Here is a 55634-nt window from a genome sequence, read left to right on the forward strand (position 1 = left end):
AGCCGGACGGCTTTTTGCGCGAGGTGGCGGCCGAGGCCGGCATCGCGCTGAAAAAACTCTATGCAGCCGGTCTGGTGTTTGTCAGCCGCGAGGAAGGAACCGGAGCCGCCTCTCTGTCGGCCCTGACGCTGTCGCTGGAAGCGCAGGGACTGGAAGTGGCCGGCTACCGCGAGGTGCCGACCGATGCGTCGGCCTGTGGCGAGTATGCGCTCAAGACGCTGCCGGCGATCCGGCAGGTATTCGTCAACTGTCCTTTCGGGATGGATGAAGCCGACTTCAAGCGCCGCCTCTACGTGGCCCGCCGGCTGGCCGAAAAGGCTGCCAAAGGCGTGGATGCCAGCTTCTACATCCCGACCCTGAACCCGGACACCCTGTCCTACAAGGGTCTGGTGACGCCGGAAAACCTGCCGGCCTTCTTCCTTGACCTCAAGGACCCGCGTTTCGAGTCGAGCCTGGCGGTCTTCCACCAGCGCTTCTCGACCAATACGTGGCCGCAGTGGAAGCTGGCGCAGCCGTTCCGCTTCCTCGCCCACAACGGCGAAATCAACACCGTGCAGGGCAACCGCAACTGGGCGCGGGCCCGCGAGCAGATCATGGCGTCGCCGATGCTCGACATGGATGCCGTGCGTCCCATCGTGCAGACCGACGGTTCGGATTCGATGAGCCTCGACAACATGCTCGAGGGCCTGCTGATGGGCGGCATTCCGCTGTTCCGCGCCCTGCGCCTCCTGGTGCCGCCGGCCTGGCAGAACGTCGATTCCACCGACAAGGACCTGCGCGCCTTCTACGAATTCAACTCCATGCACATGGAGCCGTGGGACGGCCCGGCCGGCATCGTGCTGACCGACGGCCGCTACGCTGCCTGCATGCTGGACCGCAACGGCCTGCGCCCGGCGCGTTACGTGCTGACCAAAGACCGCATCCTGACCATTTCGTCCGAAGTCGGCGTCTGGGATTACGCACCGGAAGACGTGGTGATGAAGGGCCGTGTCAAGCCGGGGCAGATTTTTGCTGCCGACCTGCAAACGGGCGAGCTCTTGATGCCGGAAGACATCGACGCCATGCTCAAGGCGGCCAAGCCTTACCGCCAGTGGATCAAGGACAACGCCAGAAAGCTCGAATTCTCGCTGGACGACGACACCACGCTGGCCCCGATGTCAGCCGAGCAGCTGACCGTCTGCCAGAAGATGTTCAACGTCAGCCAGGAAGAGCGCGACCAGGTCATCCGCGTGCTGGCCGAGGACGGCCAGGAAGCCACCGGCTCGATGGGCGACGACACGCCGATGGCCGTGCTGTCGCAAAAGGTGCGCTCGCCGTTCGATTACCTGCGCCAGCAGTTTGCCCAGGTGACCAACCCGCCGATCGACCCGATCCGCGAAGCCGTGGTGATGTCGCTCAACTCGGTGTTCGGTCCCGAGCGCAACATGTTCGACGAGACCGCCGAACACGCCAAGCGCCTGGAAATCCGCAGCCCGGTGCTGAGCCACGAAAAGTTCATCCACGTCACCACCCGCTCCGAGCCGTACCTGAAGGCTACCAGCTTTGACCTGTGCTACGACCCGTCGGACATCGACCTTGAAGGCGCCATCCGTCGTCTGTGCGAGCACGTCACCGAGGCCGTGCGCGAAGGCACGGTGATCGTGGTGCTGTCCGACCGCAACATCGCCGCCAACCGGCTGCCGATCCATGCCCTGTTCGCCACCGGCGCCGTGCACCATGCGCTGATCGACGCCGGCCTGCGCTGCCGCTCGAACATCCTGGTCGAAACCGGCACCGCGCGCGATCCGCACCAGATTGCCTGCCTGATCGGCTACGGCGCCACCGCCATCTACCCTTATCTCGCCTACCAGGTCATCGTCGACATGGTGCAGGCCGGCGTAATCAACCAGCGTGTCAACGAGGCGTTGCAGCACTACCGCAAGGGCATCAACAAGGGCCTGATGAAGGTGCTCTCGAAGATGGGCATCTCCACCATCGCCAGCTATCGCGGCGGCCAGCTGTTTGAAGCGGTTGGCGTGCACGACGACGTGGTCGAGCTGTGCCTGAAGGACACCGTCAGCCGCGTGTCGGGCGCCCGCTTCGAAGACTTTGAGGCCGACCAGAAATCGCTGGCGCGCTTTGCCTTCAATCCGATGCGCCCCGTGTCGCAGGGCGGCCTGCTGAAGTACGTCCATGGCGAGGAATACCACGCCTACAACCCGGACGTGGTAATGATGCTGCAAAAGGCGGTGCAGAACGGCGACTACGACGCCTGGCAGACCTACGCCCATCTGGTCAACAGCCGTCCGGTGGCGATGTTCCGCGACCTGATGCAGCTCAAGGCCGACGACAGGGCCGCCATCCCGCTGGAAGAAGTCGAACCGGTCGAGGCCATCCTCAAGCGCTTTGACTCCGCAGGCATGTCGCTCGGTGCCCTGAGTCCCGAGGCACACGAGGCACTGGCCATCGCCATGAACCGGCTGGGCGGACGCTCCAACTCCGGTGAAGGCGGCGAAGACCCGGTGCGCTACGGCACCGAAAAGATGTCGAAGATCAAGCAGGTCGCCTCCGGCCGCTTCGGTGTCACCCCGCACTACCTCGTCAACGCCGAAGTGTTGCAGATCAAGGTGGCGCAGGGCGCCAAACCGGGAGAAGGCGGCCAGCTGCCGGGCGACAAGGTCAGCCCGCTGATCGCCCAGCTGCGCTGCTCCAAGCCGGGCATCAGCCTGATTTCGCCGCCGCCGCACCACGACATCTACTCGATCGAAGACCTTGCCCAGCTGATTTTCGACCTCAAACAGGTCAATCCGCGTGCGCTGGTATCGGTCAAGCTGGTGGCCGAACCGGGGGTCGGCACCATCGCCGCCGGCGTGGCCAAGGCCTACGCCGACCTCATTACCATTTCCGGCTACGACGGCGGTACGGGCGCCAGCCCGCTGACGTCGGTCAAGTACGCCGGCACGCCGTGGGAACTGGGCCTGACCGAAGCCCAGCAGGTACTGCGCGCCAACGGCCTGCGCGGCCGGGTGCGCATGCAGACCGACGGCGGCCTCAAGACCGGCCTTGATGTCATCAAGGCGGCCATCCTTGGCGCCGAGAGCTTCGGCTTCGGCACCGGCCCGATGATTGCGCTGGGCTGCAAGTTCCTGCGCATTTGCCATCTCAACAACTGCGCCACCGGCGTTGCCACCCAGGAAGTGAAACTGCGCAGCAAGCACTTCATCGGCCTGCCGGAAATGGTGATGAACTACTTCACCTTCGTGGCACAGGAAACCCGCGAGTGGATGGCGAAACTCGGCGTGCGCAGCATGGACGAGCTGATCGGCCGCCTCGACCTGATCGAGCTCATGGCCGGCCATACCGACCGGCAGAAAAAACTCGACCTGAGCTCGCTGATTTCCATGGGCGACATTCCGGCCGACGAGCCGCGCTACTGCGTGGTCGACAGCAACCCGTCGTTTGACCTGGGCGAACTGGCCGAACAGATGGTGGTGGATGCCCGTGAAGCCATCGACCACAAGTCGATGCTGCGTCTGGAATACCCGATCCGCAACATCCACCGCTCGATCGGTGCGCGCATCTCGGGCGAGATTGCCCGCGTGCACGGAGCCGACGGCCTGCCGGACGGCTGCCTGACCTTCCGGTTCACCGGTTCGGCCGGCCAGAGCTTTGGCGTGTGGAATGCCAAGGGCCTGACGCTGGAACTGGAAGGCGACGCCAACGACTACGTCGGCAAGGGCATGGCCGGTGGCCGCGTGGTGGTGTATCCGCCGAAGAACGCTGGCTACAAGAGCAACGAGTCGATCATCGTCGGCAATACCTGTCTCTACGGTGCTACCGGTGGCCAGCTGTTTGCCGCCGGTGTGGCGGGCGAGCGCTTCGGCGTGCGCAACTCGGGGGCACTGGCCGTGATCGAAGGGGCGGGCGACCACTGCTGCGAATACATGACCGGCGGTTGCGTCATCGTGCTGGGCGACACCGGCCACAACTTCGGCGCCGGCATGACGGGCGGCTTTGCCTTCGTCTACGACGAGGACGAACGCTTCCCGCACCGCTACAACAACGAGCTGATCGATATCAACCGCATCCGTGGCGAAGCCATGGGCCAGTACCGTGCCTATCTGCTCGACAAGATTGCCCGGCATGTCGAATACACCGGTTCGGTTGCCGGACGCGCCATGCTGGAGAACTTTGACGATGCAGTGGACCACTTCTGGCTCGTCAAGCCGAAGGCGGCAAAGCTCGACAGCCTGCTGAAGGACTGAGTTCCGGCACACGGCAAGGGCGTGCCGCGTCGTGCGGCACGCCGATTTGAAAGACATTCAGCGGGAGGCGGGCGACGGCCCGTCTCCCGGGCAGGAATCAAAATGGCTGACGTATTCCAGTTCATGAACACGCAGCGCAATCCGGGCGAGAAATTCTCGGCCGAACTGCGCAAGCGCAAATTCGTTGAAATCTACGCGCCGCTCACCCAGCACGATGCCGAGGAACAAGCGGCGCGCTGCCTGGCCTGTGGCAACCCCTACTGCGAGTGGGAGTGCCCGGTGCACAACTTCATTCCCAACTGGCTCAAGCTGGTGAAGGAAGGGCGCCTTTTTGAAGCGGCCGAGCTGTCGCACAAGACCAACAGCCTGCCGGAAATCTGCGGCCGGGTCTGTCCGCAGGACCGCCTGTGCGAAGGCAGCTGTACGCTCAACCAGGGCGGTTTTGGTGCCGTGACCATCGGCTCGGTGGAAAAGTACATCACCGACGAAGCCTTCAAGGCCGGCTGGCGCCCGGACATGAGCCATGTGGTGTGGAGCGACAAGAAGGTGGCCATCATCGGTGCCGGTCCGGCCGGCCTGGCCTGTGCCGACGTGCTGGTGCGCAACGGCGTGCGGCCGGTGGTGTTTGACCGCTACGAGGAAATCGGTGGCCTGCTCACCTTCGGCATTCCGGAATTCAAGCTGGAAAAGAGCATCGTCAGGCGCCGGCGCGAAATCATGGAAGGCATGGGGGTGGAGTTCCGCCTCAATACCGAAATCGGCCGCGACGTGCAGATGGACGAGCTGCTGGCCGGTTACGACGCCGTCTTCATGGGCATGGGCGCCTATCAGTACATGAAGGGCGGCTTTGCCGGCGAAGAACTGCCGGGCGTGATCGAGGCGCTGCCGTTCCTCGTCAACAACGTGCGCCAGTGCATGGGCACGCTGGGCGACGAAACGCCGCTGAGCGTCGAAGGCCGGCGCGTGGTGGTGCTGGGCGGCGGCGATACGGCGATGGACTGCAACCGCACATCGATCCGCCAGGGAGCCAGGAAAGTCATCTGCGCCTACCGTCGTGACGAAGCCAACATGCCGGGATCAAGGCGCGAAGTCGCCAATGCTCGCGAAGAAGGCGTCGAATTCCTGTGGAACCGCCAGCCGATGGGCATCGAGCAGGCCGCCGACGGCAGCCTGCGGCTCCGGCTGGCCGAAACCCGGCTGGGCGTGCCGGATGCCAGGGGTCGCCAGAGTGCCGAAGTGGTGCCGGGCAGCGAACAGGTGATCGAGTGCGATCACGTCATCATTGCCTTCGGCTTTTCGGTCGAGCGCATGCCGTGGTTTGATGCTGCCGGTATCGAAACCGACAGCCGCAGCCGTACTGTGGCGCCGGCAGCCCAGACCTACGCCCACCAGACCAGCAACCCGAAAGTGTTTGCCGGCGGTGACCAGGTGCGTGGCGCCGATCTGGTGGTGCGTGCGGTGTTCGAAGGCCGCAAGGCAGCCGAAGGCATGCTGGCTTACCTGCAGGTCTGGTAGCCCGTTGCACGGCAACAAAAAACCCGCGAGCCGGTCTCGCGGGTTTTTTATGGCCGGAAAGCTGGCTCAGGCTTCGGTTTCGCCGCCCAGGGCCGCAATCAGGTCAGCGACTAGGTGCCGCAGTTCGCCCAGCATCAGGGTGGCGGTGGCATCGAACAGGGCCGGAGCATCGTCGCCGGCCTGGCTGGCCTGTTCTTCCAGTACGTCGAGGAATTGCAGGCGCTTGAGCTCCAGCTGCTCGGTCAGCACGAAGCGGATGCGCTCCTGCCACACGAGGCCCAGTCGGGTGACAACCTTGCCGGTATCCAGGTGCTGGCGCACTTCCGGAGCGGTCAGGTCCTGTTTGCTGCAACGCACGGTGGCGCCGTCGTCACCGGGGGATTTCAGTTCGCAGTCGCAATCCAGCTCAAAGCCGTCCGGCACTTCGCCAGCCAGCCAGCCGGTCATGGCGCTGCCAGGCGACAGCTGCGTATGCGGCAGGCGGGCCGGAAACGGCGGCAGGGCTTCGCGCAGGGCGCTGACCAGGGCCTCGGCCTTCTGCCCGGCGGCATCCACCAGAATCCAGCCGGCCTGCACGTCCAGCAGGGCGCGGGTGCGGCCGGTCTTGGTGAAGGCGCGCGGCAGCAGGTCGTCAGTCACCTGTTCTTTCAGTTCGCGCTTTTCCTTGCGGCCGACCGGACGGGCCTCGCGTGCCTCGATGTCGGCAACCTTGCTTTCCAGCACGTCGCGGATCACCGCTGCCGGCAACACCTTGTCCTCGCGCTTGAGCGTCGCCAGTGCGCCGCCGGCAAGCGGATGCAGCAGGCGGTCCGGGGCGTGGCCGGCCGGTGCGACAAACCCCTGACTTGACCACTCAAGCCCGCTGGGCGGGGCAAAACAGTGTTGTTCCATGCCGGCTTCCAGTTTGGCCAGATCCGGCCGGGCGTCTGGCGGCAGGCGAAAAAGTGCGAGTTGGCGAAACCACATGGGAGACACTCCGGACAAACGAAAGGGGGCGATTTTACGGTGTGGCTGCCGATCCGGCATCCGCTATCTGTCCGGGCGGAACGGCATGGGCAAACCGGCGCGGCTTGCTGCCGGCATCAGGCCGGAAGCGGAGGCAGGGATGCTTGAAAAAGCGCTTGCCAATCCAGAAGCGGATGCTTAATATGGCCACCTCTCGACGCAGTACAGCAATCCGCTTGCAGTATTGTGGTCAGTTCGGCGGGGTGTAGCTTAGCCTGGTAGAGCGCTACGTTCGGGACGTAGAGGCCGGAGGTTCGAATCCTCTCACCCCGACCAGTTGATCATCGAGAACCGCAAACAGCGGGGTGTAGCTTAGCCTGGTAGAGCGCTACGTTCGGGACGTAGAGGCCGGAGGTTCGAATCCTCTCACCCCGACCAGGAATTCTGAAAAAGCCGGAGAGCCATCTCCGGCTTTTTTGCGTTTGGCAGCAAAGGACCGGTATGGACAGGCGTGTGTGCGGTGTGGACGAGGCCGGGCGCGGCCCGCTGGCGGGCGGCGTATATGCCGCTGCCGTAATCCTGGACCCGGCGCGTCCGGTCGAAGGGCTGGCAGACTCCAAAAAACTCAGTGCCGCCCGGCGCGAGGCGCTGGCGCCCCTGATCCGCGAGCGGGCGCTGGCGTGGTGCGTGGCGTGGGCCACGGTGGAAGAAATCGACCGGCTCAACATCCTGCACGCCACCATGCTGGCTATGTGCCGGGCCGTGGATGGGCTGGCTGTGCCGCCTGATGCCATCGAGGTCGACGGTAACCGGGTGCCGCCGTTCGTGCTGGACGTACCGGCCCGGGCCATCGTCAAGGGTGATGCCACGGTGGCGGCGATTTCGGCCGCATCAATCCTCGCCAAGACCGCGCGCGATGCCGAGTGTCTGGAGCTGGACGCCCGCTATCCCGGTTACGGTTTTGCCGCGCACAAGGGCTATCCCACCGCCGCCCATGTGGCGGCCATCGAGCGGCTTGGCGTCTTGCCGGTGCACCGGCGCAGCTTTGGCCCGGTCAAGCGCTGCCTGGCACTCGGGCAGCAGGCACTGGAGTTCTGAAGCGTGAAACGCAGCTTTGCGCCCGTGGTCGATGCCGGCGTGCGGGTGCTGATCCTGGGCTCGCTGCCGGGCGAAGCCTCGCTGGCGGCAAGCCAGTATTACGCCCATCCGCAAAACCAGTTCTGGCGCTTGCTGGGGAGTGTGCTCGACTGGCCGGAACTGGCCGGTCTGGCCTACGAGGATCGCCTGGCCGGCCTGCTGGCGCGCGGCGTCGGCCTGTGGGACGTGGTGGCGCAGGCGCACCGGCGCGGCAGCCTTGATGCCGCAATCCGCGATGCCGTCGGCAACGATTTGCCGGGACTGGTGGCGGAGCTGCCGGCCTTGCGGGCGGTGGCTTTCAATGGCCAGACGGCCTGGAAGGCGCGGCGACCACTGGAGGGCATGCCGCTGCAACTGCTTGCCCTGCCGTCGTCCAGCCCGGCATATACCCGGCCGTTTGCCGACAAGCTGGCAGTGTGGCATCAGCTGGCTGACTGGCTGTAGGGCAGAAATGATGCCGGGTGGCTCTGGCCGCAGACCCGGGCCGGACGCTGCGTGCCGTCGCGTGCATTGTCATGCCGGGGCAGCGGGCAGACGGCCGGAAGCACCGGGCCTGGCTGGCGGACGAGTGGCCGCGACTGATTCGGGGGCTGAAAGCCAGTGCCAGGAGCTGGTGCCGGTAGTGATGTATCTGCTGCGCGCTTTGCCGCTGTGAGAGTTTGTTTTCCCCGTTCGTTTCCGTCCGGCCAAAGCCGTCAGCCGGAATGGCTGTGCCGGCCGGTTGTCACTGCCTGGCGTCTGTTGCGCCGCGAGGGCAAGCTGGCGCTGCCGGAGTCCTGCCCTGTTGCTGCTGTTGTGGAGGCCATGCTTGCCGTACCGCCGTGCTGTCCGGCAACGGCAGTCCGAGGTACACCGGCAGCCTGTCTCCTGCGACATGACCGTCCGGCATTCCGGACCGGGGCATCGTGACCATGCTGCGTGCACCCCCTGTTCCGGGGGAAGGGCTGGTCATGCCGGACACCGGTCGGCTGCCGGCTTTGGCGACCGGCCGCATGAAGTGGTCCGGGCCGCTCCGGTCAATGACCGGGCGACTTGGTGACCTGTGCGGAGCGGGGCTGGCGTGCCGGTGTGTCGTTGTCGAAGTGGCTGACGACTTCGTTCATCGCATGCGCCTGCCGGAACAGGTCGTTCACCAGCCGGCCGGCGGCTTCGATTTCCCGGGTGGCATCCTCGATCCGGGCGCTGATGGCCACCATGCGCTGGGCCAGGTCCTGTGCGGCACCGGACTGCTGCTGGTTGGTCTCGGCGATGTCACGCATGCGGTCGTTGATGGTCTGGCTGGCATCGACGATGTTGCTGAGGCTGGCTGCCGTTTCGGCGAGGTGGATTTCGCCCTGGGTCGAGCGTTCGCCCACGGCCTGCATGGCGCTGACGGCGTGGTCGGTGACATTGGTGATCTGGCCGACGATGTCGTTGATTTCCATCGTGCTCTTGCTGGTGCGTTCGGCCAGCTTGCGTACTTCGTCGGCCACCACGGCAAAGCCGCGCCCGGCCTCGCCGGCCCGTGCGGCTTCGATGGCGGCATTCAGGGCCAGCAGGTTGGTCTGGTCGGCAATTTCGCGGATGGTGTCGGTCACGGTGCCGATGTTGCGCACGGCGTCGTGCAGGGCGGCAATGGTTTCCTGGGCTTCGGAAACGGTCTTGACCACGGCGCGGGTTTCGTCGCGCGAGCGCGTCATCGATTCGGCGCTGCCGGCGGCCACTTCGTGGGCGGTGCGGGTCGCCTGCGCCACGTCGCCACTGCTGTCGGCCACCGTGCTGATGGACGTACTCATTTGCTCGACCGAACCGGAGATGGCGCGGATCTGCTCGAACTGCTGCTCGAACCGGCCCAGCGTGTCGCGCATGCGCGTCTGCAATCCTTCGCTGCGGTCCTGCACCAGCCGGGCGGCCTGGATGAGGTCGTCAATGATGACCTTGATGTGTACCTGCATGTATGCGAGTCCGCCTTCGATCTGCCCTAGGTCGTCTTCGCGGTTGTGGGGCAGCCGGGTGTCGAGGCGGCCTTCGGCCATGGCGCCAAAGGTGTTGACGATGCGGCGCAGGCGTCCGCGCTCGCGGGCGTGGACGCCGATGAAACCGATGGAAAGCAGCATGGACAGGGCAATGGCACCGTCGCGCAGCAGGGTGGTGTCGGTCAGGCCGGCGACCAGGATCAGCAAGTTGAGCGTGACCAGCAGGATGGTGCGCTTGGCGTGCATGGACAGGCTGAGGTGCCGGCGGGCAACCGGCAGTTTGCCGTCCACGCCGATGGCGCTGTAGAGCTTGTCGGCTGCGTCGATCTGTTCCCGGCTTGGCGGGGTACGCACTGACATGTAGCCCACCGTGTTGCCGTTCTTGTGGACCGGCACGATGAAGGCATCCACCCAGTAATGGTCACCGTTCTTGCAGCGGTTTTTCACCATGCCGCGCCAGGAGCGACCGGCCTTGATGGTTTGCCACAGGTCGGCAAAGGCGGCCTTGGGCATGTCCGGGTGACGGACGATGTTCTGGCTCTGGCCGATCAGTTCTTCCCGGCTGAAGCCGGAAATCTCGACGAAGGCATCGTTGGCGTAGGTGATGACGCCTTTGAGATCGGTTTTGGTAACGATGGTGCCGCGGGTGAAGGGCGTTTCGTTACGAGTGACAGGCAGATTGACTTTCATGGCGCAGGAATGGGCAGCAGCTAAAACCACGGACCACCATAACAGATTATGTTTTTGGGATGTACGTGACCCGGAGCATAGATGCTCCCCCGTTGATTCATGACAAATTACTTGCTGTATCTGCGGGCAAAAAAATGGCGCAGTCCGTGAGGGCCGCGCCGCAATCTACAAAGGAGAAATAGAGGAGAAACTATCAAGAAGCAGTTGCTGCATCTCAATGGCTGCGGATTATGGTGACGTTCGGATTCACTGTCAATCAGTATTGTTGTTTTCCGAACGGATAATTGGTGGAGTTGGGCGAAAACTGACGCACAATCTCCTGTTAAGGTGAAGCAAAGCTTCGTTTAAGCCGTTTGTCTGTAATAAATTGTTCATAAATGAACATTCTTTCCGGATGGGGTTTGCCAGAGCCCGCTCAACGATGTCAAGTGTTTGTCGCGGATGCTTTGATATTCCGTGTGGCTGCGGCTATGCGACAATAGGGCTCCCCAATCTTTGGTGCCGTAGCCGAATATGTCGATGCTGTTGCCTGATCCGCGCCTGCTGCCGCGTGTAGCGCCGAAAAACGAAATCATCCGTGCCGTGCTGGCACGTCTGGCGGAAACGGATGCCGCTGCCATTGATCGCAAGCAGGCTGCTCTGGAAGGGCTCCTGCGCGACGCGCTGGACATGGACGACGCGCAGGCGCTGACCGTGGCGCTGCAACTGGCCCCCGAGCAGACCGCCTGTCGCCATCTGTGGCATACCCTGCTCGACGTGCTGGGAGCCGGTGCAGCGGAGCGGCATGCGGCGGTGTTTGCCCTGCCTTTGGTGCTGGCGACCGGCAGCCGCAAGGAAACGCAGTTGCCGGCCCGGATTGATGCCGGGCCGGTGCTGGCCATCCTGCGCGAGCAGGGCGTCATCCGCGAATCGGCCCAGGTATGGCTGGGGGGCGAGCTGCTGCATCCGGATACGCTGGCCGGACTGTCATTCGGGCAGCTGTGGCAATGCAGCCAGTCCGCCGGACTGGAAGGCCTGCCGCAGACGCTGGCCGGTACGCCGGTGCCCGTGCATGAAGAAGGCGTGTTCGTACGCTACCTGCTCGGCGTGGCCCTGCAAGAGGCCGGCCAGCCGGCCCCGGTGCGGCTGGGGGGCATGGTGGGAGACTGGGGCATGCTGGTGATGCGCAACCTGACTGCCCAGCTGGAAACGCCCAAGGTCACGCTGTTCCCGATCCCGGCGGTGCCCAACCTGGTGCCCGAAGCGCTGCGCCAGGGGCTGGCCCTGCGTCTGGACGTCAATTTGCAGATGTGGGCATCGAACATCATCCGCAAGCTGCGCAAGGGCGGTGTCGAGATCGTCGGCGTCGCTGCCGCGCACGAAAACAACGAGATCCGCTTTACCGTTTCCAGTCCCGGCGACGACAAGAACTGGTCGGGATTCGTCTGGCCGCTGGCGCCGCTCGACAGCGTCGAACGCATCGAGGAAAACTTCCGCGCCCTGATGAGCGAATGCCAGGTCAGCGACGTACGGGTGCTGGCCGACATCCAGCCTGACCGGGTTGACGGCGTGCCGTTCCTGGTGACCTGCAACGACGCCGCGGCCCGTCTGGCCTGATGCCGCATTCAGGGCGCGGTGTCGCCGTGTCCTTGATTGCGTTAGAATTTGCGCCTTCTAGACGTTGGCCTCCCTTTCTGATCCGGAAAAACTACGATGTTTCCTGCAAACCACACTATCCACGCTTTTGACCCGGAACTCGCTGCGGCCATGGACGCCGAAATCGTCCGCCAGCACGAGCACATCGAGCTGATTGCTTCCGAAAACTACACCAGCCCGGCGGTGATGGAAGCGCAAGGCTCGCAACTGACCAACAAGTACGCTGAAGGTTATCCGGGCAAGCGTTACTACGGTGGCTGCGAGTACGTCGACAAGGTGGAGCAGCTGGCCATCGACCGCGTCAAGGAGCTGTTTGGTGCCGAGTACGCCAACGTGCAGCCGCACTCCGGCTCGCAGGCCAACCAGGCAGTGTATTTCTCCATCCTCAAGCCGGGTGACACCGTGATGGGGATGAACCTGGGCCACGGTGGCCACCTGACCCACGGTTCGCCGGCCAACCTGTCGGGCAAGATGTTCAACATCGTGGCCTACGGCCTGAACGCCAACGAAGAAATCGACTACGACGACATGGAACGCGTGGCGATGGAAACCCGGCCGAAGCTGATCATCGGCGGTGCCTCGGCCTACGCCCTGCGCTTTGACTTTGAACGCATGGGCCAGATCGCCAAAAAGGTCGGCGCCTACTTCATGGTCGACATGGCGCACTACGCCGGCCTGGTGGCTGCCGGCCTGTACCCGAACCCGGTGCCGCACGCCGACTTCGTGACCTCGACCACCCACAAGACCCTGCGCGGCCCGCGCGGCGGCCTGATCCTCGCCAAGGCCGAATACGAGAAGATGCTCAACTCGTCGGTGTTCCCGACCCTGCAGGGCGGCCCGCTCGAGCACGTGATCGCCGCCAAGGCCGTGGCCTTCAAGGAAGCCCTGCAACCGGAATTCAAGGAATACCAGCAGCAGGTGCTGAAGAACGCCGCTGCCATGGCGCAGACCCTGACCGAACGCGGCCTGCGCATCGTGTCCGGCCGCACCGAAAGCCACGTGTTCCTGGTTGACCTGCGTGCCAAGGGCCTGACCGGCAAGGCCGCCGACGCCGCACTGGGCAAGGCGCACATCACCGTCAACAAGAACTCGATCCCCAACGATCCGGAAAGCCCGTTCGTGACTTCCGGCATCCGTCTGGGCAGCCCGGCCATCACCACCCGCGGCTTCAAGGAAGAAGAAGCCCGTCTGGTCGCCAACCTGATCGCCGACGTGCTGGATGCGCCGGAAGACGACGCCGTGATCGCCCGCGTGGCAGGCCAGGTCAAGGCTCTGACCGACCGCTTCCCGGTTTACGCCAGGTAAGCGTACTGCCTGTCAGGTCAACCCGTGCCGGCGTGCAGCCGGTGCGGGTTTTTTGTTGCCCGCGGCGCGGACAGGGCAGGGATCAGGACAGGAACAGGATGTGGTGCAGGAAGAAAATGCCTTGGGCATACATGACGAAAAACACGGTGTTGAGCAGCAGCTTGTCGGAACGGGACATGGGGATACGGGCAGGCAGGAACAGCATTGAAGCCTGACATTCTAGCAAACCCGTCCGGTTGTCCGGAACGGAGCGCCCGCAGGATGCCGTCACCACCATGACCGGACCGGCATTGGGGTTGTCGGCGGCAACCGGTACAATCGGCGCCTTCTGTCCGGCCAGACCGGCCTGTCGCCACCGGATACCGTGGCCAGGCCGGAGGCTGTGCCGGCGGCAATCCACATTTTCATGGCGGGCACGGTCCCGCCGTTTTGTCATCAGGATCAGGGGGGCCGTGCCATGAAATGCCCGTTTTGCGGTCATGCCGACACGCAGGTGGTCGATTCCCGCGTAAGCGAGGACGGGGCGAGCATCCGTCGTCGTCGTCGCTGTCTGGAGTGCGACAAGCGCTTCACCACGTTCGAAACCGCCGAAGTGCGCATGCCGCAGGTGGTGAAGCAGGACGGCCACCGCGCCGAATTCAGCGATGCCAAGCTGCGTACCGGCTTTACCCGTGCCCTGCACAAGCGGCCGGTGCCGACACCGCTGGTGGACGAGGCCGTGGGCCGCGTCAAGCAGAAGCTGCTGCAACTGGGCGAGCGCGAAGTCAGCGCGCGCCAGATCGGTGAAATGGTGATGGGTGAACTCGCTCGCCTCGACAAGGTGGCCTACGTGCGCTTTGCCTCGGTCTACCGCAGCTTCCAGGACGTCGCCGAGTTTTCCGACGCCATCCGCGAAATCACCCACGACAAGGACTAGGCCGCATGTTCAGCGCCGATGACCATCGCTACATGGCGCGCGCCCTGCAACTGGCGCGTCTGGGCATGACCAGTACCGCGCCCAATCCCCGCGTGGGCTGCGTCGTGGTCAGTGACGGACAGGTGGCGGGAGAGGGCTGGCACGTCCGCGCCGGCACGCCGCATGCCGAGCGGCATGCACTGGCCATGGCCGGCGAACGGGCGCGCGGCGCCACGGCCTACGTGACGCTGGAGCCGTGCAGCCATTTCGGCCGCACGCCGCCCTGCGCCGATGCACTGCTGCAAGCCGGAGTCGGGCGCGTGGTGGCGGCCATGGTCGATCCCAATCCGCTGGTCGCCGGTCAGGGCATGACACGCCTGGCCGCAGCCGGCATCGAGTGTGCCAGCGGCCTGCTGGAAGCCGAGGCGCGCGAGCTCAACCGCGGCTTTGTCAGCCGCATGACGCGCGGGCGGCCGTGGCTGACGGTGAAGCTGGGCATCAGCCTCGACGGCAAGACCGCGCTGGCGGACGGCCAGAGCCAGTGGATTACCGGCGCTCAGGCGCGGGCGGACGTGATGCGCCAGCGCGCCTGCCACGATGTCATCCTGACCGGCAGCGGCACCGTGCGGGCCGACAATCCGCAACTGACCGTGCGCAATCTGGTACCGGATGTCCTGCCGCCGGCATTGCAGGATACCCCGGCCGGCCGCCTGCAAGCTACCACCCAGGTGCGCCAGCCGCTGCGGGTGATTGTCGACGGGGCCGGAACGCTCGATCCGGATGCCGCCATCTTTTGCGGTGCCCCGGTGCGGATGTATACCGCCGCAACCACGCCGGCCACCGGGCGGCTGCACGGACACACTGTGGTGTCGCTGCCGGGGGCGGACGGGCGGGTGGACCTTGCCGCCCTGCTGGCCGATCTTGGCCGGCTGGGTGTCAACGACGTCTGGTGCGAAGCCGGCATGGGGCTGGCCGGTGCCTTGCTGCACGCCGGGCTGGTGGACGAGCTGGTGTGCTACATGGCGCCGGTGGTGCTGGGGCATTCCGCCCGCGGCATGTTCGACCTGCCGCCGCTGGCTGCGCTGGCCGACAAGTCCTGCTGGCGCTGGCACGATGTCCGTTCAGTCGGCAACGACCTGCGTCTGACCCTGCGGCCGGGCAGCCAGGCTGGAGATTGAACGGTCCCGGCACTATCTTGTCATCTTGACCGACCAGGGAGGGATGCAGGATGAAGCTGACGGCAGACCGGATGCGCCACATGGCCGAGGCCACCCTGACGGCGCTGGGCAGTACGGCGGCCGAAGCCCGTCTGGTGGCCGGCCATCTGGTCGAGGCCAACCTGCGCGGCCATGACAGCCACGGCATCGGCATGCTGCCCTTTTACGTCGACAGCGTGGCCCGCGGCACACTGCACCCCAACCAGCCGGCGCGGCTGCTCAATGACCAGGGGGCGGTGCTGCAATTCAGCGGTGAACGCGGCTATGGCCAGCGTGTTGCGGTCGAGGCCATGCGGGCTGCCAGCGCGAGGGTGCGCCAGACGCAGGTGGTCCTGATGACCCTGTCGGCAGCCCATCACCTGGGGCGCATCGGCCATTACGGCGAACTGGCTGCCCGGCTGGGTTTCGTGTCCATCCACTTCGTCAACGTCATCGATTACGATCAGCCGCTGGTGGCACCGTTCGGTGGCACCGCACCGCGCTTTGGTACCAATCCGTTGTGCATTGCCTTGCCGGGCGGCGTCCGCGAGCCGCCGTTCATTCTGGATTTCGCCACCAGCATGGTGGCGTACGGCAAGACCCGCGTGGCGTATCTGGCCGGTCGCCGGTTTGACACACCGGTCATGCTGGACGCGGCCGGGCAGCCCACCGCCGACCCCAGGGCCATGTGGGAGTCTCCCACCGGCGCCCTGCGGCCGATGGCCGACCACAAGGGCAGCGGGCTGGTGGCCGCGTGCGAGCTGCTGGCCGGCCTGCTGTCAGGCGGCGGCACCCTGCAACCGGGCAATCCGCGCGCAGGCGGCATCCTCAACAACATGACCACCATCCTGATCGACCCGGCCCGGCTGGCCGACATGGACTGGCTGCGACAGGAGTTTGACGCCATGGCGGGCTGGATCCGTTCGTCCCCGCCTGCCACGGCCGGGCAACCGGTGCAACTGGCCGGCGACCCGGAACGCCGGCAGCGCCACGAGCGCCTGCAATGGGGCACCGGGATGGCCGAGGCCGAATGGCAGGGCATTGTCAAAGCGGCCCGGCGAGCAGGGGCCCAAGTCTGAGCGGAGCACCGGAACAGGCAAATCGTCACGGCTGCCGGGTATCCGGCCGCCGGATGAGCGGAGCCACGGGGCCAGCCACTGTTACCGGAGCCTGCCTGGGGGCGTTTGGTGGACGCACCCGGAAACGGTGCCGTTGCGGGCGGCCATCATCAGACATCCGGGTGGCCAAAGCTGCATGACACAACGCAATGCCCGGGTCAGCCGGGCAAGCCGGTACTGCGGGTGGCCTGTCGGGCTTCGGGCCGGTTTGCCGGTGCAGGGCAAAGGGTGTTGCGCCCGGCATTGCCGGCTGCTGACCATCGTGAAGGTGCCCGTGCCGTATGGACATTCCGCTTGCCGCAGAACATCGCGGGCCGCTGCCCGGAACGCTTGTCCTGCGGACAGCCCGGGTGGCTGCGGGCCGGTTTCGTCTTTGTGGTAGCACGGGATTCGGGCCGGGAGGGCACCAGCCTGATCGCGGTTTTAAAGATGCACCGATGATGCCGGTATGGCTGTCTGACGCCGGCATCCGGCCGGCGCCGCGCACGGCAGTATCACTGGTGGCCGGGCTGCGGAGCCTCCGGGGAACGTTCTTGCGGCCGGGCGCCGACATGCTCGAGCCAGGCGCGGGAGGCGTGGTCCAGCAGCGCCTCGCGCCAGACCCAGCCCAGCCGCCAGCGCAGGTCCGGCTCATCCAGCTCCACGCAGCGCACCCGGGCCGGGTCCAGCCGGCTGGCGACCGGCGAGGGCAGCAGGGCTACGCCGGTGCCGGCCGCGACCAACTCACCGATAAAGTCCCAGTGCCGGCTCTGGCCGGCCACTGCCGGCACAAAACCGCGCTGGCGGCAGGCGGCGAGGATGCGGCCGGTGAGCACGAAATCGTCCTCGTACAGGACGAAGGGCTGGTCGTGCAGGGCAGCCAGCGGCAATGGCGACGGCACCGGAGGCGAACCGCCCGGCAGGACCGCCCACAGCGGGTAATCCGCCATCGGTGCAACGGCGAGGCTGTCATCGCGGACCGGCAGCACGCTGATGGCCAGGTCGACTTCGCCGCGGCTGACCGCGGCTTCCAGCGCCAGCCCGCCCGACTCGGTAAAACGGGGCCGGATGCCGGGGTGGCGGGCGCGGAAGCTGGCCAGCAACGGCACGACCAGCGGGCCGACCATGGGTGGAATGCCGAGGCACAGCTGGCCGTGGGTAAGGCCGCGCAGTCCGGCGAGGTCCTCGTGCAGGTGGCTGGCCTCGCGCAGCATGCGTTCAGCGTGCTCCAGCACGATGGAGCCGGCGGCGGTCGGGCGGATCTGCCGGCCGTCGCGTACCAGCAGCGGCTCTCCCAGGCTGTCTTCCAGCGAGCGGATCATCTTGCTGATGGTGGGCTGGGTGACGAACAGCTGTTCGGCCGCGCGGGTGAAACTTGCCAGCCGGACGACCGCCACGAAATACCGCAGGGCACGCAAGTCCATTTCCATGCCTTTCTGGAATGAATCGAATGAGTTTAATTCATTAGATTGCGTGTAACGGCTTTTCTATACTGGCGGCTTCTTGATTGACAGGACAAGTTTCATGTCCGGCTTATTCAGGCGTGTCACGGGTTGCTCCGCCCGTGATGCGCTGGTGCTCTGGGCGCAGATCGGTGTGCTGATGGCGATCTGGTGGGGCGTGAGTGCGGTTTCGGTGCGGATCGGCTGGCCGGCCAACTTGGTGGGCATCGTGCTGATGCTGGCGCTGTTTGCCAGCGGTGTGGTGCGTCCGGACTGGATCCGGCGCGGAGCCGACTGGCTGCTGGCGGAAATGCTGCTGTTTTTTGTGCCGGTGGTGGTGTCGGTGGTGCAGTACCCGGACCTGCTGCTGCACAGCGGTCTCAAGCTGGTGGTGGTGGTGGTGGGCGGTACGGTACTGGTGCTGGCCGCCACGTCGCTGGCGGTGGACCGGATGTACCGGCTGGAAATCCGGCTGGCGCGGCGCCGGCACCAGCGCGCAGGGAGGATGCATCATGTCGGCGCTTGATTTCGGCGTGCTGTCGGTACTGCTGACGCTGGGCTTCTATTTCCTCAACAAGCGCCTTTACCGGCGTTATCCGAAGGTCTGGCTGGCGCCGCTGGTGCTGACGCCGCTGGCTCTCTTGGCCGTGGTGATCAGCGTGCAGATTCCCTATGCCGACTATGCCGGTTCGACCCACTGGCTGGTGTGGCTGCTGGGTCCGGCCACGCTGGCGTTTGCCCTGCCGCTGTACGAATACCGCCAGCTGATGCGCCGGCATGTGCTGTCGCTGACCGTGGGAACGCTGGTGGCGGTGACGACAGGGGTGGGCGGCTCGGTGCTGCTGGCGCGCTGGCTGGACCTGCCGGTGCTGCTGCAAAAGTCGCTGATGGCGCGTTCGATCACGACGCCGTTTGCCCTGGCGGCAGCGCACAGCATTGGCGGGTCGGCCGACCTGACCGGGCTGTTCGTGATCCTGACCGGCGTGACCGGCATGGTGCTGGGACGGGCCGTGCTGGGCTGCCTGCCGGTACGCAGTGCCATTGCCAGGGGCGCTGCCTTTGGCGGCGCCTCGCATGCAGCGGGCACGGCCCGGGCGCGCGAGATCGGTGAAACCGAAGGCGTGGTGTCGAGCCTGGTGATGATGATCGGCGGGGCGCTCACCGTGCTGGTGGCACCGCTGGTGGCCGGCTGGTTGTGGTAAACCGGATGCCGGGAGGCGCCCGGCGCGGGTTTCAGACTGCGTCGCCCGCCGCTGCCACCGGTTCGCCGATGGCGTAGAACTGGCCGCCGGCCACATGGTGCAGGCTGCGCCAGCGCGGGTCGGCGGTTTCAAAATGCCAGTGACCGTCGGCAAACACGCGCGTGTCGGCCCAGGCGCCGGTCACCTCGCCGATGAACAGGTCGTAGGTGCTCTGGTTGTGCGGTTCGGGCAGCAGGCGGCAGGCCAGCCAGCCGGCACAGCCTTCGACAAACGGCAGGTCATGGCCGTCCAGTGCAAAGAAGGTGACGCCGGCGTGCGCGAGCTTGTCGGGGTCGATGGCGAGGCTGCGGGTGCCTACGGCATAGGCCTGCGCCAGCTGGGCCACCGTCGGTACCTGTACGACAAAGCGGCCACTGCCTTCCAGCAAGGTCCGGGTGTACGAGGACTTGTCCACCACCACGGTCAGTCTGGGCGGTGCAAAATCCAGCGCACAGGCCCAGGCGGCAGTCATGACGTCGTCCACGCCCTGGTGGCGGGCCGATACCAGCACGGTCGGACCGTGATTGATCAGCCGGTAGGCCTTGTCGAGCGGTACGGGAGCGAGATGGGGTGGCATGGCTGGAGTCCGCGAAAGTGAACGGCCGGCAGACGGGGCAACGGGAGCCGCCCGTGGGCCGGCCAGGGCAGGCTGGTGCTCAGAGACCGAGCCAGATCTGCAGGTCGGGGTTGTCGCCGCTGGCTTCGTAGAGGGTGCCGATGATGTTTTCGAACGCCTCGTCTCCCATCTCGTTGCGGGCAGCGATCGAGCTGTGCCAGAAGATGGTGGCCGGGCCTTCGATGCTGCCGGTCAGGGCATCGAACAGGGCGTCGAGATTGTGGCCGAAGGTGGCCGGGAGCTTCAGACCTTTGGCCAGCTGCTGGTAGAAGTCTTTGGTGGAACGGACGGCTTTAAGCTCGCAGGTCAGCGACATGGCGGCACCTCGGTGAAGGACTGGTAATGGTCAACCGTGACAAAACGTCGTCCGCTGCCGGCAAACACGAGGCGCTTGGCGTTGCGTTTGCCGCCCCGGTAATCGAGGTCGGCTTCTTGCCAGCGGCCTGCCGGCAAACGGTGTTCCCGGTTGCCGAAGCGGTCGCCGCCAATCGATTTGCCCGCCAGCCCGTCGGTCTGCCACAGGCTTTTGCCCGGTTGCCAGCCGGCTTCGCGGGCCTGGCGTTTGGTGACAAAGCGGTCGGGCAGCCGGCCGGTGGCCGCCAGTGTACCCAGCGTTTCGGCCAGCTCACGGCTGTCGACCGGTGTGGCCAGACGGGCATTGAGCTCGCGGGCCACCTAGGTACAGGCCGCCTCCTGCGCGTGGGCAGGCACAGCCAGGAGGCCAGCCAGGGCGATCAGCCAGGCAGCGTGCATGACAGGGGAAACAGACGACATGCGGGCGATTCTGCATGACGGTCGCGGGTGCGGCAAGCCGCTGGACACAAAACGCCCCGTCGCCGGAACGGCAGACGGGGCGCGGCAGGCAATGAGTACGGTCGGGCGGTCAGGTGTTCTGCACCACGATTTTCGGCAGCCGCGAGCTGTAGTCGCGCGCTTTTTCACCGACCTTGACCGCCACCTTGCGGGCGATCTGCCGGTACAGGGCGGCGGCTGGGCTGTCCGGAGCCGACACCAGCGTCGGGCGGCCTTCGTCCATGGACTGGCGGATGGCCAGCTCCAGCGGCAACTGGCCGATCAGCTCGACCTGGTACTGTCCGGCCATGCGGGCGCCGCCGCCCGAGCCGAAGATGGCCTCGACGTGGCCGCACTGGCTGCAAACGTGCATGGCCATGTTTTCAACAATGCCAAGCACCGGCACACCGACCTTCTCGAACATGGTCAGGCCCTTCCTGGCGTCGATCAGGGCGATGTCCTGCGGCGTGGTCACGATCACGGCACCGGTGACCGGGATTTTCTGCGCCAGCGTCAGCTGCACGTCGCCGGTGCCCGGCGGCAGGTCGATCACCAGATAGTCGAGGTTGTCCCAGCGCGTGTCGTTCAGGAGCTGCATCAGCGCCTGGGTGACCATCGGGCCGCGCCAGACCATGGCCTGGTCGTCGTCGACCATGTAACCCATCGACATGGTCTGGATGCCGTGGTTCTCGATCGGTAATATCGATTTACCATCCGGCGAGGCCGGACGCTGTCCCTGCATGCCGAGCATCAGCGGCAGCGACGGGCCGTAGATGTCGGCGTCGAGAATGCCGACACGCGCACCTTCGGCGGCCAGAGCCAGTGCCAGGTTGACGCTGGTGGTGGACTTGCCCACGCCCCCCTTGCCGCTGGCCACGGCGATGATGTTCTTGACGCCCGGCAGCAGCGGCACGCCGCGCTGCACGGCGTGCGAGCCGATCTGGCTGGAGACGCTGACTTCGAGCCGGAGGTTGCCCAGTTCGCCGGCCAGGGCCTCGCTGACCTGCTGGCGGATGGCGTCAAAACAGCTTTGGGCCGGGTACGCCAGCACCACTTCGGCCGTCACGCTGTCGCCATCGGTTTTCAGGGGGCGCAGGGAGCGGGCCGAACGGTAGGTGTGGCCGGTGTTGGGGTCGACCAGCCCGTCAAGACAGGCCTCAAGCCGGGCGATGTGTTCCGGCGCGGCCGGATCGGAAGGAGCGGATTTGAACATCTGGGTCAGCCGGGAAAGCATGGTGGGATGGCGTCTATTCATTGTCAATACCCGAGTATTTTACTCCGATTTTTGCGGTCGGTGCCGCCTTCGCCCATGATGAAAGCAGACAGGAACACACGGTCTGGCGAAGGAGTCCCGGGACACGGGAACATGCCTGGTACGGGAAGTGTGGTCGCAGGAAAAGCGGGTGGAAAAAGGAGGGCCGGCATCATGCCTCGTCTGATCGGAGTGTTGGGAGCGTTCTGGGTGGCATCAGGTGCACTGGCCAACGGGCTGGTGATACCGCTGGTGCCGCCGCTGCCGGCCGTGGCGCCGCAGACGCGCGAGGAGATGGATTCCGGCCTGCCGCGCGGAGGGGAGCGCGCAGAGCGCCGGCTGGACCGCGAAGGGCGGGTACTGCGTGACCGCGAGCTGCCGGCCAACCGCCAGCCCGGGGCGGCCGACACGCAGAAGCCAGTGAAAAAACCTGAATAAGCCGTTGTTTTTCTTGATCTGATACTGATTTTTGTCACGTTTGTGGCGTAGAATATTCGGTTCTTCTCATCTTGCAGAATGGCGTCGCGTGAGCGACGCCATTCGTCATTTGCGTTTATGTCTGCTGTTGTATCTTCTGCTGCCGGGGAACGCCGGCTGAGCCTGTGGTTTCCGCTGGCGCTGGTGCTGTTCGAATTTTCGGTCTACATCGCCAACGACATGGTGCAGCCCGCCATGCTGGCGGTGGTGCGCGAGTTTCATGCATCGCTGGACTGGGTGCCGACATCGATGACGGCGTTTCTGGTCGGCGGGGCGATGTTGCCGTGGCTGACCGGCCCGCTGTCCGACCGCATTGGCCGCCGCCCGGTGCTGCTGGCGGGGGTGGCGTGGTTCGTGCTGGCTTGTCTGGCGACCTATCTGGCCGATTCGATCGAAAGCTTCATGCTGGTACGGGTGCTGCAAGGTCTGGGCCTGTGCTTCATCAATGCCGTGGGCTACGCCGCCGTGCAGGAGGCGTTCAATGAGCGCACGGCCATCAAGGTGACGGCGCTGATGGCCAACGTGGCGCTGATTGCACCGCTGATCGGCCCGCTGGCCGGGGCGGCGCTGATCGAAGTGGCGCCGTGGCGGCTGGGGTTCCTGTTCATTGCGGCGCTGGCCATGATTTCGTTTGTCGGCCTGTGGCGCTGCATGCCGGAAACGGTCGATACCCGCCGCCAGCGCCCGCCTCTGTCGAGCATTGCAGTGGATTACCGGACGGTGCTGGGCAACCTGCCGTTCGTGATTGCTGCGTTTGCCATTCCGCTGCTGTCGATGCCGCTGATGGGCTGGATTGCCCTGTCACCGGTGCTGCTGGTGGAAAACCTCGGGCTGACGCCGGTGCAGTACGGCCTGTTGCAGATTCCGGTGTTTGCCGGACTGATCCTGGGCAACCTGCTGCTGGTGTGGCTGACCGACCGCTGGCCGCTGGGACGGTCAGTGCTGGTCGGCATCGTGCCGATGGTGATCGGGCTGGCGCTGATGGTGGGCGGGGAAACCTGGTCTGCCGGACAGGCCGGCTGGCTGGTGGGCGGCATGTCGCTGGTGTCGCTGGGCGAAGGACTGTCGTTTGCCGTGCTGTACCGCTTTGCCCTGACGGCAAGCCAGGTCGCCAAGGGCACGGTGTCGGCTTCGGTCAGCATGCTGTCGATGATCGGCTACGCGGCCGGGCTGGAGGGCTTCCGGCTGGTGTATGCCGCCGCCGGTCCGCTGGGCTTTGTCTGGCTGGGTGCGGCCTATTTTGTCCTGTACCTGCTGTTTGCCGGGCACTCGGTGCGGCGCGCCATGCGCGAGCGGGCGCAGCTGTGTGTCGTGCCGCCGGCCGGGGCCGAGCCGGCACAGGCCTGAGCCCGGAGCGGCCGAGCGGGGCGGCGGGCATTGCCGCTATAATCGCCGGCTTGAACTTGAATGCGTTGAGAAAGATTTTCCGATGAGCAAACGCCAGATTCTCGTGACGAGTGCGCTGCCTTACGCCAATGGCGCGATCCACCTCGGTCACATGGTGGAGCACATCCAGACCGACGTCTGGGTGCGCTTCCAGAAAATGCGCGGGCATGAGTGCCATTACGTCTGCGCCGACGATACCCACGGCTCGCCGATCATGCTGGCGGCCGAAAAGCAGGGCATCACTCCCGAGGCGCTGATCGCCCGCGTGCGCGACGAGCACCTGGCTGATTTCACCGGCTTCCATATCGGCTACGACAACTATTACTCGACCAACAGCCCGGAAAACAAGGCGTTTGCCGAACAGATCTACAAGACACTGCGTGCCAGCGACAAGATCGTCAGCCGTACCATCGAGCAGCTGTTTGACCCGGAAAAACAGATGTTCCTGCCGGACCGCTTCGTGAAGGGAGAATGCCCGAAATGCGGTGCCAGGGACCAGTACGGCGACAACTGCGAAGTGTGCGGCGCCACCTACAGCCCGACCGAGCTGAAGAATCCGTATTCGGCGGTTTCCGGTGCCACGCCGGTGCTGAAAACCAGCGAACACTATTTTTTCCGTCTGGGCGAATGCGCCGACTTCCTGAAGGACTGGACCGCCGGCAGCAGCGAGCGTGCCGACGGTGCGGTGCAGCCGCACCTGCAACCCGAGTCGCTCAACAAGATGAACGAGTGGATCGAGGGTGGCCTGCAGGACTGGGACATCAGCCGCGATGCGCCGTATTTCGGCTTCGAGATTCCGGATGCGCCGGGCAAGTATTTCTATGTGTGGCTGGATGCGCCGATCGGCTACATGGCTTCGTTCCAGAACCTGTGCGACCGCATCGGCATTGATTTCAACGAGTGGTTCAAGGCGGATTCCAAGGCCGAGATGTATCACTTCATCGGCAAGGACATCCTGTATTTCCACGCACTGTTCTGGCCGGCGATGCTGAAGTATGCCGGCTACCGCACGCCGACCGGCGTGTTTGCCCACGGTTTCCTGACCGTGGACGGCCAGAAGATGTCGAAATCGCGCGGCACCTTCATCACCGCCAGGAGCTACCTCGACTGCGGCCTGAATCCGGAGTGGATGCGCTACTACATCGCCGCCAAGCTCAATGCCCGCATCGAGGACATCGACCTGAGCCTGGATGACTTCGTGGCGCGGGTGAATTCGGACCTGGTGGGCAAGTTCGTCAATATCGCCAGCCGGGCTGCCGGTTTCGTCACCAAGCGTTTTGATGGCCGTCTGGCCGACAGCGTGAGCGATGTCGAGCCGCTGGGCCGTCTGCTGGCCGAGGCGGGCAGCATTGCCGCTGCCTACGAGGCGCGTGAATACGCCAAGGCGCTGCGCGACGTGATGGCGCTGGCAGATCTGGTCAATGCCTATGTGGACGCCAACAAGCCGTGGGAACTGGCCCGCCAGGAAGGCATGGACGCCCGCCTGCACGAAGTGTGTACGGTGCTGATCAATGCGTTCCGCCTGCTGGCGATTTACCTGAAGCCGGTGCTGCCGAAGCTCGCCGAAGGCGTCGAGGGTTTCCTTGATGTGGCACCGCTGAGCTGGGCGGATGCCGGCACGGTGCTGCTCGGCCATACCATCAAGCCGTACCAGCACCTGATGCAGCGCATCGACCCGGTGCTGATTGAAAAACTGATTGAGGCGAACAAGCAAAGCATGGAAACCCAACAGCCTGCCGCCAGCGCCTTCGAGCCGCTGGCCGATACCATCACCATTGACGATTTTGCCAAGCTCGACCTGCGGGTGGGCAAGGTGCTGGCCTGCCAGTTTGTCGAAGGTTCGGACAAGCTCCTGCAGTTCACCGTCGATCTGGGTTTCGAGCAGCGCAACATTTTCTCGGGCATCCGCAAGGCCTATGGCGAGCCGGAGAAGCTGGTGGGGCGCAACGTGATCGTGGTGGCCAACCTGGCGCCGCGCAAGATGCGCTTTGGCGTGTCGGCCGGGATGATCGTCTGCGCGTCGGGCGTGGATGACAGCGAAGGCCTGTTCCTGCTGGATACGGATGAGGGCGCCAGACCGGGCATGCGTATCGGCTGATCCGGTCTCTCATGTACGAAAAACCGCCCGGGCAAGGGCGGTTTTTTTGCGGCGTGTGTCACGCCATTCGGCAGTTTTTGCTTGAAATTTCATGCGTGAGGGCTATCCCGTCAGGAAGCGTGGACAACTTTTATCTGTCGCAAGGGCAGGGCTGGTTGGGCTGCGCCATTGTTTAACGACTGAGGACAGAATATGAAGACACGTAGCGCAACCGTTTTGGCCGCTTTGGCACTGGCTCTGGGGGCAGGCATGGCACATGCTGCCGATGCCGCAGGCAAGATTGCCAGCCCGAAAGGCTATTACAAGTGGACTTGTCAGGATTTTCTGGATCTGGACGAGTCGTTCAAGCCGAAGGTGGTGTACTGGGCCGAGGGCTTCAACAACAAGGGCAAGCCGGACGCAGCGATGGTTGATGTCCAGGGGGTGGAGAAGATCATTCCGGTCGTGGTTGACCAGTGCAAGCTGAAACCGACCGAAAAGCTCATGAAGATCATGAAAAGCGCCAAGATGACCGCGGGTCATTGATCCGGGGTTGATCATGCCGAACCGCCTGCCGGTCTGACCGGGGGCGGTTTGTCATTGGAGGCAGGCCGGAAAAGGAAAAAGCACTGGTGAAAACCAGTGCTTTTTGATTGGTGGAGGTAAGCGGGATCGAACCGCTGACCTCTTGCATGCCATGCAAGCGCTCTCCCAGCTGAGCTATACCCCCGATAGGTTGTGTGTTCCGGACTTTTCCGGTGCGGCTTCTGAGACTGTCCTGACACAGAAACCGGAAATTTGGTGGAGGTAAGCGGGATCGAACCGCTGACCTCTTGCATGCCATGCAAGCGCTCTCCCAGCTGAGCTATACCCCCAAATTGTCTTGCTCCATCCAGTGCGGCTGGTGCCTGCGCTGAACAGGAGACAAACTATACCGTGGGCAGAACCTTTCTGCAACAGGCAACCGTGAAAAAATGCTTCGGCCAGCGCCGGGGTGCTGACGGCAGGCCAGTGCTCTCGGGAAAACCGGACACCTGCTCCGGATGGCAGCTCAAGTTGCCGGCAACCTTTTGATTCCCGTGCACCATCACGAGTAGAATCGACCATTAAATTTTTGCCGGATTCATGCGTCCATGCTGACTTTTCAAGAGATTATCCTCAAGCTTCAGACCTATTGGGGCCAACAGGGCTGTGCCATCCTGCAACCGTTCGACATGGAGGTGGGCGCCGGTACTTCGCACCCGGCCACCTGCCTGCGTGCCATCGGTCCGGAGCCATGGAATGCGGCCTATGTCCAGCCTTCGCGTCGCCCGAAAGACGGCCGCTATGGCGAAAACCCCAACCGCCTGCAGCACTATTACCAGTTCCAGGTGGCGCTGAAGCCCAACCCGGACAACATCCAGGAGCTGTATCTCGGATCGCTGCGCGAACTGGGCATCGACCCCACGGTACACGACATCCGTTTTGTCGAGGATGACTGGGAGAACCCGACCCTCGGCGCCTGGGGGCTGGGCTGGGAAGTCTGGCTCAACGGCATGGAAGTCACCCAGTTCACCTACTTCCAGCAAGTGGGCGGCATTGACTGCAAACCGGTGCTGGGCGAAATCACCTATGGCATCGAGCGTCTGGCCATGTACCTGCAAGGCGTGGAAAACGTCTACGACCTCGTCTGGACCGTTTACCCCAGCGGCCAGGTCGTCACCTATGGTGATGTTTACCACCAGAACGAAGTCGAGCAGTCGACCTACAACTTCGAATACGCCAACGTGCCCAAGCTCTTCGAACTCTTTTCGTACTACGAATCGGAAGCCCGCCGGCTGCTCGACGTACCGCTGGCGCTGCCCGCCTACGAAATGGTCCTCAAGGCCGGGCACACCTTCAACCTCCTGGACGCACGCGGTGCCATCTCGGTGACCGAACGGGCCGCCTACATCGGCCGGGTCCGCACACTGTCGCGCGGCGTGGCCCAGGCCTACTACAACGCCCGCGAAGCCCTGGGCTTCCCGATGCTCAAGCAGGATTCCGCCGAATGATCCGCCGCGCCGGCTGCCTGCTTGTACTCGCCCTGCTGCCGGCCATGGCCGCCGCAGCCGAGCCGGTCTGGATGGTGTACCAGCGCGGCCCCGCCGTGGAACTGGCGCTCGACCGTGCTTCGTTCCGCTGGCACGGCCGCCTGTTGCAGGTCGCACACCGCGAAACCTTCCGCAAGCAGCAGTACGAACCGGCGCTCAAGGTGAATTACTTCGCCCGCAAGAACACTGTGATGCTGGACTGCGACAACGATCGCTACGCCATGATCGCCACCGACTATCTTGACCAGAACGGCAAGGTGGCCTGGGCCACCATGTTCCCGCTGCCCGACCACATGTGGCAGTTCGTCAAGGTCGAAGACGGTTCGATGGCTGCTGCCATGCTCGACATCGCCTGCCAGACCGTCCGCCATCCCGCTTACCAGAATTGATCCCACAAGACCATGACCACCCTGCTCGTTGAACTGTTTACCGAAGAGCTGCCGCCCAAGGCGCTCAAGCGTCTGGGCGAGAGCTTCGCCGACGTGATCCGTGCCGAACTCGCCCGGGCCGGCCTGCTGGAGGACAACGCTGTCGCCACGGCCTGGGCCAGCCCGCGCCGGCTGGCCGTCAGCATCGACCATGTCCGCGCCACCGCCCCTGACCGCGATGTCACCGAAAAGATCATGCCGGTCGCCGTTGCCTTGGCCGCCGACGGCCAGCCCAGCCCGGCCTTGCGCAAAAAGCTTGAAGCCCGCGGCATTGCACTGGACGCCGTGGCGCAGTTCGAACGTCGCCCGGACGGCAAGCACGAAACCTTCTTCTACACCTACACCGCAGCCGGAGCCCGGCTGGCAGACGAATTGCCGCGCGCCGTGCAGGAATCGGTCCGCAAGCTGCCGATCCCGAAGGTCATGCACTGGGGCGACAGCGACGTCACCTTCGTGCGGCCGGTGCACAAGCTGGTGGCCCTGTACGGCAGCGAAATCATCGACTGCGAAGTGCTGGGACTGTTCTCCGACCGCATCACCGGCGGCCACCGTTTCCTGTCCGAAGGCGACATCACCCTGCCGGATGCCGAATCCTACGCACGGGTGCTGGAGCAGGAGGGCCGTGTCGTAGCCGGTTTTGATGACCGTCGCGAGCGTATCCGGGCCGGACTGGATGCCGCGGCCCGGCGCCTGAACGCCACCATCGCCGCCGACGATGCCCTGCTGGACGAAGTGACTGCGCTGGTCGAATGGCCAGTGGTGCTGGAAGCCGGCTTTGAGGCCGAATTCCTCAAGGTGCCGCAGGAATGCCTGATCCTCACCATGCAGCAGAACCAGAAGTACTTCCCGCTGCTGGACGCCAACGGCCGGCTGATGAACCGCTTCCTGCTGGTGTCGAACCTGGAAACCGCCGATCCGTCGCACATCATCAAGGGCAACGAACGCGTGCTGCGCGCCCGCCTGTCCGATGCCAAGTTCTTCTTCGAGCAGGACCAGAAGCAGAAGCTCGAAGCCCGCATTCCGCGTCTGGCCGACGTGGTGTACCACAACCAGCTGGGCAGCCAGCTGGAGCGCACCGAACGGCTGGCCGTGCTGGCCGGTGACATTGCCCGCGCCCTCGGTGCCGATGCCGCCATCGCCGAACGCGCCGCCCGGCTGGCCAAGGCCGACCTGCTGACCGACATGGTGGGCGAATTCCCTGAGCTGCAAGGCGTCATGGGCCGTTATTACGCCCTGATCGACGGCGAGCTGCCGATTGTTGCCGATGCCATCGAAGGCCACTACCACCCGCGCTTTGCCGGTGACAGCCTGCCCGACGGCGACATCGCCACCGCCGTGGCACTGGCCGACAAGCTGGAAATGCTGACAGGCATCTGGGGTATCGGTCTGGTGCCGACCGGCGACAAGGACCCGTTCGGCCTGCGCCGGCAGGCGCTGGGCGTGATGCGCATGCTGATGAACGCCCGGCTGGACCTCAAGGCCCTGCTGGAACGTGCCGTGGCTACCTTCCCGGCCGGCAAGCTGGCCGCTGACACCGCGCCGGCGCTGTACGTGTTCATGCTGGAGCGCCTGAAGAACCTGCTGACCGCCGATGCCGCCACCCGTGCCGACGAAGTGGATGCCGTGCTGGCGCTGGAGCCGGGGCATTTTGACGAAGTGCCGGCCGTGCTGGCTGCCGTGGCCGCATTCCGCGCCCTGCCGGAAGCCGCCGCACTGGCTGCCGCCAACAAGCGGGTCAAGAACATCCTCAAGAAGGTTGAAGGTGAGCTGCCGACCGGTGTGGATGCCGCCCTGCTGACCGAAGCCGCCGAAACCGAACTGTGGCAGTTCATCGACGCCGTGCTGCCGACCGTCGAAGCAGCCTTTGCCGCCCGTGATTACGCCACGGCCCTCAGCCGCCTCGCCGTGCTCAAGGCACCGGTGGATGCCTTCTTTGACGGCGTGATGGTGATGGCTGACGATGCCGCCGTACGGGCCAACCGGCTGGCACTGCTGGCCCGGCTGGCCGGCCTCTTCAACCGCGTGGCCGACATTTCGCTGCTGGCGGAATAATCCCGGCCGGCGGGTGTGTGCATGCCAACCCGCAGCCTGTGCTGCGGGTTGGTTGCGTCATGCACCCTCCATCCAATCTCACTGACAGGCGTGCCGTTCCATGAAAATCGTCATTCTCGACCGCGATGGCGTGATCAACCACGACCGCGACGATTTCGTCAAAAACAGCCTTGAATGGGTGCCGCTGCCGAAGGCCGCAGAGGCGATTGCCCTGTTTTCCCAGGCTGGCTGGCGGGTTGTCGTGGCCACCAACCAGTCCGGCATCGGCCGCGGGCTGTTCGACATGCATGCCCTCAATGCCATGCACGAAAAAATGCATCACCTGATCAGCAAGGCCGGCGGGCGCATCGACGCCGTGTTTTTCTGCCCGCACAAGCCGGAAGCTGGATGCAGCTGCCGCAAGCCGGCACCGGGCATGGTGCTGGAGGTGGCGGAGCGTTTCAGCGTCAAGCCGGAATTGCTCTGGCTGGTTGGCGACAGCCTGCGCGACCTGGAGGCCGTGGCCGCCGTGGGCGGGCGCGCCATCCTGGTCCGCACCGGCAAGGGCCGGAAAACCGAGGCCGCCGGCAACCTGCCGGCCGGTACGCCGGTGTTTGATGACCTGCATGCTGCCGCCGAGTGGCTGATTTCCCTGGAGTCCTGATGCTGATCCTGATCCTGCGCAATATTGCCTACTGGCTGATCGTGACGCTGAGCGTGCCGGTGTTCGGTACGCTGGCGCCGCTGCTGCTGCCTTTCCCGCGCCGCTTCCGGCATTACGTCGTGTCGCGCTGGGCCTTTGTCCTGATGTGGGGGCTCAGGCACGTGATCGGCCTGAACTACCGGGTGACCGGTGCCGAAAACATCCCGTCCACGCCATCTGTGATTGCCTGCAAGCACCAGTCGGGCTGGGAAACGCTGACCTTGCAGGCCATGTTCCCGCCGCAGGTGTGGGTGGCCAAAAAAGAGCTGATGTGGATTCCCTTTCTCGGCTGGGGACTGGCCTGCATCAACTCGATCATGATCGACCGCAAGAACAAGGCTTCGGCCAACCGGCAGCTGCTGGAACAGGGGCGGGAGCGGGTGGAAAAGGACGGCTTCTGGATCGTGGTGTTCCCCGAAGGCACGCGCATGCCGGCCGGCAAGCGCGGCAAGTACCGTCCGGGAGCGGCCCGTCTGGCCAGGGAGCTGGATATTCCGCTGGTGCCGGTGGCGCACAACTCCGGTGAATTCTGGCCCCGCAACAGCTTCCTGAAGTATCCGGGTGAAATCACCGTGGTGATCGGCCCGCCGATCATGCCGGACGGACGCGGTCCCGAGGCGCTGACCCGCGAAGTGGAAAACTGGATCGAGGCACGGCAGGCGGAAATTTCCGGTGTCGGCCCGTTTGCCAGTGCCGAAGACAAGGCCCGCCGTGCTGTGGCTCAACCTGCCTGACGGTCTGGTGCTGCCGGTCCGGCTGTGCCGGTCGGCGCGCAAGACGCTGGCACTGCACGTGACGGCAGAGGGGATCGAGGCGCGGGCACCCTCGCGCATGCCGCAGGCACGCATAGAGGCATTTGTGCGCAGCAAGGAAACGTGGCTGGCCAAAGCCTGGCAGCGGCAGCAGTCACGCCGGCAGGCGCAGGACGCCATGCAGGATGCCGCCGGTGAGGGCGTGTGGCTGCTGGGCGAGCGCTGGCGGCTGGAACGCCGGCCGGATTGCGACGCCCGTGGTCAGTGGCGCGACGGGCTTTGCCTCTTGCCCGAGGGACTGGCGCCGGACGAAGAACAGCGCCTGCTGGCGCTCGGCCTGCAAAAACAGGCCGCACGGTGCCTGCCCGGACGGATTCCGCAATTTGCAGAACGCTGGCAACGCGCGCCAGTCAAGGTGCGGCTGTCACCGGCCCGGCGGCGCTGGGGCAGCTGCTCGGCCACCGGCACGGTCAGCCTGGCCTGGCGGCTGGTGCAGGCGCCCCTGTTTGCCATCGATTACGTGGTGGCGCACGAACTCGCGCATCTGGTCGAAATGAATCATAGTGTGCGCTTCTGGGCCGAGGTCGAACGCCTGTATCCGGACTGGCGGCGCGGGCACGACTGGCTCAGGCATCACGGCCACCTGTACGCCGTGATCTAACGTGTTTTTGTGGATTTGAAGAGGTTTCCATGCGTCTTTTGCATACCATGCTGCGGGTCGGCGATCTGGATCGCTCGATCGCGTTTTATACCGACGTGCTCGGCATGCGCCTGTTGCGTCGCAACGATTACCCCGAAGGACGTTTCACGCTGGCCTTTGTCGGCTATGACAGCGAAGACCGCGCCAGCGTGATCGAGCTGACCCACAACTGGGACACCGCGCAGTACGACCTTGGCACTGCATTCGGCCATCTGGCCGTCGAAGTGGACGATGCCGCCGCCACCTGTGAAGCGGTGCGCGCCCGTGGCGGCAAGGTGGTACGCGAAGCCGGCCCGATGAAGCACGGCACGACCGTCATTGCCTTTGTCGAGGACCCGGACGGCTACAAGATCGAATTCATCCAGAAGGGTACCCAGTAAGACTGCGGGTGCAACAGGCTCGGCCACCAGGCCGGGCCTTTTTTGATGCCGGCACCCGCGGGTAAACGCAGGATGCCGAGCCGGACAATCGTGATTAAAAAGGGGGTCCGTGCCACTGGCACGGAATTCAACATGCGTGGTTTTGCATTTGCGGTGCCTTTGCTGCTGGCACCGGGCGTGAGCATGGCTTCCGGCCTGCCGGGAGCCGAGCTGTCGTTGCTGTGGGCGTTGCCGTTTGCCGGCATCCTGTTGTCGATTGCCCTGTGTCCGCTGCTGGTGGCCGGTTTCTGGCACCACCATTTCGGCAAGGTCAGTGCCTTCTGGGCGCTGGCCTTTTTGCTGCCGGCCTTGCTGGTGTACGGCCATGAAGTCGCCGGCAGCGTGCTGATGCACGCACTGGTGGCCGAGTTCCTGCCGTTCATCATCCTGGTATTTGCGCTGTATGTCATTTCGGGCGGCATCCTGATCCAGGGCAATCTTTCCGGTACGCCGGCCCTCAATACCGGCCTCCTCGCCATCGGCACGGTGCTGGCCAGCCTGATGGGTACCACCGGGGCGGCCATGCTGATGATCCGGCCGGTCCTGCGGGCCAATGACCAGCGCCGCTACAACGTGCATGTGGTGGTGTTCTTCATCTTCCTTGTGGCCAACATCGGCGGCGGACTGACACCGATCGGCGATCCGCCGCTGTTCCTCGGATTCCTCAAGGGCGTGAGCTTTGGCTGGACGATCAGCCACATGGCTGCTCCGGTGGCATTTGCGGCCTTGGTGCTGCTGGCGGTGTTCTACCTGCTCGACAGCCATTTCTACCGCAAGGAAGACTTTGCCCGGCCGGACCCGACGCCGGATACCCCGCTGGGCATTGCCGGCCGGCTCAATTTCCTGTGGCTGGCCCTGGTGGTGGGAGCCGTGGTGTTGTCCGGCATCTGGCAGTCCGGCGTGCATTTCACCCTGCCAGGTGGAGTGGAGCTGCCGCTGGAGGGCGTGGTGCGTGACGGGCTGATGCTGCTGGCGGCCGGCCTGTCGCTGTGGCTGACACCGAGGGCCTGTCGTGAAGCCAACGATTTTGACTGGGGGCCGATCCTCGAGGTGGCCAAGCTGTTTGCCGGCATCTTCGTGGTCATGGCACCGGCACTGGCCATCCTGCGCGCCGGGCCGGACGGTGCCCTAGCAAGCCTCGTGGCGCTGGTCAGCACGCCGGACGGCATGCCGGTCAACGGCATGTACTTCTGGCTGACCGGTGCACTGTCGAGCTTTCTCGACAACGCACCGACCTACCTGGTGTTCTTCAATCTGGCCCACGGCGATGCCGCTCACCTGATGGAGGCCATGCCGGCCACCCTGACGGCGATTTCGGCCGGTGCCGTGTTCATGGGCGCCAACAGCTACATCGGCAATGCACCCAATTTCATGGTCAAGGCGATTGCCGAAGGGCAGGGCGTGAAGATGCCGAGCTTCTTTGGCTACATGCTGTGGTCCGGTGCCATCCTGTTGCCGCTGTTTGCCCTCATGACCTGGGTGTTCTTTGCCGGGTAAAATCGGCGTTTTCAGTCACCTTGACGGGCGCTGGCAAGGCGCCCGTTTTCTTGCGGGACCAGACCATGCACATCCATATCCTCGGCATTTGCGGCACTTTCATGGGCGGCATCGCTGCACTGGCGCGGGCGGTCGGCCACACGGTGACGGGCTGCGACCAGAATGTCTATCCGCCGATGTCGACCCAGCTCGAGGCGCTGGGCATCGAGCTGATCGAAGGCTTCGAGGCCGGCCAGCTCGAGCGCGTGCAACCGGACATCTTCGTGATCGGCAACGTGGTCAAGCGTGGCATGCCGCTGATGGAGGCGATCCTCGACCGTGGCCTGCCGTATACCTCGGGCCCGCAATGGCTGGCGGAAAACGTGCTGGCCGGGCGCTGGGTACTGGCCGTGGCCGGCACGCACGGCAAGACCACCACCAGCTCCATGCTGGCGTGGATCCTCGAAGCCAACGGACTGGCACCGGGTTTCCTGATCGGCGGCATTCCCGAAAACTTTGCCGTGTCCGCCCGCCTGCCGGGCGAGCCGGCACAGGAGCCGGGCGGCGAAAGCCCGTTCTTCGTGATCGAGGCCGACGAATACGACACGGCGTTTTTCGACAAGCGCAGCAAGTTCGTCCACTACCACCCGCGCACCGCCATCCTCAACAATCTCGAGTTCGATCATGCAGACATCTTCGCCGATCTGCCAGCGATCGAAACACAATTTCATCATCTGGTGCGCACCGTGCCGGGTACCGGCCGGCTGGTGGTGAACGGCCGCGAAGCGAGCCTTGCGCGGGTGCTGGAACGCGGCTGCTGGACGCCGGTGGAAACCTTTGCTGCGCCGGCCGGCAGCGGCTGGCAGGCCGGGGAAGCCGATGACGACGGTCATTTTGACGTGCTGCTGGACGGCAACACCGTCGGTCGGGTGCGCTGGAGCCTGATGGGCGAGCACAACCGGCTCAATGCGGTGGCGGCGGTGGCAGCGGCCCGCCATGCCGGTGTGCGGCCGCAGGATGCCTGTGCTGCCCTGGCGATGTTCGCCAACGTGAAGCGCCGCATGGAAGTGAAGGGCAGTGTCAACGGCGTGACGGTCTACGACGACTTTGCCCACCATCCCACTGCCATTGCCACCACGGTGGCCGGCTTGCGGGCGCGAGTGGGGGCGGCGCGCATCTTGGCGGTGCTGGAGCCGCGCTCCAATACCATGAAGCTTGGCACCATGAAGGCCGAACTGCCGGCGAGTCTGGTACAGGCCGACCGGGTGTTCGGCTATCAGGGCGGGCTCGGCTGGGATCTGGCGGCGGCGCTGGCACCACTGGGCGGCAAGGCGCAGTCGTTTGGCAATCTGGACGCACTGGTGGCGGCGGTGGCCGCCGAGGCGCAGCCGGGTGACCAGGTGCTGGTGATGAGCAACGGCGGCTTTGGCGGCGTGCACGGCAAATTGCTGGCGGCTCTGGCCTGACCTGCTGGCAGGACGACAAAAACGGGCACCGTTGCAGGTGCCCGTTTTTGCATGCGGCAGACGGTGAGCGTGATCAGCTCGACATGGACGAACCCAGCGACGGCGTATCGTCGCTGCTGGCGGCCACGTAGGTCGCCATCACCTTGGCCACGTAGTTGCGGGTTTCCTTGTAGGGCGGCACGGTACCGTAGCGTTGTACGGCGCCTTCGCCGGCGTTGTAGGCGGCAATGGCCAGCGTCAGCCGGTTGTCGAACTTGTCGAGCAGGTAGGCAAGATATCTGGCTCCGGCTTCGAGGTTCTGTTTGGGATCAGACAGCTGGCGGCCGCCAAAGCGCTTGCCGGTGGCCGGCATCAGCTGCATCAGGCCACGGGCGCCGCGGTTGGAAACAGCCTTGGGGTTGTAACCGGACTCGACGCTGATGATGGCGTGCATCAGGTCGGGGTTAAGGTCGTACTTGTCGGCCACCTGCTCGACCAGGTCGCGGTAGCGTCCTACGCGGGCCGGATGGGCCTCCACCGGCCTGGCCGGCTTCAGTGCCACGAGTGAAGGAGTTTTTTTGGCCGGTTGCAGGGTCTGTCCCGGCGGGATGGGCTGATAGCGCGGGTCGAGCTTGCTGCTGCTGATGTGAACCCGGCCGTCGTTGTCGATATACCCGTACATGGCTGCCATGGCCGGCTGGAAAGCGGCAACGGTGGCAGTCAATGTAAGGGCACTAAGGGTATGCCATAGAAATCTCTTCAAATTCATGGGGTTGGATTCTAGGGGCTGGGGCCCTATTGGTCAACCCTATGAATTTGCTCAGAAATTACATCTGGATGTCGTAAAAGTTCCGTCCGGGTCCAGCAGCTCGGCCGCCACGCTGCCACGGTAGCCAATTTCCCTGATCTTCATGAAAATCCGTTTGAAATCAAGCGATCCCGTACCCGGTACACCCCGGCCGGGATAGTCGGCAAACTGGATATGCACGATGTGGGCAGCATGTTTTTCCAGCAGTGCTGTCACGTCATGCTGCTGGCGGGCCATGTGATAAATATCAAACTGGAGGCCGAAATTGTCACAGCCGACCGCCTGGCGCAGGGCTTCCATGTCATCGCAGTCATTGACCAGAAAGCGCGGCATGTCGAGCGGATTGATGGCTTCGCAGGTGACGGTGATGCCATGCGGGGCAAACGTGCGGCAGGCCAGTTGCAGCCGTCCGGTCAGCGTGGCCAGGGCCTGCTGGCGGCTGACACCGGCCGGCAGGCGGCCAGCCAGCACGTTGACGCACTGCACGTCCAGTGCCGTGGCGTAGGCCAACCCTTGTTGCAGCGCATCAACAAAAGCATCAGTCTGCGCCGGAACGCAGGCCAGCCCGTCGCCACCCTGCATCAGGTCGCCTGCTGGCAGATTGATCAGCATCACCCGCACACCGGCAGCCTGACAGGCGGTAGCCAGTTCCGGGATGGAATGCGAGTAGGGGAACTGGATTTCCACTTCGTCAAAGCCGGCCTGGCGGGCCGCGGCAAAGCGCTCCGGCAATGGCCGGTCGGCAAACAGCAGTGACAGGTTGGCGGCAAGGCGCGGCATGGCTTACTCCTGCTGATAGAGCCTGATGATGGTGCTGAGGTCAGCCTGCGCCAGTCCGGCACGGTCGGCCTGCTGGCGCAGCCGCTCGGCGGCCAGTCCGGCGCATGGCAGCTCCAGTCCGGCCTGGACTGCGGCCGCCAGGACGTTGTCGAGGTCTTTCAGCAGCGTGGCCACCTTCCACTGCACCGGCTCGAATTCGCTAGCGGCCATGCGCGGCGCCAGGATGCGGAAAGGCCTGGAATCGGCAAAGCCGTCGGCCAGCGCCGGCACCAGCAGCGAGGCATCCACACCCGAAGCACGCGCCAGTGCCACCGCCTCGGCAACCAGGAGGCTGTTGGCTGCCACGATCAGCTGGTTGCAGAGCTTGGTGGTCTGGCCGGTGCCGACCGGCCCCATGCGGGTGACGCGGCTGGCCAGCGCGGTCAGCACCGGGCGGGCGGCATCGATGAGGGCTGCATCGCCACCGGCCATCATCACCAGCGTACCGGCTTCTGCGCCGGCGGTGCCACCGGACACCGGCACGTCGATCCAGCCGGCATGGCAAGCCTGTGCCAGCCGGGCGGCCATGTCGCAGGTGGCCTGCGGTGCAATACTGGAAAAATCCACGAGGCAGGCACCGGCGCCGATGCCTGCCGCCACCCCGTCGGGGCCGAACACCACAGCCTCCACGGCCGCGGTATCGGCAAGGCACAGCAGCACCCAGCGCGCTTCGCGGGCGGCGTCTGCCGGCGTGGCCGCTACCCGCGCGCCGCGTGCCGCCAGCGGGGCGCACTTGGCTGCGTCACGGTTCCAGACTGTCAGCGGCCAGCCTGCGTCGAGCAGGCGGCCCGCCATCCTGTGGCCCATCAGGCCCATGCCGAGAAATGCAATCGTATCCATGGCGGCATTGTGCCGTGCCACCACGCTTCATGTCATTGGTCTGGCAAAGTCAGGTCAGAACAGCTGCCGGTCGCGCAGCAGGTGCCGGTTGCCCTGGCGGCGCAGGAAGCCGCTGCGATCGAAAAATTCGAGAATCTGGATCGCCAGCTTGCGACCAACGCCGATGGCATCGCGAAAACGCGCCGCGTCCACGTCACCGCTGTCGCTGGCCAGCTCGCGGGCGATGCGGGCCAGTCCTGCCAGCGTGGCCTGCGGGTAGTAGCGGTCCGGCACGATGGCCACGACCAGCCCCAGCCGGGCCGCCTTGCGCAACAGCTGGCGCATGTCGGCCTCCGGCACCTGGCAGGCATGCGCCAGGTCGCGGACCCAGCAGGGCTCGGACCCGCTGCCGAAGCAGGGTTCCACCTGCTGCCACAGCGCGGTTTCGGCCGGCGAAAACGACAGGACGTGTTCCGGCAGATGCACAAAGCCGCGCCTGTTGCTCAGGCGGCCGGCGGCAACCGCCTCGTCCACCAGCGCTTCGACCGTGGTTTCCGACTCTTGCGGCAGGGCCAGCCGGCGCAGGCGTCCGAGTCCGGCACCGAGCTGGTCAGGCTGTTCGGCGTGCAGCTGCGCCAGTCGGGTCAGCAGCGTGTCGGTCAGTGCCTGCCAGCGCAGCGGGCTGAATCCCAGCCGGGCATCGGCGCGGCCGACCCATCGCAGCGGGCTGGCCGCGCAGCAGGCTTCGGCAGCCGCGGGCACCAGCTGGCGAGCCCAGGCAAAATCGCCTGCGCGGACAGCGTTCCGGGTGGCGAGCACGGCCAGGCTGGTGTCGTCGTCGGGCAGGGCATCGTGCAGTGCCGCAAGGTAGGCCAGCCGTTCCGGCGTGCGCTTGCCGCGGGCCGGCACGCCAAGTTCCAGCACCTGCGCCACGGCGAGGGTTTCGGCGCCATGCATGTCGCGCAGGATCAGCCGGTCGCCAGCGGCCAGATGCAGCGGCTGGTCGAGCACCAGTTCGGCCAGACCGGTCTGGCCGGCGGCGAGGCTGCTGTGGTCGAGCAGTGCCGCCCGGCCGGTGACATGGCTGGCGGCATGATGCAGATGTACCGGCTGCCAGTGCCGGAGTGCATGCTCCGCCAGCGGGCTGGCCGTCAGCCAGACCGTGATCCGGTCGGCCGGGGCCGGCGGTTCCTGCGCCAGCAGCCAGTCACCCCGGCGGATGTCGTCACGTCCGATGTCACCGGCCAGGTTCAGGGCCAGCCGGCAGCCGGCACCGGCCTGTTCCACGGGCGTGTGTTGCGCGCGCAGGCCGCGCACCCGCACCGGGCGGTCGGCACCGGTCAGCCACAGGCTGTCGCCGACGGCCACCTGGCCTGCCAGCGCCGTGCCGGTGACCACCAGACCGCTGCCGGTTACCGTGAATGCACGGTCGATGGCCAGCCGGAAGCGGCGGGCCGGGCTGGCTGTTGTGCCGGTTGTGGCGGCCAGCGCCAGCAGGGTGTCGCGCAGGGTATCGATACCGGTGCCGCGTGGTGCGCTGACCGGGTGGATGCCGTGGACGGTCAGCCGGAACGCAGCCAGCAGGGCGTGCAGTTCGGCGGTGACGTCCGCGATGCGCCCGTCACTGACGAGGTCGCATTTGCTGATGGCGACACTGAGCGAGCGCACGCCGGCCAGCGTCAGGATGGCTAGGTGCTCGCGCGTTTGCGGCATCACGCCGTCGTCGGCCGCGACCACCAGCAGTGCATGGTGAATGCCGCCGACGCCGGCCAGCATGTTGGGCAGGAATTTTTCGTGGCCGGGCACGTCGATGAAACCGAGTGGTTCGCCTTGCTCGCGCGGCAGATAGGCGTAACCGAGGTCGATGGTCATGCCGCGGCGCTTTTCTTCCGGCAGGCGGTCAGTGTCCACGCCGGTCAGGGCTCGCAGCAGGCTGGTCTTGCCGTGGTCGACATGGCCGGCGGTGGCGATCAGCATGACGGTTGCTCCGGTGTGTACTGCTCCAGCAGCGGCAGCAGGTTGATACGGAAGGCGGCTTCGTCCTCCAGGCTGCGCAGGTCCAGCCACAGGCGGCCGTCCTTCAGGCGGCTGATCACCGGTTGCTCCAGTTCACGCAGGGCCGTGGCCAGCTGTTCCAGCGTCTTGCCGCGTCCGTCGGCCGGCGCCAGCGTGACTGCATGGCTGGGCAGGCGGTCGACCGGCAGCGAACCGCTGCCGATCTGCGACAGGCAGGCTTCGGCCTGCACCTGCCAGCGCGGCCCCAGCTGGGCAGCCAGCCAGCCGGCCAGCCGTTCGGCCAGCTGGCGGATGTCGGCCTGTGGCCGGGTCAGCAGGCGCAGGGTGGGCAGGGTGTCGGTCAGGCGGTCCGGTTCCAGATACAGGCGCAGGGTGGCTTCCAGTGCGGCCAGGGTCAGCTTGTCGCAGCGCAGGGCGCGCTTGAGCGGGTGTTTTTGCAGGCGGTCGATCCATTCCTGGCGGCCGACGATCAGCCCGGCCTGCGGGCCGCCCAGGAGCTTGTCGCCGGAAAAGCTGACGAGGTCGAGGCCGGCTGCCAGCATGTCGCGCGGCATCGGCTCGGCCGGCAGGCCCCAGGCGGCAAGGTCCACGAGGGCGCCGCTGCCCAGGTCGGTGGCAACCGGCAGGCCGTGCTGGCGGGCCAGCGGCACCAGGTCGGCCTCGGGCACGCTGGAGCTGAAGCCTTCGATGCTGTAATTGCTGGTGTGGACCTTCATCAGCAGCGCGGTGTCCGGACCGATGGCGTCGCGGTAGTCGCGCAGGTGGGTGCGGTTGGTGGCACCGACTTCAACCAGCTGGCAACCGGCCTGGCGCATGACGTCGGGCATGCGGAAGGCGCCGCCGATTTCCACCAGTTCGCCGCGCGAGACAATCACTTCGCGTCCGGTGGCGACGGTCGACAGCAGGATCAGTACGGCGGCGGCGTTGTTGTTGACCACGCAGGCGGCTTCGGCGCCGGTCAGCTCGGCCAGCAGTTCGCTGACGGCGTGGTCGCGGTGGCCGCGGCCGGCACCGTCAAGGTCGTATTCCAGCGTGACGGCGCCGCGCATGACGGCGCGTACGGCGTCGATGGCGGCATCGGCCTGGATGGCGCGGCCGAGGTTGGTGTGCAGGATGGTGCCGGTCAGGTTGAAAACCGGTCGCAGGGCCGGTTGCTGGCGGCGGCGGCAGTGTGCTTCCAGCCGGGGCGGCAGGCTGTCGATGCCGGCAAACCACTGCGGCCAGCCGGCATGCTGGCGGACATGGGCACGCAGTTGCTCCAGCTCGGCGCGGGCGGCTTCGCTGACCGCATGGCGGCCGTGGCGGGTGATCAGGTGACGGGTGGCCGGCAGCCGGAGCAGGGCATCCAGGCCGGGGAGTCGGGACAGCAGCGAATGGGTGTGTGGCATGCAGACAGCGGATCGGACCGATCACGGCAACAAGGGGAAGACCCGTAGTGTACCGTGACTGGTGGCGATGCTGTCTGCCAGGCCGGGCGGGAGGCGGAATCAGCCGAGGCGGATGGCTTGCTCGGCGATGTGGATGCCGAACAGGCGGGCGGTTTCGAGATCACCGGGCAGCGGGCCTTCGTCCGGGCTGCTGTCGGCCGGTGACTGCGACATGGCGCCGGCAAAGCTGCCCAGCCAGTTGAGGTCGTTGCGGTCGGCCGCCTTGAGGTTGGAGGGCAGCATGCCGGTGCCGACCCAGACCATGCCGTGCTGCATGGCCAGCGTGAAGTAGTAGTGCAGGCTGGAGAGCTTGTCGCCGTTGATGGAGGCCGAATTGGTGAAGCCGGCGGCGAGCTTGTCTTTCCAGACCTGGCCGAACCACGGTCTGGACGAGGCGTCGGCAAATTTCTTGAACTGCCACGACGGACCGCCCATGTAGGTGGGCGAGCCGAAGACGATGGCCTGGGCGCTGGCGAGCGTGTCCCAGCTGCCGTCGGGCAGGTTGCCTTCGGCGTCGATTTCGATCAGGCAGGTCTGACTCCCGGCAACCGAGCCGGCACCGGCTGCCACGGCTTCGGCCTGTTTGCGGGTATGGCCGTAGCCGGAGTGGTAAACGATGGCGATGTGCGGCATGTCGGGAGTCTCCTGGTGCGTTTACTGGGCGCCTTGCTGGGGCACGATGGTGATCGAGACGCGGCGGTTCATGGCGCGTCCCTGGGCGGTATCGTTGCTGGCGCGCGGATCGGATTCGCCCATGCCGATGGTCTGGATGCGGTTGGCGGCCACGCCCTGGCCGACCAGGTAGCTCTTGACCGCGTTGGCACGCTTGAGCGAGAGCTGCTGGTTGTAGGCTGCGGCACCGGTGCTGTCGGTATAGCCGCGGATGACCAGCGTGGTCTGGTTATATTGCTTGAGCGTTTCGGCCACCTTGTTCATGGCGGGGTAGAAGGCGGGCTTCACGACGGCCGAGTTGAGGTTGAAGGTGGCGTCCTCGTTCATGGTGACCACCAGGCTCTGGTCGGCGTTCTGTTGCAGCTGCATCTGGCCGCTGGAGATTTCCGAGCGGAGCTTGGATTCCAGCTCGGCTTTCTGGCGGTCCATGTAGTAACCGACACCGGTGCCGAGGGCGGCGCCGGCTGCTGCACCGATCAGCGCGCCCTTGCCGCTGTTGCCGATCAGGGCGCCGGCTGCGGCGCCCCCCAGCGTGCCGATGATTGCGCCCATGCCCGTATTGCTCAGGCCGCCCGGGTTCTGCTGCCCCGGCTGCGAGGCGCATCCGGTGACGATCATGGCCAGCGCGACGCTGGCGACCAAAGGGGTGACTCTGTTCATTTTGCATTCTCCGTTTGGTTCGCTGAATAGCAGGTCGAGTGTACGCCGCTGCCATAGCCTATTGCCATGCATAGCCTCCCGGTTTGAAAACGCCAAGTCGCATGGTGCAGGCGCAGACAAATGGAGGTAGCGGTAGCGGCTATACCGGAGGAGAAGGTTTGACATTTACAGATTGCCTGATGGCAGGAGGCTGGCATGCAGGATTCTTCTCCGGGGTTTCCGTGGCTGCTGCGCATTCTGGTCGGCGGAGCCCTGTTTTCCGTGCTGATGGCACTGGCCTTGCCGGTCTGGCAGGCCAGTGAACTGGTGCCGCACCGTCAGGCAGCCAGGGCTGGTCTGAAGGAGCTTCATGCCGCCCAGCTGCGCTGGCTGTCGGTACACGGGACATTTGCAGACAGCCTTGAACGGCTGGGCATGCCGGAGCTGACGGCAGACGGTCGTTATCGCCTGTCGGTCAAACGTGATGAGCGGGGGCTGGCGTACAACGCCAGGGCACGGGCTGTGGGCATCCAGGTACTGGACCGGGAATGCATGACGCTGCTGCTGACCGAGCAGGGGCCGGCAGAGGGGGACGGGCAGGATGCGCTGTGCTGGGGGATGGCAGACCGGAGCGGGGCCGGGCGCGAAGGCGGGCGGGGCTGAGGAGAGGACAGAAAAAATCCCGCCGGTCGTAACGGGCGGGAGCAGGAATCAGCCGAGCACCAGTTTGGTGTAGACCGAAGCCTTGGTGCAGTGCAGGGCCTGCGGAGTGTCCTGGCACTGGGTGCTGGAATCGATCACTTCCTGGGCTCCAAGGGTGACCAGAGGCAGATACAGGGCATAAAAGCCGCCGAGCAGAAGAATAACTTTTTTCATGGTGAATAAGGATGTTAGGGCCGGAGCCAGTGCGAAAAGCCGCGGATTCTAGTCCTCTGCCGGGGGAGTGCAATTCGAGGATGCGACAGGCTGGTAACAATATGTATTAGAGAATGCCCCAAGAATGAACCGACCTGTTAAATCATGCCTTGTGCGTGTTTGCCGGTAGCCGCATGTATCTCCTGCATCCCGGTCAGGCTATGATTTCCGGGCATTCATGCCTGCGTAGTTTTTGTTGTCTGACTTTGACCGGAGATGCTGCCAATGACTGAACGACACGGAGGGTGCCTGTGCGGACAGGTACGTTATCGCCTGACTGTCGATCCGGTACGTACGCTGCTGTGCTGGTGCCGGGATTGCCAGCGGCTGGCCGCGAACGGCACCGTCAATGCACTTGTACCGGCCGGCGCGCTGGTGATTGAGGGCGATCTGCGCGAATACGGGAGCGTGGCGGATAGCGGTCATCATGCGGTCCGGCGGTTTTGCCCGGTCTGCGGTATCCATCTCTTCGGCAATTCCACGGCTTTTGCGCAGTTCACCCTTGTCCGGACCGGCACGCTGGACGATCCGTCATCCGTGCGGCCACAGGCCAATATCTGGGTCCGGCGGGCACCCGACTGGGCGGTGCTGGACGAGAAGCTGCCACAGTGGGACGGCCAGCCTGTGGCATCGCGTCCGGCCTGATTACCCGGCATCGGAAACCAGTCATGACTGAACGATCAGGACGCTGCCTGTGCGGACAGGCAAGTTACCGGCTGACCGGAGAGCCCGTCCGGGTCCGGACATGCTGGTGCCGGAGTTGCCAGCGCATTGCCGCAAACGGTACCGTCAACATGGCGGTGCTGGCCAGTGCGCTGGTGATTGACGGTGATCTGTGCGAATACGGTAGTATGGCCGACTGTGGCCATCACGTGACCCGGCGGTTTTGCCCCGTCTGCGGTACCCATCTGTTCGTGAATTCTTCCGGCTTTGCGGAACTGACTGTTGTCCGGGTCGGTACGCTGGATGATCTTTCTTCCGTGAGGTCGCAGGCCAATATCAGGGTCCGGCAGGCACCGGACTGGGCCGTACTGGACGAAACCCTGTTGCAATGCGATTACCAGCCCGTCCGGACAAGCCCGGGTCAACCGGATGACGGACAAAGGCCTGTACAACCAAAAGCCTGATATCGGTCAGGTCCGGAGACGATTGGGTGTTCACTGTAATAGTGATGGTCTGGTGCGGCGTTCTGCTCATGTATTGCCGTACAAGTCCGCTCTTTATTGGGCACGTTCAGGCATGGAAACGTTTGTTCTGGCTGTGACGAGGGCAGGCATGGCGTGTTGTCAACTGCTTCTGCCTGCCATGTTTCCGGCTGTCATGCCTGCTGGCTGCGGGTCATGGAATGACCGGACTGTTTTTTCCTTCGCGCATGGAAGAACTCCCGTAACTTTTATACGCACCGTGATGAAAAAGAGCCGTATGCCAATTCCTTTTCAGGTATGGATACGGCTCTTGTTTTGATTTTCCGTGGCGATGGTTTCAATCGCGCATGGATGAAAATCAGCCGGGAGTTTTTTGTTTGGAATTGGCCGGCATGGTCTTGTGCTCGGTTTTTACTTCCGGTTGCTTGTGCTCGGTTTTTTCATGTCCGGTTTTTTTGTGTTCTGCCTTGGTAGGAGCATGTGTCCCGGTCTTGGCTTCGGCAGGTGCCATCTTGTACCCTGTTGTGGCTTTGTCCTTGGCTGGCGCAGTTGCGGAAGGTGCAGTATCAGCTGCGCTGGCAAAACCAGCCGAAGCAAGGAACATGGAGGTCAACAGCAAGGTTGCAATCTTTTTCATGGTGAATGCTCTTTCTGGTCAGGTAAAAAGCCACATGGCTTGCATTCAAGCTGGCAGGTACTGCATTAACCGGAAACCTGAATCCGGTTACGGGTTGTATCCAATTATCCGGTAATGATTTACAAAGGTTTGTAATGGATTCAAAACCTGACCAATCAGATATGTTGGTCCGGTTTTTATGGATGATTTGTTGAGTATTTACGAAAAAAGTAGGTTCATGAAAACATGGAGGTTTGACTCCGAAAATTTCCATCCAGTCTTTTGCTGGCGATGATAGCTGCCTTGGGAAAGCGGAGTTTTCGGTCGGAACCTGTGGATTGACCATCGGCTGTGTAAGCATATGAATGTGCAGAGCCACTTATGTTCTCAATCGCTAACGACATGGCCTGCCAGGGGAGGTAAATCCTTTTCGTTGAAAAGGATTCCGGGGCATGGTTGTCGTTGTCGGACAGCCATAGGTTGGTGCCAGCGTTTGGCTGTATGTTTCTGGACTTACGGATGGCACGCTTATTGCGCCCAATCCGGTTGTGCTCGCTCATCCGGTGCTGCTCTGACACATTAGTATATTAATTTCACCTGTACATTTGGCTGCTTTGCATATCAAAACGGCATTGTCTGAGTGGTTGGGATGATATGGAGCCTCGGTTACAGACCATGCTTCGTAATTCTCAAGGTATTAACAGTAATCAAAAGAGGATAGATGCCGCACATACCTTATCGATTAAGGTATGGATAGTATTGTGTATTGACTAAACGGGTCGGTCAATACATGGTGGAAATCATTGGGAGGCGAGCAACTCCAACAGGTTTGTTCGTGTTTATTCCGTAGATAAAGTGAATGAGTGCTTAATGCGTCAGGAGAGCATTGAACAGCGATAAATGCTGCAAAGAAAAATATTTGAATAATGATGGTTGAAATCTGTTTCTTGAAAATTTTGCATGGGTTGATGACGTTACATGTCTGCATTCGCGGCAATGCTGCATGTTAGTAGTGCTTCATATAAAAGTGGCTCCTGATATTTTTCTGATGCATTCGATTGCGGATTGCGATGTGATGGCGAGTACTCAGGCTAATGCTCTGACTGATTTAAATACAGAAGGCTGTTGTGGGGAATGCCTGTTTGCGGCATTGGACGACTTTTTCTATTTGGTAAGTTTGTTTTAAAATGTTTGACTTGTTTATTGTCTGGTTTTTTTATGTTGATTTTAGTGGCTGATTGTTCATTTCTGGATGATGGGTACTTTGTTTTTGAATGGAATGCGGGAGTGAATTTTGATTTTCTTTTGTAGGTTTGATTAAATAATCCATTTTTAATGGTTTGATCAATTAATGTGGCTTTGATGCTTTGTGGATTGATAAAGCTTTGCAAGTTTATTTGCTTTGGGTTATGTTGTTTTTTGCATGAAGTAGCAAGGCTATTTGATTTTCATGCTGATAAAAAATAATTTTGGATTTTTTGACTGCCAAATAACTCTACTGGAGAGAAAGTAAATAGAACATGAAGAAATTATCAGTCATTTTTGTGGTGGGGCTAATGGGGGCTGCACTAGGTGGATGCGCTACAGAAAGCCATCAAAGTGTTGCCATACAGCAAGTTGCTGCAGCAAGCAAGCCATATGCAGGTCTGCGTTTCCCTGTCGCCGTTGGCAAGTTTGATAACCGTTCTTCTTTCATGAGAGGGCTGTTCTCGGATGGCGTTGACCGTTTGGGCAGTCAGGCTAAAACGATTCTGATCGCTCACTTGCAGCAAACCAACAGGTTCGCTGTTCTGGATCGGGAGAATCTTGCGGAAGCCAGGCAGGAGGCAGGTATCAAACAGCAGGCTCTTAAATTAAAGGGTGCTGACTATATTGTGACCGGAGATGTCACCGAATTTGGCAGAAAGGAAGTTGGTGATTATCAGTTGTTTGGTATCTTGGGGCGCGGAAAGCAACAGGTTGCATATGCAAAGGTCAGTTTGAATATAGTGGATAGCTCTACATCTGAGGTGGTTTATTCTGTGCAAGGAGCTGGAGAGTATTCACTGTCCAATCGTGAAATCATTGGCTTTGGCGGGACTGCCAGCTACGACTCTACTCTTAACGGTAAAGTTCTGGATTTTGCCATGAGGGAAGCTGTCAATAATCTGACTGTAGCAGTTGATTCTGGTGTCTGGAAACCCATTAAATAATTTTTGGAGAAATGGCTCAATGAAAAAAATCGACAAGCCGGGTTTGTTGATGGTGATTGGTCTGGTGCTTCTAGTTTCAGGGTGTGCCTCAAATAATCATCAATCATTGTATCAGTGGGGAGGCTATCAAACCCAGGTGTATGATTACTTTAAGGGTGGAGACAAGGAAAAGCAGGTGATTTCTCTGGAGAAAGATCTCGAAAAAATGCGAGCATCCAATAATCCGGTTCCTCCTGGAGTGCATGCGCATTTGGGCCTGCTTTATGCTGATTTGGGGAATGACAGCAAGGCTGCTGAGCATCTTGACGCTGAGAAGGTGCAATACCAGGAGTCGGCAACTTACATTGATATGCTGTTGAAAAAATTTGATTCAAATAAGGTGGTGGTGGCTCAATGAAAAATAAAATCCAACTTGGCCTGATTGTCGTGCTCAGTTTGCTGATGGCTGCATGTGCTACAAAACCTGTCAATTATGATTACACGGCATATAAGGCCAGTAAGCCAAAATCTATTCTGGTTCTGCCTCCGGTCAACCAGTCGCCAGATGTCAATGCTGGAATAAGCATGCTGTCACTCGTGACTAGACCATTAGCTGAAGCTGGCTATTATGTGATGCCAGTGGCTTTGGTGAGTGAAACATTCAAGCAGAATGGAGTGACAGTTGCTGATGATGCGCAAAACATACCATTTTCAAAGCTTCATGATATTTTTGGGGCTGATGCTGCCCTGTATGTATCGATCAAGAAATATGGTGCAAGTTACCGGATTATTGACAGTGTTGTAGAGGTTTTTGCTGATGCAAAACTGGTGGATTTGCGTAGTGGGACTACCCTGTGGCAGGGATCTGCTCAAGCTTCTAGCGCTGAAAATCAAAACAATAGTGGGGGTAGTTTGATTGGAATGTTGGTTAATGCAGCCATTAATCAGATTGTGCATAACTTGGCCGATCATGGCCATGATATTGCAGCTATAACCAGCAATCGGTTACTCTCTTATGGTCCTCCCGGAGGATTGTTGTATGGACCATATAATCCAAAATATGGGACGGATTGAAGATGTATTTGTAGGATAATTGTGTTGTGCATGACGGTCATCGTTTTGATTATGTCTGAAATCTGATGCTTTTCTGAGAAAAGTTGTAAAAATCTCGGGAAGTATGGCAGGCCGAATTTCGGTGATCGTCAAATTTCACAAAAATTTCTTCACGGCTGCTGGTGGTGACTCAGGAGTTAAGCAAGCAGAAAGTTATCGGTTTCTGTTTTTGGTGGAGGTTACTGCATTTCATGCCGAGAGGGCTTCTGCTCGGTCGGACCCCTGCCAGAGGTGGTATGTGCGATTAGAGCAGTTGTGATGTCAGGCTAACCATCTATTGGTTTTTCATGCAGCTTTCCACTGTGTGGGTCTGTTTTGTGACCTGATCACATCAGGTATCCCGACTTGGATCTGAAGAGGTACTTCAAAGTTTCTGGATGACTTTCTCTTGGATGAAGATATGGTTGGTATCTGCTTTATCTGTTTCTTATCTGCGTATTTTTAATGTTTTCCTGCCTATGTCTATGTAGGTATGGATTTTTAAAAATAACAGGAATTGAAATAAATCTGTTCATGCTTCCATTTTCAGATTGCAGAAAAGCTTGGCTGCCAGGCAAGAACATATAAATATGATTTGTGGTTCGGGTAATTGAAGCGCCGCTACTGATCAATCATGGACTGATTGCTTTTCATGATGATTTGAGCTGTCTGAGCCTAGTCAGTTTTTTTGAGAAATAAAAAAGCCAGCAATCCTGCTGGCTTCCTGATGAAATGATTCGGAAAATTTTGCCGAATCAGCTTGTCATCACTCCCACTCAATCGTCGCCGGCGGCTTGCCCGATACATCGTAGACAACCCGGTTCAGACCACGAACTTCGTTGATGATGCGGTTCGATGCCCGGCCCAGCAGGCTGTAGGGCAGCTCGGCCCAGTGGGCGGTCATGAAGTCGCTGGTGACCACGGCGCGCAGGGCCACGACGTAGTCGTAGGTGCGGCCGTCGCCCATCACGCCGACCGACTTGACCGGCAGGAACACGGCAAAGGCCTGGCTGGTCAGGTCGTACCAGCTCTTGCCGGTTTTTTCGTCGATGGTGTTGCGCAGCTCTTCGATGAAGATGGCGTCGGCACGCTTGAGCAGCTCGGCGTATTCGGCCTTCACTTCGCCCAGAATGCGCACGCCCAGACCCGGGCCCGGGAACGGGTGGCGATAGACCATTTCGTGCGGCAGGCCCAGTGCGATGCCGAGCTGGCGCACTTCGTCCTTGAAGAGTTCGCGCAGCGGCTCCAGAAGCTTCAGGTTCAGCGTTTCCGGCAGGCCGCCCACGTTGTGGTGGCTCTTGATGGTGTGGGCTTTTTGGGTCTTGGCACCGGCCGATTCGATCACGTCCGGGTAAATGGTGCCTTGTGCCAGCCACTTGGCTTTCGGCAGTTTTTCAGCTTCGCGCTGGAACACTGCGACAAATTCGGCGCCGATGATCTTGCGTTTCTGTTCCGGGTCGGTGACGCCGGCGAGCTTGCCCATGAATTCGGCGCTGGCATCGACGTGGATCACTTTCACGCCGAGGTTGCGGGCGAACATGTCCATGACCATCTCGCCTTCGTTGAGGCGCAGGAGGCCGTGGTCGACAAACACGCAGGTGAGCTGGTCGCCGATGGCGCGGTGGATCAGCGCGGCGGCTACCGAGCTGTCGACACCGCCCGAGAGGCCAAGGATGACTTCTTCGTCACCGACCTGTTCGCGGATTTTCTTCACGGCTTCGTCGATGTAGTTCGGCATGGTCCAGCTTGGCTCGGCGCCACAGATGTGCAGCACGAAGCGGTGGATCATTTCGGTGCCGCGCTTGGTGTGGGTCACCTCCGGGTGGAACTGCACGCCGTAGTAATGGCGGGCTTCGTCGGCCATGGCGGCGATCGGGCAGGACGGGGTTTCGGCGATGACCTTGAAGCCGTCCGGCAGGGCGGTGACCTTGTCGCCGTGGCTCATCCACACGTCCAAGAGGCCGTGACCGGCGTCGTTGCTGCGGTCCTGCAGGCCTTCGAGCAGCTTGGAGTGGTTGCGGGCGCGGATTTCGGCGTAGCCGAATTCGCGCTGGTCGCCGGCTTCCACGGCACCGCCAAGGGTGTGGGCCATGAACTGCATGCCGTAGCAGATGCCGAACACCGGCACGCCGAGGTCAAACAGGGCCGGATCGGCCTGGTAGTCCGATTCGTACACCGAGTTCGGGCCGCCCGACAGGATGATGCCTTTGGGATTGAAGGCGCGGATGTCCTCGATGGACATGTCGTACGGGTGCAGTTCGCAATAAACATGGGCTTCGCGCACGCGGCGGGCAATCAGCTGCGTGACCTGCGAGCCGAAATCGAGGATGAGGATCTTGTCCATGACGGTCCTGGGCCTTTCAATGCAAAACGGCCGCACGGATTGCGGCCGGGGGAAAGAGGTGGGAAGGATGCCGGGCGTCAGCCACGGGCGACATCCTTGATGATGCGTTGTTTTTCACGCTGCCATTCGCGTTCTTTTTCGCTTTCGCGCTTGTCGTGCTGCTTCTTGCCTTTGGCGAGGCCGATTTCCAGCTTGATCCAGCCGGCCTTGTAATGCAGGTTGAGCGGCATCAGCGTGTAGCCGGCGCGTTCGACCTTGCCGATCAGCCGGTCGATCTGCTTGCGCGCCAGCAGCAGCTTGCGCCGGCGGGTCGGATCCGGATGGATGTGGGTACTGGCGGTGGGCAGCGGCGAGATGTGGCAGCCGATCAGCCAGAATGCGCCATCGATCAGCACGACGTAGCCTTCCTTGAGCTGCACGCGGCCTGCACGGATGGATTTGACTTCCCAGCCTTCGAGCACGAGCCCGGCCTCGAAACGTTCTTCGATGAAGTAGTCGTGAAAGGCTTTTTTGTTCTCGATGATGCTCATGAGGCGCTCCGTGAAGCCGCGCATTGTAACAAAGCTCGCCGTCAGACCGAAAGCGCCTGATCTTTCAGCGGTTTGCCAACGGCACCCGATCGGTGCGCGGCAGTTTATAATGTGACACGTTTTTGACGGGCGGCCCGCTGGCTGCCCGAGCCTGAGTCCTATGTCCGTCATCGAAAAAACCGTACTCGTCGCCCATACGCCCGTCCAGATGTTTGATCTGGTCAACGATGTGGCGCGCTATCCGAAATTCCTGCCGTGGTGCAGCCAGACCGAAGAGGTGGAGGGCGACGACACCTATATGGTGGCACGCCTGCACATCGACTACCTCAAGATCCGCCAGCATTTCACCACGCGCAACCAGCTGGTGCCGGGCGAGCTGATCGACATGCAGCTGGTCGACGGCCCGTTCAGGCAACTGGCCGGCAGCTGGCGCTTTTATCCGCTGGGCGAGTTCGGCTGCAAGATCGTGTTCGAGCTGCGTTACGATTTTTCCAGCCGGCTGCTGGAAACCGTGATCGGTCCGGTGTTCGGCCGCATCATGACCAGCCTCGTGGATGCCTTCATCGAAGAAGCGGACCGCGTGTATGGCGACGACTGACGACATCAGCGTGGAGGTGGCGTACGCCCTGCCGGAACGCCAGAGCCTCGTGCGCCTGAAGGTGCCGGCCGGTACGACGGCCCGCGACGCCATCGGGCTTTCGGGTCTACTTGACCAGTATCCGGGCATTGATGCGGATACGATGAAGATCGGCATCTTTTCCCGGCCGGTCAAGGCCGATACCGTGCTGCGCGAGCATGACCGGGTGGAAATCTACCGCCCGCTGATTGCCGACCCGAAAGCTGTCCGGCGTGCGCGGGCCGAGGCCGGCAAGGCGATGAAAAAGGGCGGAGGCGACGGCGACACCCCGTAGTGCGTGTCGCCGGGGATCAGCCGATCCAGGCCTTGAGCTTGGTGCGCAGGCGTGCCACCGCCTGGCTGTGCAGCTGGCAGACGCGCGATTCGGTCACGTTGAGTACGGCGCCGATTTCCTTCAGGTTCAGCTCCTGCTCGTAATACAGGCTCATCACCAGCTGGTCGCGTTCCGGCAGCTCCTTGATGGCAGCGACCAGATGGCTGCGAAAGCGGCTTTCCCCGAGGATCTCGAACGGATTGACCATGCCTTGGTCGGCAACCTGCTCGACCATGCGGGTCGAGCTGCCTTCGTCATCGTCGTGGCCGAAATCCTCGAAGTAGACCAGTTGGTGGCCTTTGCACTCGAACAGCATGGTCTGGTATTCGTCGACCGACAGCCCCAGACGGGCGGCAATTTCGCCTTCTCCCGGGGGATGGCCGAGAGACTGTTCCAGCTGCGCCATTGCTTCTTCGATCTGCTTGGCGTTGCGCCGGGCCTGCCGGGGCAGCCAGTCGAGGCGGCGCAGTTCGTCCAGCATGGCGCCACGGATGCGCTGGCTGGCAAAGGTTTCAAACAGTACACCCTGGGCCGGGTCGAACTGCTGGGCTGCTTCGATCAGGCCGATCATGCCCACCTGGACCAGATCGTCGAGTTCGACGCTGGCCGGCAGGCGGCTGATCATCATCGAAGCGAGCTTGCGCACCAGAGTCAGATGCTCGGTGATGTCCACGCTGGAGTTCGTGGTGGCGGCAGACTGGTAGGCTCGAAGCTTGCTCATGGACGAAACGGAGTCAGGTCAGGTCGGAGGGAAGCGGTCCGTTGAGGCGGGTAGCCTCGCACAGCCGGTTGAAAAGATCAGGCACGCTGCCCGAGCGGGTCGACCACTGCGGCAGGCGTGCGGCCAGCTGGCTGATGGCGGCAGCGGTTTCACTGTCGGGAAACGACTGTACGGTGGTGGTGCGCAGGATGGCGGCACGCTTGGCCCAGTGGTCTTCGGGCACGTAGCCGACCCAGCGCAGCGACACCGACAGGTATTGTCCCGCAACTGCCGACAGACGGGCAAACCACAAGCGCGCCTCGGCCAGCGTGTGCACCCGGTTCAGCAGCACGTTAAAGCGCCTCTGGCCGTATTCGCCGGCCAGCCGCTTGATCTGCGCGTACACCTCGGTCAGGCAGTCGTGGTCGGGAGACAGGACCACGATCACGTCATCGGCAATGCCGGCCAGCGCCAGTTCTGCGGCGGGGACGTCAAACAGCAGGTAGTTGAGGTCACGCACCAGCGCGGAAAATTCGCCTTCGAGCCGGTGGGCCAGCGCTAGGTGCAGTTCGGCCAAGAGGCGCGGACGGGCGTGGAAGCCGACCAGTACCAGGTTGTCGGACAGGGGGGTCACGGCGGCATCCAGCGGCAGCTGGTGCTGGATGACCTTGTCCAGGGTTTCGAGTTCATGCCGCGCCATGCGGCGCACCAGCGCCCGGACCGGATGGGCGTCGAACAGTGCCACCCGGGCATTCTGCTGCTGGGACAGGGCCGTGCCCAGTTCGGCCACCAGGGTCGTGGTTCCGGCTGCCCGGCCACCGACAAAAGCAAAGCTTTGCGGCGAGTGCAGGACCTGTGCCATGCGGCGCAGGCTGGCAGCCTGATCCTCGACACGGATCATGACAGACCGGTTCCCGGTTGTTGTGCACCCTGGAGGATGCGGTATTCGTCATTCTGGTAGGCAAACGGCCCGCTGCCCTGGCGCAGGGACTGGAACGTGCGTTCGATCAGGTACGGGGCATCGGGCAGGTGAAGGTCTTCCGGCACCCGCTGGCCGTTGGCAATGTAGAACACCGGCAGGCGGTGGCGGATGGCCACGTCCAGTGCCACGCCGAGAGCCGGGGATTCGTCGAGTTTGGAAATGATGGTGCCGACCAGTCCTTCGCCCTGGTAACGCTGGATCACGTCCTGGAGGGTGTGGCCGGCCGCGTTGGCTGCCAGCACCAGGATGCGGCGGATGGCGCGCTCGCCCTGTCCGCTGGCGGCGTACATCTGGGTCTGGCCGTTGAGGCGCGGGTCACGCTGGCCGATGCCGACCGAGTCGATCAGCACCAGGTGCTTGTGCGACAGGTCCTTGAGCGTCAGTGCCAGGTCGGCCTCGTTGTCGACGGCGTAGACCGAGATCTGCAGGATGCGGCCGTAGAGCTTGAGCTGGTCCTGTGCGCCGATGCGGTAGCTGTCGGTCGTGATCAGCGCCACGGCGTCGGCACCCTTGCGCAGGGTGGCGCGGGCGGCCAGTTTGGCAATGGTGGTGGTCTTGCCGACCCCGGTCGGGCCGACCAGCGCATAGACCCCGCCCTTGTCGACAATGTCGTCGCTTTCCGGCAGCACGCGCAGGTTGTGGATCAGGGCCGACTTGGCCCATTTGAGCGCAGCCTCTTCGTCAAAGTGGCCGGGCAGCTTGGAAACCAGCTGGCGGCACAGGGCCGGGCTCATGCCGACGGTCAGGAGCTTGCGGAACAGTTCGGCCTGTTTGGGGTGGTAATCCTCGAGGTTGGCCCAGGCAAGGCTGGCCATCTGGGCCGTCAGCAGTGCCTTGAGTTCGCGCATCTCGCTGCCGATTTCGCCCAGCTTCTGCTCCGTGCGGGCTTCGGAGGCCTGCTGGGAAGGCGTCAGGCCGGTCCGGACCGGAGATGCTGGCGCGTCGTCCGGCAGCAGTTCTTCGGGCATGGCCGGAGAGCTGGAGCGCAAGGGCCGGACAAAGTTCGGCTCGGCCGGCGCGGCCGACAGGTCCGGCCGGCTGTCGGCCGGGCGGGTCTGCAGGCGCG

55 protein-coding genes and 4 tRNA genes (2 of these 59 running past the window's edge) are annotated in these 55634 nt (G+C 63.2%); 35 read left to right on the forward strand and 24 right to left on the reverse strand.

Annotated features, from left to right (window positions below; translation table 11 throughout):
* Window positions 1-4244, forward strand: the 3' portion of a protein-coding gene (gene gltB, locus G542_RS0105360; protein ID WP_027823591.1) for a glutamate synthase large subunit. Its footprint begins 208 nt before the window's first position; only the last 4244 of its 4452 coding nucleotides appear in the window; its start codon lies beyond the left edge, outside the window; its stop codon occupies window positions 4242-4244.
* Window positions 4245-4346: 102 nt separating this feature from the next.
* Entirely contained in the window at window positions 4347-5759 is a 1413-nt protein-coding gene (locus G542_RS0105365) for a glutamate synthase small subunit GltD family protein (RefSeq protein ID WP_027823592.1), read from the forward strand.
* A gap of 66 nt (window positions 5760-5825) precedes the next feature.
* On the opposite strand, the gene G542_RS0105370 is transcribed toward G542_RS0105365, so the two are convergent.
* Window positions 5826-6725, reverse strand: a complete 900-nt coding sequence (locus G542_RS0105370; protein WP_012696205.1) for a recombination-associated protein RdgC — start codon at window positions 6723-6725, stop codon at window positions 5826-5828.
* Between G542_RS0105370 and G542_RS18435 the strand changes: the two genes are divergently transcribed.
* The 5 genes from G542_RS18435 (at window position 6724) to G542_RS0105395 (ending at window position 8285) form a co-directional block, all read left to right on the forward strand.
* Window positions 6724-6906 (forward strand): hypothetical protein, encoded by a 183-nt coding sequence (locus tag G542_RS18435; protein ID WP_012696206.1) that lies wholly within the window; start codon window positions 6724-6726, stop codon window positions 6904-6906. The genes G542_RS0105370 and G542_RS18435 overlap by 2 nt on opposite strands.
* A 57-nt stretch (window positions 6907-6963) precedes the next feature.
* Window positions 6964-7040, forward strand: a tRNA-Pro gene (locus G542_RS0105380).
* 25 nt (window positions 7041-7065) lie between these two features.
* A tRNA-Pro gene (locus tag G542_RS0105385) sits at window positions 7066-7142 on the forward strand.
* A 63-nt stretch (window positions 7143-7205) separates the two neighbouring features.
* Window positions 7206-7802 (forward strand): ribonuclease HII, encoded by a 597-nt coding sequence (rnhB, locus tag G542_RS0105390; RefSeq protein ID WP_027823593.1) that lies wholly within the window; start codon window positions 7206-7208, stop codon window positions 7800-7802.
* Between the two features lie 3 nt (window positions 7803-7805).
* A complete protein-coding gene (locus tag G542_RS0105395) occupies window positions 7806-8285 on the forward strand; it encodes a DNA-deoxyinosine glycosylase (RefSeq protein WP_027823594.1) in 480 nt (159 codons plus the stop codon).
* Between the two features lie 572 nt (window positions 8286-8857).
* Here G542_RS0105395 and G542_RS16020 read toward each other — a convergent pair.
* Window positions 8858-10486, reverse strand: a complete 1629-nt coding sequence (locus G542_RS16020; protein WP_051189924.1) for a methyl-accepting chemotaxis protein — start codon at window positions 10484-10486, stop codon at window positions 8858-8860.
* Between the two features lie 519 nt (window positions 10487-11005).
* Between G542_RS16020 and G542_RS0105405 the strand changes: the two genes are divergently transcribed.
* The 5 genes from G542_RS0105405 (at window position 11006) to G542_RS0105430 (ending at window position 16596) form a co-directional block, all read left to right on the forward strand.
* A complete protein-coding gene (locus G542_RS0105405) occupies window positions 11006-12082 on the forward strand; it encodes a hypothetical protein (protein WP_051189925.1) in 1077 nt (358 codons plus the stop codon).
* A gap of 96 nt (window positions 12083-12178) precedes the next feature.
* Window positions 12179-13426: a serine hydroxymethyltransferase gene (gene glyA, locus G542_RS0105410; protein WP_027823595.1), complete on the forward strand. Its 1248-nt coding sequence runs from the start codon at window positions 12179-12181 to the stop codon at window positions 13424-13426.
* A gap of 457 nt (window positions 13427-13883) precedes the next feature.
* On the forward strand, window positions 13884-14342 hold the full coding sequence (gene nrdR / locus G542_RS0105420) for a transcriptional regulator NrdR (RefSeq protein WP_027823597.1): 459 nt from the start codon (window positions 13884-13886) through the stop codon (window positions 14340-14342).
* A gap of 5 nt (window positions 14343-14347) precedes the next feature.
* On the forward strand, window positions 14348-15499 hold the full coding sequence (gene ribD / locus G542_RS0105425) for a bifunctional diaminohydroxyphosphoribosylaminopyrimidine deaminase/5-amino-6-(5-phosphoribosylamino)uracil reductase RibD (RefSeq protein WP_027823598.1): 1152 nt from the start codon (window positions 14348-14350) through the stop codon (window positions 15497-15499).
* 50 nt (window positions 15500-15549) lie between these two features.
* Window positions 15550-16596 (forward strand): malate/lactate/ureidoglycolate dehydrogenase, encoded by a 1047-nt coding sequence (locus tag G542_RS0105430; protein ID WP_027823599.1) that lies wholly within the window; start codon window positions 15550-15552, stop codon window positions 16594-16596.
* Window positions 16597-17129: 533 nt separating this feature from the next.
* On the opposite strand, the gene G542_RS16025 is transcribed toward G542_RS0105430, so the two are convergent.
* Window positions 17130-18032, reverse strand: a complete 903-nt coding sequence (locus G542_RS16025) for a LysR family transcriptional regulator (RefSeq protein ID WP_211218783.1) — start codon at window positions 18030-18032, stop codon at window positions 17130-17132.
* Window positions 18033-18138: 106 nt separating this feature from the next.
* Here G542_RS16025 and G542_RS0105440 point away from each other — a divergent pair, with 106 nt between their 5' ends.
* Window positions 18139-18582 carry a CidA/LrgA family protein gene (locus G542_RS0105440; RefSeq protein ID WP_012696221.1) on the forward strand — a complete coding sequence of 148 codons (444 nt, stop codon included), beginning with the start codon at window positions 18139-18141 and terminating at the stop codon, window positions 18580-18582.
* The gene (locus G542_RS0105445) at window positions 18569-19258 is read left to right on the forward strand and encodes an LrgB family protein (protein WP_012696222.1); all 690 of its coding nucleotides are present in this window, start codon (window positions 18569-18571) and stop codon (window positions 19256-19258) included. The genes G542_RS0105440 and G542_RS0105445 overlap by 14 nt, the downstream gene beginning before the upstream one ends.
* A gap of 31 nt (window positions 19259-19289) precedes the next feature.
* On the opposite strand, the gene G542_RS0105450 is transcribed toward G542_RS0105445, so the two are convergent.
* From G542_RS0105450 to apbC, 4 genes are all read right to left on the reverse strand, one after another.
* Window positions 19290-19874, reverse strand: coding sequence for a flavin reductase family protein (locus tag G542_RS0105450; protein WP_012696223.1), 585 nt, complete (start codon window positions 19872-19874; stop codon window positions 19290-19292).
* 79 nt (window positions 19875-19953) lie between these two features.
* A complete protein-coding gene (locus G542_RS16030) occupies window positions 19954-20229 on the reverse strand; it encodes a barstar family protein (RefSeq protein WP_012696224.1) in 276 nt (91 codons plus the stop codon).
* Window positions 20220-20588, reverse strand: a complete 369-nt coding sequence (locus G542_RS16035; protein ID WP_244878685.1) for a ribonuclease domain-containing protein — start codon at window positions 20586-20588, stop codon at window positions 20220-20222. Before G542_RS16035 ends, G542_RS16030 begins: the two co-directional genes overlap by 10 nt.
* 208 nt (window positions 20589-20796) lie before the next feature.
* Window positions 20797-21918 (reverse strand): iron-sulfur cluster carrier protein ApbC, encoded by a 1122-nt coding sequence (gene apbC / locus G542_RS0105465; protein WP_051189934.1) that lies wholly within the window; start codon window positions 21916-21918, stop codon window positions 20797-20799.
* 213 nt (window positions 21919-22131) lie between these two features.
* Here apbC and G542_RS0105470 point away from each other — a divergent pair, with 213 nt between their 5' ends.
* The 4 genes from G542_RS0105470 (at window position 22132) to hdeA (ending at window position 26443) form a co-directional block, all read left to right on the forward strand.
* Window positions 22132-22395 carry a hypothetical protein gene (locus G542_RS0105470; protein ID WP_155826616.1) on the forward strand — a complete coding sequence of 88 codons (264 nt, stop codon included), beginning with the start codon at window positions 22132-22134 and terminating at the stop codon, window positions 22393-22395.
* 117 nt (window positions 22396-22512) lie between these two features.
* The gene (locus G542_RS0105475; protein ID WP_027823602.1) at window positions 22513-23781 is read left to right on the forward strand and encodes an MFS transporter; all 1269 of its coding nucleotides are present in this window, start codon (window positions 22513-22515) and stop codon (window positions 23779-23781) included.
* An 82-nt stretch (window positions 23782-23863) separates the two neighbouring features.
* Window positions 23864-25918, forward strand: coding sequence for a methionine--tRNA ligase (gene metG / locus G542_RS0105480; protein ID WP_027823603.1), 2055 nt, complete (start codon window positions 23864-23866; stop codon window positions 25916-25918).
* A 192-nt stretch (window positions 25919-26110) separates the two neighbouring features.
* Window positions 26111-26443: an acid-activated periplasmic chaperone HdeA gene (hdeA, locus tag G542_RS0105485; protein WP_027823604.1), complete on the forward strand. Its 333-nt coding sequence runs from the start codon at window positions 26111-26113 to the stop codon at window positions 26441-26443.
* Window positions 26444-26551: 108 nt separating this feature from the next.
* On the opposite strand, the gene G542_RS0105490 is transcribed toward hdeA, so the two are convergent.
* Window positions 26552-26627 (reverse strand) — tRNA-Ala (locus tag G542_RS0105490).
* A 69-nt stretch (window positions 26628-26696) separates the two neighbouring features.
* Window positions 26697-26772 (reverse strand) — tRNA-Ala (locus G542_RS0105495).
* Window positions 26773-27030: 258 nt separating this feature from the next.
* Here G542_RS0105495 and glyQ point away from each other — a divergent pair.
* The 9 genes from glyQ (at window position 27031) to mpl (ending at window position 35944) form a co-directional block, all read left to right on the forward strand.
* Complete coding sequence (glyQ, locus tag G542_RS0105500) at window positions 27031-27930, forward strand: glycine--tRNA ligase subunit alpha (RefSeq protein WP_012696231.1); 900 nt, start codon at window positions 27031-27033, stop codon at window positions 27928-27930.
* Window positions 27927-28358, forward strand: coding sequence for a surface-adhesin E family protein (locus tag G542_RS0105505; protein ID WP_012696232.1), 432 nt, complete (start codon window positions 27927-27929; stop codon window positions 28356-28358). Before glyQ ends, G542_RS0105505 begins: the two co-directional genes overlap by 4 nt.
* Before the next feature lie 12 nt (window positions 28359-28370).
* Window positions 28371-30449, forward strand: a complete 2079-nt coding sequence (gene glyS / locus G542_RS0105510) for a glycine--tRNA ligase subunit beta (protein ID WP_027823605.1) — start codon at window positions 28371-28373, stop codon at window positions 30447-30449.
* Between the two features lie 100 nt (window positions 30450-30549).
* The gene (gene gmhB, locus G542_RS0105515) at window positions 30550-31092 is read left to right on the forward strand and encodes a D-glycero-beta-D-manno-heptose 1,7-bisphosphate 7-phosphatase (RefSeq protein ID WP_027823606.1); all 543 of its coding nucleotides are present in this window, start codon (window positions 30550-30552) and stop codon (window positions 31090-31092) included.
* Complete coding sequence (locus G542_RS0105520; protein WP_227460449.1) at window positions 31092-31865, forward strand: lysophospholipid acyltransferase family protein; 774 nt, start codon at window positions 31092-31094, stop codon at window positions 31863-31865. Before gmhB ends, G542_RS0105520 begins: the two co-directional genes overlap by 1 nt.
* The gene (locus tag G542_RS16040; protein ID WP_051189927.1) at window positions 31843-32544 is read left to right on the forward strand and encodes a M48 family metallopeptidase; all 702 of its coding nucleotides are present in this window, start codon (window positions 31843-31845) and stop codon (window positions 32542-32544) included. Before G542_RS0105520 ends, G542_RS16040 begins: the two co-directional genes overlap by 23 nt.
* 29 nt (window positions 32545-32573) lie before the next feature.
* Window positions 32574-32963 (forward strand): lactoylglutathione lyase, encoded by a 390-nt coding sequence (gloA, locus tag G542_RS0105530; RefSeq protein WP_027823608.1) that lies wholly within the window; start codon window positions 32574-32576, stop codon window positions 32961-32963.
* A gap of 132 nt (window positions 32964-33095) precedes the next feature.
* Window positions 33096-34499 carry a sodium:proton antiporter gene (locus tag G542_RS0105535; protein WP_027823609.1) on the forward strand — a complete coding sequence of 468 codons (1404 nt, stop codon included), beginning with the start codon at window positions 33096-33098 and terminating at the stop codon, window positions 34497-34499.
* A gap of 65 nt (window positions 34500-34564) precedes the next feature.
* Window positions 34565-35944 carry a UDP-N-acetylmuramate:L-alanyl-gamma-D-glutamyl-meso-diaminopimelate ligase gene (mpl, locus tag G542_RS0105540; protein WP_027823610.1) on the forward strand — a complete coding sequence of 460 codons (1380 nt, stop codon included), beginning with the start codon at window positions 34565-34567 and terminating at the stop codon, window positions 35942-35944.
* 73 nt (window positions 35945-36017) lie between these two features.
* Here the strand turns inward: mpl and G542_RS16045 are convergent, their stop codons facing one another.
* From G542_RS16045 to G542_RS0105575, 7 genes are all read right to left on the reverse strand, one after another.
* Window positions 36018-36647, reverse strand: a complete 630-nt coding sequence (locus G542_RS16045) for a lytic transglycosylase domain-containing protein (RefSeq protein ID WP_051189928.1) — start codon at window positions 36645-36647, stop codon at window positions 36018-36020.
* 96 nt (window positions 36648-36743) lie between these two features.
* The gene (locus tag G542_RS0105550; RefSeq protein WP_027823611.1) at window positions 36744-37511 is read right to left on the reverse strand and encodes a hydroxypyruvate isomerase family protein; all 768 of its coding nucleotides are present in this window, start codon (window positions 37509-37511) and stop codon (window positions 36744-36746) included.
* A 3-nt stretch (window positions 37512-37514) separates the two neighbouring features.
* Window positions 37515-38390: an NAD(P)-dependent oxidoreductase gene (locus tag G542_RS0105555; protein WP_027823612.1), complete on the reverse strand. Its 876-nt coding sequence runs from the start codon at window positions 38388-38390 to the stop codon at window positions 37515-37517.
* A 54-nt stretch (window positions 38391-38444) separates the two neighbouring features.
* A complete protein-coding gene (gene selB / locus G542_RS0105560) occupies window positions 38445-40346 on the reverse strand; it encodes a selenocysteine-specific translation elongation factor (RefSeq protein ID WP_027823613.1) in 1902 nt (633 codons plus the stop codon).
* Entirely contained in the window at window positions 40340-41773 is a 1434-nt protein-coding gene (selA, locus tag G542_RS0105565) for an L-seryl-tRNA(Sec) selenium transferase (RefSeq protein WP_027823614.1), read from the reverse strand. The genes selB and selA overlap by 7 nt, the downstream gene beginning before the upstream one ends.
* Window positions 41774-41872: 99 nt before the next feature.
* Complete coding sequence (locus G542_RS0105570; RefSeq protein ID WP_027823615.1) at window positions 41873-42445, reverse strand: flavodoxin family protein; 573 nt, start codon at window positions 42443-42445, stop codon at window positions 41873-41875.
* A gap of 21 nt (window positions 42446-42466) precedes the next feature.
* Window positions 42467-43144, reverse strand: coding sequence for a YiaD family glycine zipper/OmpA-like lipoprotein (locus G542_RS0105575; RefSeq protein WP_027823616.1), 678 nt, complete (start codon window positions 43142-43144; stop codon window positions 42467-42469).
* A gap of 195 nt (window positions 43145-43339) precedes the next feature.
* On the opposite strand from G542_RS0105575, the gene G542_RS0105580 reads away from it, so the two are divergent.
* A complete protein-coding gene (locus G542_RS0105580; RefSeq protein WP_027823617.1) occupies window positions 43340-43786 on the forward strand; it encodes a type IV pilin protein in 447 nt (148 codons plus the stop codon).
* 48 nt (window positions 43787-43834) lie between these two features.
* Here the strand turns inward: G542_RS0105580 and G542_RS18440 are convergent, their stop codons facing one another.
* The gene (locus tag G542_RS18440) at window positions 43835-43999 is read right to left on the reverse strand and encodes a hypothetical protein (RefSeq protein ID WP_012696248.1); all 165 of its coding nucleotides are present in this window, start codon (window positions 43997-43999) and stop codon (window positions 43835-43837) included.
* Window positions 44000-44263: 264 nt separating this feature from the next.
* Here G542_RS18440 and G542_RS0105590 point away from each other — a divergent pair, with 264 nt between their 5' ends.
* Complete coding sequence (locus tag G542_RS0105590; RefSeq protein WP_027823618.1) at window positions 44264-44683, forward strand: GFA family protein; 420 nt, start codon at window positions 44264-44266, stop codon at window positions 44681-44683.
* Between the two features lie 23 nt (window positions 44684-44706).
* Window positions 44707-45165 (forward strand): GFA family protein, encoded by a 459-nt coding sequence (locus G542_RS0105595; RefSeq protein ID WP_027823619.1) that lies wholly within the window; start codon window positions 44707-44709, stop codon window positions 45163-45165.
* 376 nt (window positions 45166-45541) lie between these two features.
* On the opposite strand, the gene G542_RS0105600 is transcribed toward G542_RS0105595, so the two are convergent.
* Both G542_RS0105600 and G542_RS18445 read right to left on the reverse strand, forming a co-directional pair.
* The gene (locus G542_RS0105600) at window positions 45542-45820 is read right to left on the reverse strand and encodes an invasion associated locus B family protein (RefSeq protein ID WP_012696253.1); all 279 of its coding nucleotides are present in this window, start codon (window positions 45818-45820) and stop codon (window positions 45542-45544) included.
* Window positions 45821-46890: 1070 nt separating this feature from the next.
* Window positions 46891-47190 (reverse strand): hypothetical protein, encoded by a 300-nt coding sequence (locus G542_RS18445; protein WP_143714429.1) that lies wholly within the window; start codon window positions 47188-47190, stop codon window positions 46891-46893.
* Window positions 47191-47319: 129 nt separating this feature from the next.
* Between G542_RS18445 and G542_RS0105605 the strand changes: the two genes are divergently transcribed.
* The 3 genes from G542_RS0105605 to G542_RS17875 are packed head-to-tail and all read left to right on the forward strand — an operon-like array spanning window position 47320 to window position 49044.
* Window positions 47320-47991, forward strand: a complete 672-nt coding sequence (locus G542_RS0105605) for a CsgG/HfaB family protein (protein WP_034985096.1) — start codon at window positions 47320-47322, stop codon at window positions 47989-47991.
* A 19-nt stretch (window positions 47992-48010) separates the two neighbouring features.
* On the forward strand, window positions 48011-48388 hold the full coding sequence (locus G542_RS0105610; protein ID WP_012696259.1) for a DUF4810 domain-containing protein: 378 nt from the start codon (window positions 48011-48013) through the stop codon (window positions 48386-48388).
* On the forward strand, window positions 48385-49044 hold the full coding sequence (locus tag G542_RS17875) for a DUF799 domain-containing protein (RefSeq protein WP_012696260.1): 660 nt from the start codon (window positions 48385-48387) through the stop codon (window positions 49042-49044). The genes G542_RS0105610 and G542_RS17875 overlap by 4 nt, the downstream gene beginning before the upstream one ends.
* 784 nt (window positions 49045-49828) lie before the next feature.
* Here the strand turns inward: G542_RS17875 and guaA are convergent.
* Together guaA and smpB are read right to left on the reverse strand one after the other, a co-directional pair.
* Entirely contained in the window at window positions 49829-51406 is a 1578-nt protein-coding gene (guaA, locus tag G542_RS0105620; protein ID WP_027823622.1) for a glutamine-hydrolyzing GMP synthase, read from the reverse strand.
* Between the two features lie 77 nt (window positions 51407-51483).
* Window positions 51484-51936 (reverse strand): SsrA-binding protein SmpB, encoded by a 453-nt coding sequence (smpB, locus tag G542_RS0105625; protein ID WP_012696263.1) that lies wholly within the window; start codon window positions 51934-51936, stop codon window positions 51484-51486.
* A gap of 160 nt (window positions 51937-52096) precedes the next feature.
* Between smpB and G542_RS0105630 the strand changes: the two genes are divergently transcribed.
* The gene (locus G542_RS0105630) at window positions 52097-52534 is read left to right on the forward strand and encodes a type II toxin-antitoxin system RatA family toxin (RefSeq protein ID WP_012696264.1); all 438 of its coding nucleotides are present in this window, start codon (window positions 52097-52099) and stop codon (window positions 52532-52534) included.
* The gene (locus tag G542_RS0105635; RefSeq protein ID WP_012696265.1) at window positions 52521-52847 is read left to right on the forward strand and encodes an RnfH family protein; all 327 of its coding nucleotides are present in this window, start codon (window positions 52521-52523) and stop codon (window positions 52845-52847) included. Before G542_RS0105630 ends, G542_RS0105635 begins: the two co-directional genes overlap by 14 nt.
* Window positions 52848-52863: 16 nt before the next feature.
* Here the strand turns inward: G542_RS0105635 and G542_RS0105640 are convergent, their stop codons facing one another.
* The 3 genes in view from G542_RS0105640 to flhF are tightly spaced (at most 13 nt apart) and all read right to left on the reverse strand, a layout consistent with a single transcriptional unit that may run on beyond the window.
* Window positions 52864-53607, reverse strand: a complete 744-nt coding sequence (locus tag G542_RS0105640; protein WP_012696266.1) for an RNA polymerase sigma factor FliA — start codon at window positions 53605-53607, stop codon at window positions 52864-52866.
* Between the two features lie 13 nt (window positions 53608-53620).
* Window positions 53621-54487: a MinD/ParA family ATP-binding protein gene (locus G542_RS0105645; protein WP_012696267.1), complete on the reverse strand. Its 867-nt coding sequence runs from the start codon at window positions 54485-54487 to the stop codon at window positions 53621-53623.
* Window positions 54484-55634, reverse strand: the 3' portion of a protein-coding gene (flhF, locus tag G542_RS0105650) for a flagellar biosynthesis GTPase FlhF (RefSeq protein WP_012696268.1). The gene runs 370 nt beyond the window's last position; only the last 1151 of its 1521 coding nucleotides appear in the window; its start codon lies off the right edge, out of view; the stop codon is at window positions 54484-54486. The genes G542_RS0105645 and flhF overlap by 4 nt, the downstream gene beginning before the upstream one ends.

It is taken from the genome of Laribacter hongkongensis DSM 14985, assembly GCF_000423285.1.
Classification (GTDB): domain Bacteria; phylum Pseudomonadota; class Gammaproteobacteria; order Burkholderiales; family Aquaspirillaceae; genus Laribacter; species Laribacter hongkongensis.

Coding starts and splice junctions, on each gene's coding strand:
- G542_RS0105365 (WP_027823592.1), top strand. CDS start 4,347: ATGGCTGACGTATTCCAGTTCATGAACACGCAGCGCAATCCGGGCGAG.
- G542_RS18435 (WP_012696206.1), top strand. CDS start 6,724: ATGGGAGACACTCCGGACAAACGAAAGGGGGCGATTTTACGGTGTGGC.
- G542_RS0105370 (WP_012696205.1), bottom strand. CDS start 6,725: ATGTGGTTTCGCCAACTCGCACTTTTTCGCCTGCCGCCAGACGCCCGG.
- rnhB (WP_027823593.1), top strand. CDS start 7,206: ATGGACAGGCGTGTGTGCGGTGTGGACGAGGCCGGGCGCGGCCCGCTG.
- G542_RS16020 (WP_051189924.1), bottom strand. CDS start 10,486: ATGAAAGTCAATCTGCCTGTCACTCGTAACGAAACGCCCTTCACCCGC.
- G542_RS0105405 (WP_051189925.1), top strand. CDS start 11,006: ATGCTGTTGCCTGATCCGCGCCTGCTGCCGCGTGTAGCGCCGAAAAAC.
- glyA (WP_027823595.1), top strand. CDS start 12,179: ATGTTTCCTGCAAACCACACTATCCACGCTTTTGACCCGGAACTCGCT.
- nrdR (WP_027823597.1), top strand. CDS start 13,884: ATGAAATGCCCGTTTTGCGGTCATGCCGACACGCAGGTGGTCGATTCC.
- ribD (WP_027823598.1), top strand. CDS start 14,348: ATGTTCAGCGCCGATGACCATCGCTACATGGCGCGCGCCCTGCAACTG.
- G542_RS0105430 (WP_027823599.1), top strand. CDS start 15,550: ATGAAGCTGACGGCAGACCGGATGCGCCACATGGCCGAGGCCACCCTG.
- G542_RS0105440 (WP_012696221.1), top strand. CDS start 18,139: ATGTCCGGCTTATTCAGGCGTGTCACGGGTTGCTCCGCCCGTGATGCG.
- G542_RS0105445 (WP_012696222.1), top strand. CDS start 18,569: ATGTCGGCGCTTGATTTCGGCGTGCTGTCGGTACTGCTGACGCTGGGC.
- G542_RS0105450 (WP_012696223.1), bottom strand. CDS start 19,874: ATGCCACCCCATCTCGCTCCCGTACCGCTCGACAAGGCCTACCGGCTG.
- G542_RS16030 (WP_012696224.1), bottom strand. CDS start 20,229: ATGTCGCTGACCTGCGAGCTTAAAGCCGTCCGTTCCACCAAAGACTTC.
- apbC (WP_051189934.1), bottom strand. CDS start 21,918: ATGTTCAAATCCGCTCCTTCCGATCCGGCCGCGCCGGAACACATCGCC.
- G542_RS0105470 (WP_155826616.1), top strand. CDS start 22,132: ATGCCTCGTCTGATCGGAGTGTTGGGAGCGTTCTGGGTGGCATCAGGT.
- G542_RS0105475 (WP_027823602.1), top strand. CDS start 22,513: ATGTCTGCTGTTGTATCTTCTGCTGCCGGGGAACGCCGGCTGAGCCTG.
- metG (WP_027823603.1), top strand. CDS start 23,864: ATGAGCAAACGCCAGATTCTCGTGACGAGTGCGCTGCCTTACGCCAAT.
- hdeA (WP_027823604.1), top strand. CDS start 26,111: ATGAAGACACGTAGCGCAACCGTTTTGGCCGCTTTGGCACTGGCTCTG.
- glyQ (WP_012696231.1), top strand. CDS start 27,031: ATGCTGACTTTTCAAGAGATTATCCTCAAGCTTCAGACCTATTGGGGC.
- G542_RS0105505 (WP_012696232.1), top strand. CDS start 27,927: ATGATCCGCCGCGCCGGCTGCCTGCTTGTACTCGCCCTGCTGCCGGCC.
- glyS (WP_027823605.1), top strand. CDS start 28,371: ATGACCACCCTGCTCGTTGAACTGTTTACCGAAGAGCTGCCGCCCAAG.
- gmhB (WP_027823606.1), top strand. CDS start 30,550: ATGAAAATCGTCATTCTCGACCGCGATGGCGTGATCAACCACGACCGC.
- G542_RS0105520 (WP_227460449.1), top strand. CDS start 31,092: ATGCTGATCCTGATCCTGCGCAATATTGCCTACTGGCTGATCGTGACG.
- gloA (WP_027823608.1), top strand. CDS start 32,574: ATGCGTCTTTTGCATACCATGCTGCGGGTCGGCGATCTGGATCGCTCG.
- G542_RS0105535 (WP_027823609.1), top strand. CDS start 33,096: ATGCGTGGTTTTGCATTTGCGGTGCCTTTGCTGCTGGCACCGGGCGTG.
- mpl (WP_027823610.1), top strand. CDS start 34,565: ATGCACATCCATATCCTCGGCATTTGCGGCACTTTCATGGGCGGCATC.
- G542_RS0105550 (WP_027823611.1), bottom strand. CDS start 37,511: ATGCCGCGCCTTGCCGCCAACCTGTCACTGCTGTTTGCCGACCGGCCA.
- G542_RS0105555 (WP_027823612.1), bottom strand. CDS start 38,390: ATGGATACGATTGCATTTCTCGGCATGGGCCTGATGGGCCACAGGATG.
- selB (WP_027823613.1), bottom strand. CDS start 40,346: ATGCTGATCGCCACCGCCGGCCATGTCGACCACGGCAAGACCAGCCTG.
- selA (WP_027823614.1), bottom strand. CDS start 41,773: ATGCCACACACCCATTCGCTGCTGTCCCGACTCCCCGGCCTGGATGCC.
- G542_RS0105570 (WP_027823615.1), bottom strand. CDS start 42,445: ATGCCGCACATCGCCATCGTTTACCACTCCGGCTACGGCCATACCCGC.
- G542_RS0105575 (WP_027823616.1), bottom strand. CDS start 43,144: ATGAACAGAGTCACCCCTTTGGTCGCCAGCGTCGCGCTGGCCATGATC.
- G542_RS0105580 (WP_027823617.1), top strand. CDS start 43,340: ATGCAGGATTCTTCTCCGGGGTTTCCGTGGCTGCTGCGCATTCTGGTC.
- G542_RS18440 (WP_012696248.1), bottom strand. CDS start 43,999: ATGAAAAAAGTTATTCTTCTGCTCGGCGGCTTTTATGCCCTGTATCTG.
- G542_RS0105590 (WP_027823618.1), top strand. CDS start 44,264: ATGACTGAACGACACGGAGGGTGCCTGTGCGGACAGGTACGTTATCGC.
- G542_RS0105595 (WP_027823619.1), top strand. CDS start 44,707: ATGACTGAACGATCAGGACGCTGCCTGTGCGGACAGGCAAGTTACCGG.
- G542_RS0105600 (WP_012696253.1), bottom strand. CDS start 45,820: ATGAAAAAGATTGCAACCTTGCTGTTGACCTCCATGTTCCTTGCTTCG.
- G542_RS0105605 (WP_034985096.1), top strand. CDS start 47,320: ATGAAGAAATTATCAGTCATTTTTGTGGTGGGGCTAATGGGGGCTGCA.
- G542_RS0105610 (WP_012696259.1), top strand. CDS start 48,011: ATGAAAAAAATCGACAAGCCGGGTTTGTTGATGGTGATTGGTCTGGTG.
- G542_RS17875 (WP_012696260.1), top strand. CDS start 48,385: ATGAAAAATAAAATCCAACTTGGCCTGATTGTCGTGCTCAGTTTGCTG.
- guaA (WP_027823622.1), bottom strand. CDS start 51,406: ATGGACAAGATCCTCATCCTCGATTTCGGCTCGCAGGTCACGCAGCTG.
- smpB (WP_012696263.1), bottom strand. CDS start 51,936: ATGAGCATCATCGAGAACAAAAAAGCCTTTCACGACTACTTCATCGAA.
- G542_RS0105630 (WP_012696264.1), top strand. CDS start 52,097: ATGTCCGTCATCGAAAAAACCGTACTCGTCGCCCATACGCCCGTCCAG.
- G542_RS0105635 (WP_012696265.1), top strand. CDS start 52,521: ATGGCGACGACTGACGACATCAGCGTGGAGGTGGCGTACGCCCTGCCG.
- G542_RS0105640 (WP_012696266.1), bottom strand. CDS start 53,607: ATGAGCAAGCTTCGAGCCTACCAGTCTGCCGCCACCACGAACTCCAGC.
- G542_RS0105645 (WP_012696267.1), bottom strand. CDS start 54,487: ATGATCCGTGTCGAGGATCAGGCTGCCAGCCTGCGCCGCATGGCACAG.